The 57216-nt window shown below is 67.0% G+C and carries 50 protein-coding genes and 2 pseudogenes (1 of these 52 only partly in view); 24 read left to right on the forward strand and 28 right to left on the reverse strand.

Annotated elements, in window-relative coordinates; translation table 11 throughout:
* From HWX08_RS24990 to HWX08_RS25000, 3 genes and pseudogenes are all read left to right on the forward strand, one after another.
* Positions 1–126, forward strand: a pseudogene (locus tag HWX08_RS24990) (3-hydroxybutyrate dehydrogenase); the annotation flags it as partial.
* Between the two features lie 121 nt (positions 127–247).
* A complete protein-coding gene (locus tag HWX08_RS24995; protein WP_069258842.1) occupies positions 248–1465 on the forward strand; it encodes a patatin-like phospholipase family protein in 1218 nt (405 codons plus the stop codon).
* 60 nt (positions 1466–1525) lie between these two features.
* Positions 1526–1990: a hypothetical protein gene (locus HWX08_RS25000; protein ID WP_107309822.1), complete on the forward strand. Its 465-nt coding sequence runs from the start codon at positions 1526–1528 to the stop codon at positions 1988–1990.
* 76 nt (positions 1991–2066) lie between these two features.
* Here the strand turns inward: HWX08_RS25000 and HWX08_RS25005 are convergent, their stop codons facing one another.
* Positions 2067–2951 (reverse strand): LysR family transcriptional regulator, encoded by an 885-nt coding sequence (locus HWX08_RS25005; protein ID WP_174920317.1) that lies wholly within the window; start codon positions 2949–2951, stop codon positions 2067–2069.
* A 118-nt stretch (positions 2952–3069) separates the two neighbouring features.
* On the opposite strand from HWX08_RS25005, the gene argC reads away from it, so the two are divergent.
* Positions 3070–4008 carry an N-acetyl-gamma-glutamyl-phosphate reductase gene (gene argC / locus HWX08_RS25010; RefSeq protein WP_174920062.1) on the forward strand — a complete coding sequence of 313 codons (939 nt, stop codon included), beginning with the start codon at positions 3070–3072 and terminating at the stop codon, positions 4006–4008.
* A gap of 115 nt (positions 4009–4123) precedes the next feature.
* On the opposite strand, the gene HWX08_RS25015 is transcribed toward argC, so the two are convergent.
* Positions 4124–5047 (reverse strand): LysR substrate-binding domain-containing protein, encoded by a 924-nt coding sequence (locus HWX08_RS25015; protein WP_174920060.1) that lies wholly within the window; start codon positions 5045–5047, stop codon positions 4124–4126.
* A 127-nt stretch (positions 5048–5174) separates the two neighbouring features.
* Between HWX08_RS25015 and HWX08_RS25020 the strand changes: the two genes are divergently transcribed.
* Positions 5175–6263, forward strand: a complete 1089-nt coding sequence (locus HWX08_RS25020) for a tartrate dehydrogenase (RefSeq protein WP_174920057.1) — start codon at positions 5175–5177, stop codon at positions 6261–6263.
* 500 nt (positions 6264–6763) lie between these two features.
* Here the strand turns inward: HWX08_RS25020 and HWX08_RS25025 are convergent, their stop codons facing one another.
* Complete coding sequence (locus HWX08_RS25025; RefSeq protein ID WP_069258836.1) at positions 6764–7243, reverse strand: nuclear transport factor 2 family protein; 480 nt, start codon at positions 7241–7243, stop codon at positions 6764–6766.
* 63 nt (positions 7244–7306) lie between these two features.
* On the reverse strand, positions 7307–7912 hold the full coding sequence (locus HWX08_RS25030; RefSeq protein ID WP_107309817.1) for a TetR/AcrR family transcriptional regulator: 606 nt from the start codon (positions 7910–7912) through the stop codon (positions 7307–7309).
* 182 nt (positions 7913–8094) lie between these two features.
* On the opposite strand from HWX08_RS25030, the gene HWX08_RS25035 reads away from it, so the two are divergent.
* Positions 8095–8733 carry a GNAT family N-acetyltransferase gene (locus tag HWX08_RS25035; RefSeq protein ID WP_174920055.1) on the forward strand — a complete coding sequence of 213 codons (639 nt, stop codon included), beginning with the start codon at positions 8095–8097 and terminating at the stop codon, positions 8731–8733.
* Entirely contained in the window at positions 8730–9146 is a 417-nt protein-coding gene (locus tag HWX08_RS25040) for a hypothetical protein (protein WP_174920053.1), read from the forward strand. Before HWX08_RS25035 ends, HWX08_RS25040 begins: the two co-directional genes overlap by 4 nt.
* Positions 9147–9561: 415 nt before the next feature.
* Here the strand turns inward: HWX08_RS25040 and tdh are convergent, their stop codons facing one another.
* Both tdh and HWX08_RS25050 read right to left on the reverse strand, forming a co-directional pair.
* Positions 9562–10590 (reverse strand): L-threonine 3-dehydrogenase, encoded by a 1029-nt coding sequence (gene tdh, locus HWX08_RS25045; protein ID WP_174920051.1) that lies wholly within the window; start codon positions 10588–10590, stop codon positions 9562–9564.
* 13 nt (positions 10591–10603) lie between these two features.
* Complete coding sequence (locus HWX08_RS25050) at positions 10604–11803, reverse strand: glycine C-acetyltransferase (RefSeq protein WP_069258832.1); 1200 nt, start codon at positions 11801–11803, stop codon at positions 10604–10606.
* Between the two features lie 161 nt (positions 11804–11964).
* On the opposite strand from HWX08_RS25050, the gene HWX08_RS25055 reads away from it, so the two are divergent.
* The 3 genes from HWX08_RS25055 to HWX08_RS25065 all read left to right on the forward strand — a co-directional run bounded on the left by HWX08_RS25055 (position 11965) and on the right by HWX08_RS25065 (position 14225).
* Positions 11965–12576 carry a helix-turn-helix domain-containing protein gene (locus HWX08_RS25055; protein ID WP_174920049.1) on the forward strand — a complete coding sequence of 204 codons (612 nt, stop codon included), beginning with the start codon at positions 11965–11967 and terminating at the stop codon, positions 12574–12576.
* Positions 12577–12724: 148 nt separating this feature from the next.
* The gene (locus HWX08_RS25060; RefSeq protein WP_069258830.1) at positions 12725–13102 is read left to right on the forward strand and encodes a DUF2471 family protein; all 378 of its coding nucleotides are present in this window, start codon (positions 12725–12727) and stop codon (positions 13100–13102) included.
* 103 nt (positions 13103–13205) lie between these two features.
* The gene (locus tag HWX08_RS25065) at positions 13206–14225 is read left to right on the forward strand and encodes a tyrosine-type recombinase/integrase (protein ID WP_174920047.1); all 1020 of its coding nucleotides are present in this window, start codon (positions 13206–13208) and stop codon (positions 14223–14225) included.
* A 136-nt stretch (positions 14226–14361) separates the two neighbouring features.
* Here the strand turns inward: HWX08_RS25065 and HWX08_RS25070 are convergent, their stop codons facing one another.
* Positions 14362–15543 (reverse strand): DNA-binding protein, encoded by a 1182-nt coding sequence (locus HWX08_RS25070; protein WP_174920045.1) that lies wholly within the window; start codon positions 15541–15543, stop codon positions 14362–14364.
* A gap of 1820 nt (positions 15544–17363) precedes the next feature.
* On the opposite strand from HWX08_RS25070, the gene HWX08_RS25075 reads away from it, so the two are divergent.
* A complete protein-coding gene (locus HWX08_RS25075; protein ID WP_069258827.1) occupies positions 17364–18731 on the forward strand; it encodes a replication initiation protein in 1368 nt (455 codons plus the stop codon).
* A gap of 90 nt (positions 18732–18821) precedes the next feature.
* Here HWX08_RS25075 and HWX08_RS25080 read toward each other — a convergent pair whose 3' ends face one another.
* A complete protein-coding gene (locus HWX08_RS25080) occupies positions 18822–19883 on the reverse strand; it encodes a ParB/RepB/Spo0J family partition protein (protein ID WP_069261044.1) in 1062 nt (353 codons plus the stop codon).
* Between the two features lie 23 nt (positions 19884–19906).
* Positions 19907–20569 (reverse strand): ParA family partition ATPase, encoded by a 663-nt coding sequence (gene parA / locus HWX08_RS25085; RefSeq protein WP_011353621.1) that lies wholly within the window; start codon positions 20567–20569, stop codon positions 19907–19909.
* Positions 20570–21745: 1176 nt separating this feature from the next.
* Between parA and arsC the strand changes: the two genes are divergently transcribed.
* Complete coding sequence (gene arsC / locus HWX08_RS25090; protein ID WP_174921028.1) at positions 21746–22102, forward strand: arsenate reductase (glutaredoxin); 357 nt, start codon at positions 21746–21748, stop codon at positions 22100–22102.
* Between the two features lie 129 nt (positions 22103–22231).
* Here arsC and HWX08_RS25095 read toward each other — a convergent pair whose 3' ends face one another.
* Together HWX08_RS25095 and HWX08_RS25100 are read right to left on the reverse strand one after the other, a co-directional pair.
* Positions 22232–22453, reverse strand: a complete 222-nt coding sequence (locus HWX08_RS25095; RefSeq protein ID WP_069261043.1) for a zf-HC2 domain-containing protein — start codon at positions 22451–22453, stop codon at positions 22232–22234.
* Positions 22431–23030 carry an RNA polymerase factor sigma-70 gene (locus tag HWX08_RS25100; protein WP_069261042.1) on the reverse strand — a complete coding sequence of 200 codons (600 nt, stop codon included), beginning with the start codon at positions 23028–23030 and terminating at the stop codon, positions 22431–22433. Before HWX08_RS25100 ends, HWX08_RS25095 begins: the two co-directional genes overlap by 23 nt.
* A gap of 369 nt (positions 23031–23399) precedes the next feature.
* Here HWX08_RS25100 and HWX08_RS25105 point away from each other — a divergent pair, with 369 nt between their 5' ends.
* On the forward strand, positions 23400–23954 hold the full coding sequence (locus HWX08_RS25105; protein WP_069261041.1) for an NADPH-dependent FMN reductase: 555 nt from the start codon (positions 23400–23402) through the stop codon (positions 23952–23954).
* 58 nt (positions 23955–24012) lie between these two features.
* On the opposite strand, the gene HWX08_RS25110 is transcribed toward HWX08_RS25105, so the two are convergent.
* Positions 24013–26262: a hybrid sensor histidine kinase/response regulator gene (locus HWX08_RS25110; RefSeq protein ID WP_174921025.1), complete on the reverse strand. Its 2250-nt coding sequence runs from the start codon at positions 26260–26262 to the stop codon at positions 24013–24015.
* A gap of 471 nt (positions 26263–26733) precedes the next feature.
* On the opposite strand from HWX08_RS25110, the gene HWX08_RS25115 reads away from it, so the two are divergent.
* Genes HWX08_RS25115 through HWX08_RS25125 form a run of 3 tightly spaced genes read left to right on the forward strand, consistent with a single transcriptional unit; the run spans position 26734 to position 28656 of the window.
* The gene (locus HWX08_RS25115; protein ID WP_039344648.1) at positions 26734–27102 is read left to right on the forward strand and encodes a response regulator; all 369 of its coding nucleotides are present in this window, start codon (positions 26734–26736) and stop codon (positions 27100–27102) included.
* The gene (locus HWX08_RS25120; RefSeq protein ID WP_069261039.1) at positions 27095–27721 is read left to right on the forward strand and encodes a chemotaxis protein CheC; all 627 of its coding nucleotides are present in this window, start codon (positions 27095–27097) and stop codon (positions 27719–27721) included. The genes HWX08_RS25115 and HWX08_RS25120 overlap by 8 nt, the downstream gene beginning before the upstream one ends.
* Entirely contained in the window at positions 27718–28656 is a 939-nt protein-coding gene (locus HWX08_RS25125) for a GGDEF domain-containing protein (protein ID WP_069261038.1), read from the forward strand. The genes HWX08_RS25120 and HWX08_RS25125 overlap by 4 nt, the downstream gene beginning before the upstream one ends.
* Before the next feature lie 28 nt (positions 28657–28684).
* Here HWX08_RS25125 and HWX08_RS25130 read toward each other — a convergent pair whose 3' ends face one another.
* The gene (locus HWX08_RS25130) at positions 28685–29569 is read right to left on the reverse strand and encodes an alpha/beta fold hydrolase (protein ID WP_069261037.1); all 885 of its coding nucleotides are present in this window, start codon (positions 29567–29569) and stop codon (positions 28685–28687) included.
* Between the two features lie 172 nt (positions 29570–29741).
* On the opposite strand from HWX08_RS25130, the gene HWX08_RS25135 reads away from it, so the two are divergent.
* The 5 genes from HWX08_RS25135 (at position 29742) to HWX08_RS25155 (ending at position 35150) form a co-directional block, all read left to right on the forward strand.
* Positions 29742–30074: a hypothetical protein gene (locus tag HWX08_RS25135; protein ID WP_069261261.1), complete on the forward strand. Its 333-nt coding sequence runs from the start codon at positions 29742–29744 to the stop codon at positions 30072–30074.
* Positions 30075–30334: 260 nt separating this feature from the next.
* Positions 30335–31183 carry a presqualene diphosphate synthase HpnD gene (gene hpnD, locus HWX08_RS25140; RefSeq protein WP_069261260.1) on the forward strand — a complete coding sequence of 283 codons (849 nt, stop codon included), beginning with the start codon at positions 30335–30337 and terminating at the stop codon, positions 31181–31183.
* A gap of 13 nt (positions 31184–31196) precedes the next feature.
* Entirely contained in the window at positions 31197–32450 is a 1254-nt protein-coding gene (hpnE, locus tag HWX08_RS25145; protein WP_069261036.1) for a hydroxysqualene dehydroxylase HpnE, read from the forward strand.
* A gap of 15 nt (positions 32451–32465) precedes the next feature.
* Positions 32466–34439 (forward strand): squalene--hopene cyclase, encoded by a 1974-nt coding sequence (gene shc / locus HWX08_RS25150; protein ID WP_174921024.1) that lies wholly within the window; start codon positions 32466–32468, stop codon positions 34437–34439.
* Between the two features lie 54 nt (positions 34440–34493).
* A complete protein-coding gene (locus tag HWX08_RS25155) occupies positions 34494–35150 on the forward strand; it encodes a phosphorylase (RefSeq protein ID WP_425128440.1) in 657 nt (218 codons plus the stop codon).
* 121 nt (positions 35151–35271) lie between these two features.
* Here HWX08_RS25155 and HWX08_RS25160 read toward each other — a convergent pair whose 3' ends face one another.
* Together HWX08_RS25160 and hpnN are read right to left on the reverse strand one after the other, a co-directional pair.
* Positions 35272–36246, reverse strand: coding sequence for an MlaA family lipoprotein (locus tag HWX08_RS25160; protein WP_174921022.1), 975 nt, complete (start codon positions 36244–36246; stop codon positions 35272–35274).
* A complete protein-coding gene (hpnN, locus tag HWX08_RS25165; protein ID WP_174921021.1) occupies positions 36239–38872 on the reverse strand; it encodes a hopanoid transporter HpnN in 2634 nt (877 codons plus the stop codon). The genes HWX08_RS25160 and hpnN overlap by 8 nt, the downstream gene beginning before the upstream one ends.
* A 311-nt stretch (positions 38873–39183) precedes the next feature.
* On the opposite strand from hpnN, the gene HWX08_RS25170 reads away from it, so the two are divergent.
* Positions 39184–39780: an MlaC/ttg2D family ABC transporter substrate-binding protein gene (locus HWX08_RS25170; protein ID WP_069261031.1), complete on the forward strand. Its 597-nt coding sequence runs from the start codon at positions 39184–39186 to the stop codon at positions 39778–39780.
* A gap of 81 nt (positions 39781–39861) precedes the next feature.
* Here HWX08_RS25170 and HWX08_RS25175 read toward each other — a convergent pair whose 3' ends face one another.
* Positions 39862–40500 (reverse strand): TetR/AcrR family transcriptional regulator, encoded by a 639-nt coding sequence (locus tag HWX08_RS25175; RefSeq protein ID WP_174921020.1) that lies wholly within the window; start codon positions 40498–40500, stop codon positions 39862–39864.
* 144 nt (positions 40501–40644) lie between these two features.
* On the opposite strand from HWX08_RS25175, the gene HWX08_RS25180 reads away from it, so the two are divergent.
* Positions 40645–42165 (forward strand): MFS transporter, encoded by a 1521-nt coding sequence (locus HWX08_RS25180; RefSeq protein WP_174921019.1) that lies wholly within the window; start codon positions 40645–40647, stop codon positions 42163–42165.
* A gap of 54 nt (positions 42166–42219) precedes the next feature.
* On the opposite strand, the gene HWX08_RS25185 is transcribed toward HWX08_RS25180, so the two are convergent.
* The 12 genes and pseudogenes from HWX08_RS25185 to HWX08_RS25240 form a co-directional block, all read right to left on the reverse strand.
* The gene (locus HWX08_RS25185; protein ID WP_069261028.1) at positions 42220–42864 is read right to left on the reverse strand and encodes a response regulator; all 645 of its coding nucleotides are present in this window, start codon (positions 42862–42864) and stop codon (positions 42220–42222) included.
* Positions 42865–42895: 31 nt separating this feature from the next.
* Positions 42896–44278: a cache domain-containing protein gene (locus HWX08_RS25190; protein ID WP_069261027.1), complete on the reverse strand. Its 1383-nt coding sequence runs from the start codon at positions 44276–44278 to the stop codon at positions 42896–42898.
* A gap of 129 nt (positions 44279–44407) precedes the next feature.
* Positions 44408–45970 (reverse strand): sensor domain-containing diguanylate cyclase, encoded by a 1563-nt coding sequence (locus HWX08_RS25195; RefSeq protein ID WP_174921018.1) that lies wholly within the window; start codon positions 45968–45970, stop codon positions 44408–44410.
* A gap of 574 nt (positions 45971–46544) precedes the next feature.
* Positions 46545–48719: a malate synthase G gene (locus tag HWX08_RS25200; RefSeq protein WP_174921017.1), complete on the reverse strand. Its 2175-nt coding sequence runs from the start codon at positions 48717–48719 to the stop codon at positions 46545–46547.
* A gap of 43 nt (positions 48720–48762) precedes the next feature.
* Positions 48763–49167, reverse strand: coding sequence for a GlcG/HbpS family heme-binding protein (locus HWX08_RS25205; RefSeq protein WP_174921016.1), 405 nt, complete (start codon positions 49165–49167; stop codon positions 48763–48765).
* Positions 49168–49182: 15 nt separating this feature from the next.
* Positions 49183–49499 (reverse strand): annotated as a pseudogene (locus HWX08_RS25210) (hypothetical protein); the annotation flags it as partial.
* A gap of 55 nt (positions 49500–49554) precedes the next feature.
* Positions 49555–49872 (reverse strand): hypothetical protein, encoded by a 318-nt coding sequence (locus HWX08_RS25215; protein WP_174921015.1) that lies wholly within the window; start codon positions 49870–49872, stop codon positions 49555–49557.
* 148 nt (positions 49873–50020) lie between these two features.
* Positions 50021–50872: a carbohydrate ABC transporter permease gene (locus HWX08_RS25220; RefSeq protein ID WP_069261021.1), complete on the reverse strand. Its 852-nt coding sequence runs from the start codon at positions 50870–50872 to the stop codon at positions 50021–50023.
* 17 nt (positions 50873–50889) lie between these two features.
* Entirely contained in the window at positions 50890–51840 is a 951-nt protein-coding gene (locus tag HWX08_RS25225; protein ID WP_174921014.1) for a carbohydrate ABC transporter permease, read from the reverse strand.
* Positions 51841–51894: 54 nt separating this feature from the next.
* Entirely contained in the window at positions 51895–53154 is a 1260-nt protein-coding gene (locus HWX08_RS25230) for an ABC transporter substrate-binding protein (RefSeq protein ID WP_174921013.1), read from the reverse strand.
* Between the two features lie 64 nt (positions 53155–53218).
* Complete coding sequence (locus HWX08_RS25235; RefSeq protein WP_174921012.1) at positions 53219–55204, reverse strand: beta-galactosidase; 1986 nt, start codon at positions 55202–55204, stop codon at positions 53219–53221.
* A gap of 9 nt (positions 55205–55213) precedes the next feature.
* Complete coding sequence (locus HWX08_RS25240) at positions 55214–56362, reverse strand: ABC transporter ATP-binding protein (RefSeq protein ID WP_069261017.1); 1149 nt, start codon at positions 56360–56362, stop codon at positions 55214–55216.
* Between the two features lie 189 nt (positions 56363–56551).
* Between HWX08_RS25240 and HWX08_RS25245 the strand changes: the two genes are divergently transcribed.
* Positions 56552–57216: the 5' portion of a LacI family DNA-binding transcriptional regulator gene (locus HWX08_RS25245; RefSeq protein WP_069261016.1), read on the forward strand. 370 nt of this gene lie beyond the right edge of the window; 665 of the gene's 1035 nt are visible here — the first part of the coding sequence; its start codon is at positions 56552–56554; the stop codon falls past the right edge of the window.

Consider the following 57216-nt stretch of genomic DNA (forward strand, 5'->3'; position numbering starts at 1 on the left):
ACGGTGGACGGCGTGTTCACGACGGTGCAGGACGTCGCGCAGACGGTGCTGTTCCTGTCGGCGTTCCCGAGCGCGGCGCTCACGGGCCAGTCGTTCATCGTCAGCCACGGCTGGTTCATGCAGTAACGCCCCCGCCTCCCGTCAGGGAGGCGATTTCCGCATCACCGCCCATTCTCACGACGGAGTGCCGCCGCTCGGCGCCACTCCTTCTTCCCGCCATCCATGGCGGGTTTTCTCGGAGCAACTGATGAAACCGCACGCCCGAACAGAAAAGCAGGCCGTCGACGCGGCGGACCTGCATCACGAGGCCGGCGCACCCGCCGCCGCGCGCACGCCGCCTTACGAGACGATCGCGCTCGTGCTGCAAGGCGGCGGCGCGCTGGGCGCATACCAGGCCGGCGTGTTCGAAGGGCTGCACGAAGCAGGCATTCCGCTCGACTGGATCGCGGGCATCTCGATCGGCGCGCTCAACACCGCGCTGATCGCCGGCAATGCGCCCGAGCATCGCGTCGAGCGGTTGCGCGAGTTCTGGGAAACGATCTGCAAGCCGGCGTTCTTCCCGACGGTTCCGGCCGCGTTCGAATCCGCGCTGTTCAACAGCATCGACCAGGTCCGCACGTTCTTCACCGCATCGCAGGCCGCGAGCGCGATGATGCAGGGCCAGCAGGGCTTCTTCGTGCCGCGCTTCCCGCCGCCGCTGCCGGGCGTGTCGGATCATCCGGAGAAGATCAGCTGGTACGACACGTCGCAACTGCGCGCCACGCTGCTGAAACTGTGCGATTTCGACCGGATCAATTCGGGCGAAACGCGCGTGTCGGTCGGTGCGGTCAACGTCGGCACCGGCAACTTCGTGTACTTCGACAACTCGCGCATCCGTCTCGCGCCCGAGCATTTCATGGCGTCCGGCGCGCTGCCGCCCGCGTTCCCGCCCGTCGAAATCGACGGCGAGTATTACTGGGACGGCGGCGTCGTGTCGAACACGCCGCTGATGGAAGTGCTGCGCGCCCATCCGCGCCGCGACACGCTCGCGTTCCAGGTCGACCTGTGGAGCGCGCGCGGGCCGCTGCCACGCACGATGGCCGACGTCGCCGAACGCACGAAGGACGTGCAGTATTCGAGCCGCACGCGTTTCGTCACCGACACGCTGCAGCGCGAACAGCGCTACCGCAACGTGCTGCGCCACGTGCTCGAACAGGTGCCGGAAGCGCAGCGCAAGAACGACCCGTGGTGCGTCGAAGCCGAAGCGATGTCGAGCGGGAAGAAGTACAACATCCAGCACCTGATCTATCAGCAGAAGGCGTACGAGCATCACTACAAGGACTATCAGTTCGGTCTGTCGACGATGCGCGACCACTGGTCCGCGGGTCTCGACGACATCCGCAAGACGCTCTCGGTGAAGGACGGCCTCGCGCTGCCCGTCAACGATGCGGGCTTCGTCACGCACGACATTCACCGCCGCCGGTAATGCCGTGTGCAACGGGCCGGCGCGCGCCACGCGCCGGCCCGTCTTTATTTCAGATTCGACATGCCGATTTTCATCGCCCTGTTCGCGCTCATCGCCCTCGGATGGGGCGCGGTTCACCTGTTTCACGTCATCGCCGCGCAGTTCGGCCAGCCGGTCGCGATCGCGGCCGCCGTGCTCGCCGCCGCGAGCCTGATCGCGCTGGTCGCGTGGTGGCTCAAGCGCCGCCGCGACATCGCACCGAATACGAAGGAAGACGGCTGGACCCATGTCGTGCATCGCGCGTGGGGCGAGCTGCGCGTATCCGCGACGCAGGGGCTGCTGTGGCTGTCGCACGACGGCGCGGACGGCCGCTACACGCTGTCGCAGCTCGACGGTTGCCAGGCTGCACCGATCGGGGGCCGCTGGCATCTCGTCGTGCGCGTGCGCGATGCGGTGCGTAGCGAATGGAAGCTGCCGATGACGGACAAGCGCGATGCGCAGCGCTGGGCACGCGTGCTGACGCTCGCGAAGGACAACCGGCTCTGAAGCAGCACTCGGCGGATGCGAATGCGCATGCGCGCACCGCACGCGCCGCCGCGCCGGCCATCCCGCATGCCACGCGTCAGCGTGCCTTCAACGCCCACAACGCATCCAGCACGTGCTCGGTCGCCCGCTCGACCGGCCCCGCCCGATGGGCGATACCCAGTTCACGCCACAACGCCGGACGCAGCGGCCGCATCACGATGCGCGGATCGGGCAGCGGGGCGCCCGCCTCGTGCGGCAGCAGTGTCGCGCCGTAACCCGCGGCGACCAGGCTCTTGATCGCGTCGTTGTAGTTGAGTTCGATCCGCGGTTCGGGCAAATGGCCGCCGAGCGCGAACCATTCCGTCGTGAGCCGCGACAGCCGCGTGGTCGCATCGTTGAGAATCAGCGGGCGCGCGGCCAGATAGCCGGGCGTCACGCGCGCCGGAAGCGGCCAGTCCGCCGGCAGGAACGCCATCACCGGATCGCGCCGCCACGCACGAATCGACAGCCCCGCGACCGCCGCCTGCGGCAGCGCCACCAGTCCGACATCGAGCGTGCCCTGCGCAATGCGCGCCAGCGTGTCGTGCGACGTGAGCACCGCGATCTGCACATCGATGTCCGGATGCTGCGCGCGCAACCGGGCCACCGCCTGCGGCAACAGGTGCGCGATCGCGCCGGTCGACGCGCCGAGGCGGACGCGCCCGGTCAACCCCTGCACTTGGCGCTGCACATCGTCCAGCGTGGATTCGACCTCGGCCAGCAGGCGGCGCGCCCGCTCCACCAGCACTTCGCCGATGGGCGACGGCCGCACGTTTCCACGCGTACGGGACAGCAATGGTGCGCCGATGCGGCTTTCCAGTTCGGCAATGTGAAGACTGACGGTCGGCGGCGCGAGATGAAGCGCTTGCGCGGCCGCGACGAAGGACCCTTGGTCGGCGATGGCGACCAGCGTGCGCAGGCGGTCCAGGCTGATCTCGCGCATTTCCACCTCTCGTTCAAGAAAACTGAATCTGACGGTCAGTAAATTCAACTTTTTCTATTCTAGGCGCTCGGGTGACGATACGGCTTTCCCGACCACGAACGCAAGGAACGCGACCATCATGAGCCAGCCCACGGTCTACATCGACGGCGATCAAGGCACGACCGGATTGCAGATCCATGCGCGCCTGCACGGGCGCACCGACCTGCGGCTCGTCTCGCTGCCGGATGCCGAGCGCAAGGACCCCGTGCGGCGCGCCGAAGCGATCAACGCAGCCGACGTCGCGATTCTGTGCCTGCCCGACGCGGCCGCGCGCGAAGCGGTCGGCTTCATCCGGAATCCGGCGGTACGCGTGATCGACGCGAGTTCGGCGCACCGCACGCAGCCGGAATGGGTCTATGGCTTCCCCGAGATGGCGGACGGGCACGCGCAGACGATCGCGCACGCGCGGCGCGTCACCAATCCGGGCTGCTACCCGACCGGCGCGATCGCGCTGTTGCGGCCCCTGCAACGAGCCGGCCTGCTGCCGCGCGACTACCCGGTGAGCATCCATGCGGTGTCCGGATACTCGGGCGGCGGGCGGGCCGCCGTCGACGCCTTCGAAGCGGGCGACGCGTCGCACGCGAAACCGCTGCAGATCTACGGCCTCGCCCTCGCGCACAAGCACGCGCCCGAAATCCAGCTGCATGCGGGCCTCGCGAACCGCCCGTTGTTCGTGCCCGCCTACGGTGCCTATCGGCAAGGCATCGTACTCACCATCCCGATCGAGTTGCGCCTGCTCGGCGCCGGCGTGACCGGCGAGCAGCTGCATGCCTGTCTCGCGCATCATTACGCCGATGCGCGCCACGTCGACGTGACGCCGCTCGCGGAAACCCGTGCGATCACGCATCTCGATCCGCAAGCGCTGAACGGCACCAACGACCTGCGGCTCGGCGTGTTCGTCAACGCCGAGCATGGCCAGGTGCTGCTGTCCGCCGTGTTCGACAATCTCGGCAAAGGGGCATCCGGTGCGGCCGTGCAGAATCTCGACCTGATGCTCGGCGCGTCGCACGCGGCGTGAGCAGGGTGCGCATGCAGGCACGGTCGAAAGCCGGCGGGGCAGGCCGATCCGCGTCGCGGCAGGCGACGCTGCCGTGCCTGCCCATCCTCCCGTAAAAGCTCACCTTTAGCCGGTTTCAGCCCATGTCGTCGCACGCCGCGGCCGTCAGGCCGGCCAGCTTCTCCATCAGAAAATCGACGCACACGCGCACTTTCGCCGACGCGGCGACGCGTTCCGGATACACGGCCCAGATGTTCGCGGGCTGGATCGCGTCGGGCAGCACGCGGCACAGTACCCCGCGTTCGATCAGCGGGCCGGCCTCCCAGATCGAGCGCAACACGATGCCGCGCCCGGCCAGCGCCCATTGCACGGCCACCTCGCCGTGATTCGTCGACAGCGCGCCGCCGACCTTCACCGTCGCCGTTTCGCCGCGCACGTTCAGCCGCCATACGCCAAACGGATGATCGCGCTCCTTGATCGCAAGACAGTCGTGCGACGCGAGATCCGCGAGCGAGCGCGGCGTGCCGCGCCGCGCGAGATAGTCGGGCGATGCACAGAGCACGCGATAGTTCGCGGCGAGGCGGCGCGCGATCAGGTGATCGGCGATCTCGTCGCCGATACGCACGTCGAGGTCGTAGCCTTCGCCCGCGACGTCGACGAGCCGGTCGAACAGATCGAGCCGCACGTTCAGTTGCGGATAGCGCGCGGTGAAGTCCAGCAGCGCCGGCGCAATGATGTGCCGGCCGAAGCCGAAGCTGCTCGACATGCGCAGCGTGCCGCGCGGCACCGTGCGCGTGGTCGACACGTCCTCGACGAGATGATCGACGTCGTCGAGAATCTTCTCGGCGCGCGCGAACACGCGTTCGCCGGCTTCCGTGACCGTCACGCGGCGCGTCGAGCGATGCAGCAGGCGCGTGCCGAGCTGCGCCTCGAGCAGCGCGATGCGCTTGCTGACATAGGCGGGCGACACCGCGAGCTGCTCGGCGGCCGCGCTGAAGCTGGTCAGGCGGACGACCAGGCTGAACACGCGCAGGTCGTCGAGATTTGGCGATTTGTTCACGATTCGTGGAAAGTCGATTAACCTTTCGCACGATTTTAATCCGAATGGAAATAAATAGAATGGCGTCATGATCCGCTGCGCGCCACGCCGGCAGCGGCCCGACCCACGAAAAAGGAGGAGCACCCGCATGAACGACAGGACTTACCGGATCGCCGTCATCCCCGGCGACGGGATCGGCCGTGAAGTGATGCCCGAGGGCCTGCGCGCGCTCGACGCCGTGACCGCGCGCTTCGGCGTGCGCTTCGACTTCGTCCAGATCGACTGGGCGAGCTGCGACTACTACGCGCAGCACGGCAAGATGATGCCGGACGACTGGAAGGCCCAGTTGTCGGGGATGGACGCGATCCTGTTCGGCGCGGTCGGCTGGCCCGCGACGGTGCCCGATCACGTTTCGCTGTGGGGCTCGCTGCTGAAATTCCGCCGCGAGTTCGACCAGTACATCAACCTGCGGCCCGCGCGCCTGTTCGACGGCGTGCCGTCGCCGCTCGCCGGCCGCCGCGCGGGCGACATCGACTTCATGATCGTGCGCGAGAACACCGAAGGCGAATATTCGTCGGTCGGCGGCACGATGTTCGAAGGCACCGACCGCGAAATCGTGATGCAGCAGTCGATCTTCACGCGCCACGGCACCGAGCGCGTGCTGAAATTCGCATTCGACCTCGCGCAGCGGCGCGCGAAGCGCCTCACCGTCGCGACGAAAAGCAACGGCATCGCGATCAGCATGCCGTGGTGGGACGCACGCACGGCCGAGATGGCCGAACGCTATCCCGACATCGCCGTCGACAAGCAGCACATCGACATCCTGTGCGCGCGCTTCGTGCTGCAGCCGGACCGCTTCGACGTCGTCGTCGCGTCGAACCTGTTCGGCGACATCCTGTCGGACCTCGGGCCGGCCTGTACGGGCACGATCGGCATCGCGCCTTCGGCGAACCTGAACCCCGACCGCAGGTTTCCGTCGCTGTTCGAACCCGTGCACGGCTCCGCGCCCGATATCGCCGGGCAGTTCATCGCGAATCCGGTCGCGATGATCTGGTCGGCCGCGCTGATGCTCGACTTCCTCGGCAACGGGACGGGCCGCGAGCGCGACGCGCACGATGCGATCGTCGCCGCGATCGAAGACGTGCTGCGCGACGGGCCGCGTACGCGCGATCTCGGCGGCAACGCGGGGACGCAGGAAGTGGGTGAGGCGGTCGCCGCGCGGATCGCGGGCCGATGAGGGTTGCCCGATGCGCATGTGCGCGCCGGGCGGTGACGGAGGGAAGCGGCAAGCGGTGGGCAGCTAGAAGTGAACAACACGCAAAGGATGTGCGCACGCGTGCGGCTTCCGATTCGTGTCGGGTGAAGTCGAGCGGTGAGCGATGTCACGCCACAATGCGCACGGCTTGCGCTGTTTGCCGATTGAATTGATCCGATCGGTGAGTTGCACACCGCGTTCGTACACACCGATCGTCGCTGGTACTGCCCGCGCGGTTCGACCGGTGAGACGCATCACGCGGTAAAGCACACCGCTTCATGCCGACACATGCGTCGCGTCGCGCGATCCCGGCGTGCGTGACATGTCGCTTTGCCCGCTGCGAAATTGCGTCGAACGGCTCGAAGCACACAGTCCGACGCGACGTTTCACCGCGTCCCGAAAAATCTCACCTTGCGTGCACCGACTCCCGAATTTCCTCACCGTTAAACGCCGGTGAGGTATACGTCGAGTCGATGCGCACCTCACAGCCCGAGGTCGGACAGCCCCGGATGATCGTCCGGACGACGGCCGAGCGGCCAGCGATAAAGACGATCCTGCTCGCGAATCGGCAGATCGTTGATGCTCGCGTGACGATGTGCCATCAGGCCGTTCTCGTCGAACTCCCAGTTCTCGTTGCCGTACGAACGGAACCAGTTGCCGGCGTCGTCGTGCCATTCGTATGCGAAGCGCACCGCGATGCGATTGCCGCCGAATGCCCACAGCTCCTTGATCAGCCGATAGTCGAGCTCGCGCGCCCACTTGCGCTGCAGCAGCCCGACGATCTCATCACGACCGGTCACGAATTCCGCACGATTGCGCCACCGGCTTTGCGGCGTATAGGCGAGCGACACGCGCTGCGGATCGCGCGTGTTCCATGCATCCTCGGCGGCACGCACCTTCTGGCGGGCCGTCTCGAGCGTGAAGGGGGGAACGGGCGGGCGGACTTCGGGGGAAGCGGACATGGGTTGCTCCTGTTCAGGTAATGGCCACGGACGCCCGCAGCCGGTTCGGATTCGCTGCTTCGACTAGCGCGATACCGCGTCGAGCAGCAGTTCGGCCGTCGCGCGCGCATCGCGCGCGGCGTTCGCATCGCCGGTCACGAGCGCCACGCCGATCGCGCCGTCGATCAGCACGAGCCATTGGCGCGCCAGGCGCGCAAGCCCGCGGCGCTCGATTCCCGTTGCGTCGGCATACGCATCGAATCGCTCGCGCACGAATGCCAGCAGGCGCGCCTTGTGCACACGTGCGACGACGCGCACGGGATCGTCCGCGTCGGGAATCTCGCCCGCAGCATTCAGGAACGCGCAACCGTGAAAATCGGGCTGCCCGAACCAGTCGCGCAGCACGTCGAACATCGCGAGCAGCTGCGCGCGCGGCGCGTTGCCGCGCGCGAGCGTTGCATCGACGAACCAGCGCATCCAGCGTGCGTCGCGACGCTCGAGCGCGGCCACGACCAGCGCCTCTTTCGATTCGAAATGCGAATAAAAGCTCTTTCGTGCCGCGCCGGATCGCTTGACGATCGCGTCGACGCCGGTCGCATGGATGCCGCCCGAATAGATCAGCGCTTCAGCCGCATCGAGCAGCCGGTCGCGAACGCCCGGTTCGCCGGAGGGGTCGTGTGGTGTGTTCATGGGTTTACGGTAGAACGATCGTTCTCCATCGTCAACACCCGCGTGAAAAAGCCCTGTCGACGGGAGGGCTGAATCGCGGCCCGGCCGGATGAGGCGGGCCGCCGCGTTTACGACATTTTTTCTTGAAGCGGGCCCGCGACGCTCACTACACTGCGGTCACCCTGTCTGGGCGAAAGGACATCATGCAGCGACCGGAATCCGCGCGCCCCGCGCGTGCCTATGCGGCTTATGCCAAGCGGCTCGACGGCCGCATCGTCGTGCGGCGCTTCGACCCGCGCAACGATTCGTACGACACGTTGACCGCGCTGCTGCATCGCGCGTTCGCACCGCTCGGCGCGCTGGGCTTGAACTGCCCGTGCGTCGATCAGCCGGCTGCGGCGACGCGCGAACGCGTGCTCACCGGCGAGTGCTTCGTCGCGCTCGGCAACGCACATCTGGTCGCGACGATGACGATGTATTCGCACGATCCCGATTCCCGTTGCGATCCGTACCGCAGCCGGTACGTTGCGACGCTCGGCCAACTGGCCGTCGATCCCGTCTGGCAAGATCGCGGCATCGGCCGCGCGCTGCTCGCCTTCGCGCAACGGCGAGCGGCCGCGCGCGGCGCGACGCACCTCGCACTCGACGCGCCGTACGCGGCGGTGCGGCTCATCGATTTCTATCGCCGCGAAGGCTTTCAACCGGTCGACGTAATGCGCTTTCCGGGACACAACTACGACAGCACGATCCTGTGCAAATCCGTCAGCATTGCGAACGGTCGCTTCGTTGCCGGCGATACGACGCAGATCGACGTCACGCGGCACGCGGGTGCCGCTTCATGAAGCACGATATGCCGAAGCACGACAGCAGCGACGATCGCGCCCGGCTCGCCGTCCGGCAGGCAAGCGTGCGCGCGGCGCTGCGGCTGCGCGGCGTGATCAAGCTGACGATCGTGGCGATCGCGGTCGCGCAAGCGCTGGCGTTCGCGTTCGACAGCCTGCTGGTCGCGGTCGGTTTCGCGCCGGAGGCCGCGACGGTGCTGCTGTTCCGCTTCGTGACATGCGCGCTCGTCAGCTTCTGGCTTCAGGGGGATGCGTTGCGTGCGTATCGGTACGCGGCGCAGCACGGGTTCGTCACCGGTCCCGGCGCGCACGGCGAACCGGTCGAAGTCGCGCCGCAGTGCCCGAAGCGCTGGCTCGTCGTGTTGAGCCTTCAGCTCGACCCGCGCGGGTCGAACGGTGACCGGATCAGGTAATGGCCTGCGCACCGATCGAAGTCGATCGAGGTCGATCGATGCTGATCGCTTCGCGCACGAGTGAGTAGCAACGTCCCGTGCTGGCTCACGGTTGATGAAGCGGGTCGGCACGACATCGGGTGGCGTGTATCGTGAACGACCGCGCGGCAAGCGCGACCAGCGCGGCAGGAAAGCGTGTGAAAGAGAGGGAACAGGCGCGAAACGGCGTGATGGCAAGAAACGCGGCAGCTGGCGAAAGGTGAAGTAAGCGAGCGATGGCGGGTCACCGAAGTGCAATCGCATCGCGATTCGGCGCGCAAACGCAGCTCCCGAATAATCTCACCTTGAGCGTGACTTCGCGCGTTTCGGCTTCGAATACGCGGACGTAAACGAAAGCGGGGCAGGCGGTGAACACACCACGCTGCCCCTGCGGCACTCAGGCCGTCCAGTCGAGAATCACCTTGCCGCTTTCACCGGACAGCATCGCGGCGAAGCCTTTCTCGTAATCGTCGGCCGCAAAGCGGTGCGTGATGATCGGCGACAGGTCGAGGCCGCTCTGCAGCATCGCGACCATCTTGTACCAGGTCTCGAACATCTCGCGGCCGTAGATCCCCTTGATCTCGAGCCCCTTGAAGATCACCTGGTTCCAGTCGATCGCCGTCTGCGCGGGCGGAATGCCGAGCAGCGCGACCTTGCCGCCGTGGTTCATCGCCTCGAGCATGCTCGTGAACGCGCTCGGCACGCCTGACATTTCGAGGCCGACATCGAAGCCTTCGGTCATGTGCAGCTCGGACATCACGTCGCGCAGCGACTCGCGCGCGACGTTGACCGCGCGCGTCGCGCCCATCTTGCGCGCAAGTTCCAGCCGGTAGTCGTTGATGTCGGTGATCACGACGTTGCGCGCGCCGACGTGCTTCGCGATCGCGACGGCCATGATGCCGATCGGGCCCGCGCCGGTGATCAGCACGTCTTCGCCGACGAGGTTGAACGACAGCGCCGTGTGCGTCGCGTTGCCGAACGGATCGAAGATCGACGCCAGATCGTCGGAGATCTCCGGCGGAATCTTGAACGCGTTGAATGCCGGAATCGCCAGATACTCGGCGAACGCGCCTTCGCGGTTCACGCCGACGCCGACCGTGTTGCGGCACAGATGCCGGCGCCCCGCGCGACAGTTGCGGCAGAAGCCGCACGTGATGTGGCCTTCGCCGGACACGCGATCGCCGATCGCGAAGCCGCGCACCTCCTGTCCCATCTCGACGATCTCGCCGACATACTCGTGACCGACGTGCATCGGCACGGGAATCGTCTTCTGCGCCCAGTCGTCCCACTTCCAGATATGGATGTCGGTGCCGCAGATCGCGGTGCGGCGGATCTTGATCAGCACGTCGTTGTGGCCGACTTCGGGACGCTTCACGCGCGTGAGCGTGAGGCCGGGGCCGCGTTCGAGCTTTGCCAGTGCTTTCATGGTCGCGCCTCCGTCAGATGATGCCGAGCGACTTGCCGACGCGCACGAACGCGGCGACCGTCCGGTCGATCTGCTCGGGCGTATGCGCGGCGCTCATCTGCGTACGGATGCGCGCGCGCCCGCGCGGCACGACGGGGAACGAGAATCCGATCACGTAGACGCCTTCGTCGAGCAGCTTGTCGGCCATGTTCGTCGCGAGCTGAGCGTCGCCGAGCATCACCGGGATGATCGGATGCGCGCCCGGCACGAGCGTGAAGCCCGCTTCGGTCATCTGCTTGCGGAACCGCGCGCCGTTTTCGCGCACGCGCTCGCGCAGTTTCGCGCCTTCGTCGCTGCCGAGCAGTTCGAGCACCTTCAGCGATGCCGCGGCGATGCTCGGCGTGAGCGTGTTCGAGAACAGGTACGGGCGCGAGCGCTGGCGCAGCAGCTCGATCACCTCGCGACGCGCGGCGACGTAGCCGCCCGATGCGCCGCCCAGCGCCTTGCCGAGCGTGCCCGTGATGATATCGACGCGCCCTTCGACGCCGCAGTGCTCGGGCGTGCCGCGGCCGTGCGTGCCGATGAAGCCGACCGCGTGCGAATCGTCGACCATCACGATCGCGCCGTAGCGGTCGGCGAGGTCGCAGATGCCTTTGAGGTCGGCGATGATGCCGTCCATCGAGAACACGCCGTCGGTCGCGATCAGCTTGTGGCGCGCGCCCGCCGCATCGGCTTCCTTGAGCTTCGCCTCGAGATCGGACAGGTCGTTGTTCTTGTAGCGGAAGCGCTTCGCCTTGCAGAGACGAACGCCGTCGATGATGCTTGCGTGGTTCAGCTCGTCGCTGATCACCGCGTCGTTCTCGTCGAGCAGCGTTTCGAACAGCCCGCCGTTCGCGTCGAAGCAGCTCGAGTAGAGGATGCTGTCCTCGGTGCCGAGGAACGCGGCCAGTGCGCTTTCCAGTTGCTTGTGCACGGTTTGCGTGCCGCAGATGAAGCGGACCGATGCCATGCCGAAGCCGTCCTGGTCGAGCCCGGCCTTCGCCGCGTCGATCAGGCGCGCGTCGTTCGCCAGACCCAGATAGTTGTTCGCGCAGAAATTGAGCACGCCGGCACCGCCGGCGAGCCTCACGTCCGCCGCCTGGGGACTCGCGATCTCGCGCTCGGTCTTGTAAAAACCGTCCGCGCGGATCTGGTCCAGCGTCCCGCGCACCTGGGCGAGAAAGGCATCACGCATCGCAAAGCTCCTGACAGGGTTTCGCATTCCGCAACGCGCCACTCGTGGCGGCGGCGCAACGGCCTGCTACTGTTATAGTCGGTCGTTCGGTTGACCGCATTTATCCGATATTCCGAACTAAAATTCGAAATACCGAACAACTCTAAGCGAACGGAATCCAAATGGCAAGTTCCCCCGGTTCGCGGCGCACGCCCGCCAGCGCCGCCCCGCAACCGCCGGCCGCCACGCCGCCGCGCGTCGGCGAGCAGATCCAGCGGCTGCGCAACGAGCGCAAGCTGACGCTCGACGACCTGTCGCGCGCGGCCGGCGTATCGAAATCGATGCTCTCCGAAATCGAACGCGACAAGGCCAACCCGACGATCGCCGTGGCGTGGCGCCTGACGAACGCGCTCGGCATCACGCTCGACGAGCTGTTCTCGCAGCCGAAGGCGCCCGAAACCATCCGCGTGGACGGCCCGCACGACATTCCGACGCTCGCCGGCCACGACGGCCGCTACCAGTTGCGCGTATGGGGCCCGATCGACCTCGCCGGCAAGTTCGAGTGGTACGAGCTGACGTTGCCGGGCGGCGGCGCGTTGATATCGAACGCACACGAGCCCGGCACGCGCGAGCACCTCACCGTGCTGCAGGGCGCGATGGAGATCGAAGCCGCGGCGGCCAGCCGGCGCCTGAAGGTGGGCGACACCGCGCGCTACCCGGCCGACGAGCCGCACGCGATCCGCAATCCCGGCAAGGCCGAGGCGCGCGCACTGCTTATCGTGATACACCGCTGACGGCACGAATAGCTGGCCGAACGGCCAGGGGGATCTGTCGCAGGCCAGTTGCGGAAATCACTGTATATTTGTACAGTATACGGACATTCCGCCATGCACGGGCCGGAGCCGGCGCACCGAGGCGCCGCCCGGTCGACAGGAGCCTGCAATGACAGAAGAACAAGATTTGGCCGCGCTCAGCTTCAAGGCTGCCGCGCACGACCTCGAGCTGATCGTTCGGCATATCGCCGGGCGCTACATCCGCCAGCGCGTCCCGCTGACGTGGCGCCTGCTGCACGCAATCGAAGCCGAGGCGCTCGCCGATCTCGGCTTTGCCAGCCGGCACGAGGCCGGCATGCGTCAACTGTTCGAACGGCCGTCGGACATGACGTTTCCCGAAACGGACGATCCGATCGACTTCGGGCGCTCGAATGCGCTGCCCGCCGTATTTTCGTTCGCGGTCCTCGCGTACGAAGCGGCGTCGGCGTCGCACGACGCCGCGCATCGCGAGCGTGTTCACCGTCCGTCCAAGGCGTGGGGCGACTGATCGCCGGCCACGGGCTGCCATGCGTGGCGGCCTTGCTCATTTTCTTGCTGCCCGAGACGTTGCGGAAAGGGCTACCATATACGCAACTAACGGAATAAATCACATGTCCCTTCCCGCCTCTCCCGACACCCCGGCACGCCCGGAAGAAACGGACCTGTTCGACCGCGGCGCATCCGACTGGATCGTCTCGCCCGAAGCCGCATTCGATGCGTGGCTCGCGATGCAGGACTATCGCCGCTCGTCGGCCGACGTCTATCGCGCGCAGTGGGGCGCGTTTCTCACGTGGATGCGGGCGCACCAGAAAACCCTCGAAACGGTCGATACCGCCACCATCGCGAATTTCGTCGGCGAACTGCCGATCCGGAAAACCCAGCGAATGCGCTATTTGCGGCTGATCGAGCGCGTGCTCGACCACATCCGGCGCACCGAATACGCGTCGACCAACCCGGCCCGGTTCATTGCTCAGGATGGCGAAGCGAACTGGCGCAAGGCGCGCGACAACGAACCGACCGGTTTCCTCACGCCGGCCGAGCGCGCGACGTTGCTCGCATACCTGTTTTCACCGATCGGCGTATCGGGTTCCGCGTACTGGAAAGAGCGGCGCGACCGCGCGCTCGTCGCTGCGTTTCTCGGCGCGGGCATCAAAACCGGCGAAGCCCGTGCACTCACGATTAGTTGCATCAATACGAGCGGCACGGCGCTGCGGATCGCGTCGACGCATCCGGATTTCGCGCGCGAAACCCACCTCGCGTCATTCGCGATCGCGCTGCTCGAAGCCTGGCTCACCGAACGCAAGCGTCAGGACATTCCCGGTGAACTCGTGTTCCCGGCCTCCCACACGGGGCGGCCGATGCACAAGGCGACGATGCTGCGCGCGATCGACGCGATCGTCGAATCCGCCGGGCTCACGTCGTCGCGCACCGCCCGCGCGAGCCCGCAAACGCTGCGCAATACCTACGCGGCCGAACTGTTCGAACACGACGTGCCGCCCGAACGCGTCGGCAAATGGCTCGGCTTCGTGCGGCCGGTCTCGTCGAATCGCCTGCATCGTGCGTGGAAAAACTGGCGCGACGGGCTGGCCGACAGCAACGGTGACGCGTCCGACAGCGACGAAACTCACTGATCGCCGAACGGCTGCTCACGCGAAGCGATCCGTGAGCAGCCTCGTGTGGCGCAGCCTCACCGTTTCACAGCTCCCGAAAAACCTCACCTCAAGCGTCCCGGATCGTCTCACCTGTGCGGTGCGGCCGAACCTTGCATCACGAGTGCGCAAAACGGGCGGCCGCTTCGAATCGCGACGGCCATGCGCCCGACGCGTGCTCACACTCGGGGCACGTCACTTCAAAACCATCTTCTCCATGTGACAACTCCGGCTCGCCGTCGCAATGCGGACATTGAGCCGGCACCGGAATGTCGTGATCCAGCGACGTGCCGATCGCGGCAAACGCTTCGGCATCCAGTTGCCCGGCATCGGCCAGGCGACGGATCAGCGCGGCGATTTCCGGATTCATGCCGCGGCTCGCGCGCAATGCGTTCGCCTCGCGCGTCGCACGTTCCAGTTCGTCGCCCTGGGTGCGCAATTGATCTTCGAGCCGGTCGGCGCGCGCCTTCGCCGAACTCAATTGCTGCAGGAAATCGAACTCCTTGCGCTGAACGTCGCGCAAGCCGCTCTGATAGGTCGCTGCCATGCTGCGCAACGAATCCAGCTCGACCAGCATCGGCTTGACGCGGCGTTCGGCTTCGGCCACCGCGTCCTTGATCTGCTGCGCGTAGTGCTCGGTGCGCTGTTGCAGTTCCGCTTGCAGGGCATCGATGCGGTCGCGCAACGTGGCGTTATGAGCCTGTTCGGCTTCGACGCGCACGCCGGCCGCGGCCAGCTCGTTCTCCAGTCGAGCGATTGTGGTGAGCAACGTCGCTTCGCTTGCCGAACCGTGCGTCGTTTGCGACGCGAGCTGGACCTCGAGTTCCGTCACGCGCGCCTGCAATTGCTCGTTTTTCGCTTCGCCGCGCACGAGTGCGGCTTCGAGGGTTTCCTGGCGCACGGTTGCATCACGCAACCGCTGTTCGGCGTCGGCGATGCTGGCGCGAACCTGCTCGCGATCGCCGTCGAGGCTGTCCCGCGCGGCTTTCAACGCTTCTTCATAGAGTGCGCCGAGCAACGCGCCGGCTTTTTCCTCGACGGCTTTCGGGATGGCGGCGCCGTCGAGCCTGACTCGGGAAGCCGAACGGATGCGTTCCCAGAAATGGTCGATGTCTTTCGGGATGTCGCTCGCGCTGCCGGTCTGGGTGAGATCGCGGACGTTGGCAGCCGACGGCCGAATGCCCAGATCGAAGAACAACCGCTTGCACGCGTGCAGCGACAATTCCTGCCGTCGCGCGCCGCTTGCACGCAGCGATTCCAGTTCGTCCCGAATGGCGTGGCGGATTTCGTCCAGGGTCATCGCTGTGCTCACAGACATTGAAATGTGGCAATCATAACGAAATACGTAGCTATCGATACTGATTCCCGGTCGACGTTGTGAATTTACGTCGCTTTGCACAGAAATCAGGGCTGTGAGCGAATCCAGACGACTGTGGTGCAGGATTCCGTGAAACAAAGCGAAGAAAGTGAGCCAAGTCCTTGTCGCGCAAGCATTTTCCAGCAGACCCCGAATTTGGGCATTTGTTTCACATGACGGGGCATCCGGTCGGCTGCGGGTGTTCAGGGGTTCGGGTGTCTGTGGAAAACTCTGCAGCGGATGGCTTGAGAGTATTAGAAGTAAACACCCTTGAACCCTTAGTTAAAAACGTTAACGCCACGGCACAGCCTTATGCAGCAAGGCTTTCCGGCCGACAAGGTGAAGTTTTACGGGAGCCAAGGTGATCTTCTGCGGGAGCTGACGTGATGGGGTTCAGGGAACTGCGTGAGCCGTTGCGGGAAAGGTCGTGAGCGGATTCGGGATCACAGTGAAATGCAAGTTTTCCCAAAGGTGAGGTTTTTCGGGGCCTCACAGCCACAGAACCCGCGCGGTGCCTGACTGCACAGTTTTCTGCCTGTGCAGACATAAGTGAGAATTTGCGGGACCCTCTTCGTGCCCCGTTTCTGCCCATCTTTTAGGCAGATTCTGTGAAAGGTGAGATTTCACGGGACTCCGCAGTCATTTGGTGTGAGGTTTTCCGGGAAACGAACGCCATTGTGCACAGCAAAAGTGCGCTCGGGGGGCCGTGATGCCCTAAAGGTGAGGTTTTACGGGAGGGAAATCGGGGTTTTCCTGCCCGGATCCCGTTGAGGTGAGCTTTTTCGGGGCCCGGATCACAGGCTGTGATTCGGAGTAAAGGTGAGCCTTTTCGGGGATGGACTGTGCCCAATAATTGGTCATAGGTGAGGCTTTTCGGGAGCTGTGAGCCGCCGGATTCGCCGAAAAGCCCGCCAGGACTGGGAGAAATCTCGTTTTTGCTGTGCCACTTTTTGGCACAGGTGAGATTTTTCGGGGGCCGACACAGGGTTGTCGTATGAAGGATTTCCGTCGAAAGGTGAGGCTTTTCGGGGGATGTCCGCCGCGGACCGCCAAATGCCTTGTGCGCATAAGTATCGGAAGACATTGGGATTTTTGATACCGCGGCAGTTACGGTGAGATTTTTCGGGAGCGATTTCCGTGCCTGTGGGAGCACAGCGATTTTTGGGTAAGGTGAGCGTTTTCGGGAGACTCCGGCAGCGGACCCCGTGTGTGTCGGGCATTCCGCGACCTCCCGACGAATCGACATGCTGTGCTGAAGGTGAGCATTTTCGGGACCAGACCCGGTTCGTGCGCTGTACAATGCGCGCCCGGGCCGGCAAAGGAGGTCCGATCGGCTCCCGCCAGCAAGGTTCACAGGCTTCTTCCGGGATGTCGGACCCATTGCGAATCTCGCCGGAAGTCACGCCTGTACATGCATACAGGCCGACACAAGCCGATCGCGAGGCGCGTTCAACCGGGATCGCAACGCTGTGTCGAACACAGCGTGCGCAGTCGTAAAATTGCGACAAATTGAAAGGTGAGCCGATACGGGAGCACATTTCGCACGTGTCGCGCACAGGTGAAATTCTGTGAATCGGCGTCTCCCGCAGCACGTCTGGACGAGTCCGGAACGCTGCAAATCCGGACCGGTGAGGGTTTTCGGGAGCGCTTGGGGTGAGTGCCGTTTTGCGCGAGCGCTTCACCTGCTATGGTGAGCATGTCGTTCTGGACGCACATCACCGCAGGCGCTATCCTTCCGGGAAACTTCTCCTCCGACCCGACGTATGGCCACGACGAAGCGCGCCAAGAAAACCGATGTGGATGTGGTGAGTGCCAGTTCTGCCGAATTGCGTAAGGCCGTCGAGGCGATCGCCATTCAGCCGAAGAGCGGCAAGATCACGCTCCTCACTCGCAAGCTGTTCAATGTCCTGCTGGCCGTGGCGCAGCAGGCCGACGACTCGGGCGATACGTATCGTGCGCTGCTGTCGGACATCGTCGCCAACTCCGCTTTCGATTCGAACGACACCGCGCTGGTGAAGGAACACCTGCGCCGCATGGTGTCGGTGCAGGTCGAATGGAGTACGGGCACATCGAGCCAGAAGCCGGGCCGCAAGTGGGGGATCTCGACGCTGATCGCCGACGCCGAAATTCTCGAGGATCCGACGACCCGCCGTGTGTGGGTCGAATTCTCGTTCGCGCCGAAGATCAAGAAGAAGCTGCTCGACCCGGTGCAGTATGCACGTCTGAGCCTGCAGTTCCAGAGCCAGCTGCGCAGCAGCGCCGGTCTCGCGCTGTACGAAATCTGCGTGCGCTACCTGACGAATCCGAGCCACCTGACGATGCGCGAGCCGTGGGAATGGTGGCGGCCGATCCTGTCGGGCACGCCCGATACGGAAGCCGGCGACGAGGCGAAGCGCGAGTACAAGTATTTCAAGCGCGACTACCTGCGTCCCGCGATCGCGGAAGTCAACGCGGTCACCAACATCTTCGTCGAGCTGATCGAGCACCGCGAAGGGCGGCGGGTCGCCGAAATCCAGTTCCGCGTGACCGAGCGCAAGCAGCCGATGCTCGCGCTCGACGAACACCCGAACGTGTTCGACAGCACGCTGGTCGACCGGATGGTGAAGCTCGGGATCCCGCTGAAGGAAGCGCAGACGCTCTATGCGGACAGCGAGGAGAATCGCATTCGCGCCGCGCTGCAGATGACCGAGCAGCGGATGCGCAGCACGACGCTGCCGCCGGTGCGCAGCGCGCCCGCGTTGTTCAAGGATGCGCTGAAGAAGGGGTATGCGCCGCCGGTCGAGTCGGTCGATGCACTGCCGGCCGGCACGCCGGCCGCGAAGATGGCGGCGGCCCAGCCGGACGATCTGAAGGCGCGCCTGCTGAGCGAGTTCGCGGCGTTCCGCCGCAAGGAAGCGAAGGTGCTGTACGAAGAGCAGGGCGACGCCGAGCGCGAAGTGGCGCGCGAGTCGTTCGAATCGGAGGCGCTGCCGACGATGGGCTCGCACCTGCGCGACGACTGGCGCAAGCGCGGCCTCGATTCCAAGCTGGCCGAGACGGCCTTTTTCGACTGGCTGGCCCAGAAGACCTGGGGCGAGCCGACGGACGGCGACCTGCTGTCGTTCACGCTGAACCAGTCGCGGGCCGCCTGACGCCCGCTCAGGCCTTTTGACGGGCCGCCGCCGGCCCCGCCCTCGATTGGGCGAGCCGGCGTCTTCATCAGGGCCGGCCGGCCGTTTCCATCACTCCGACAGCAGCATCCGCTCGAGTTGCTCGAGGATCGCGTCGCGCTTGTCCTTCGGCAGACCGCGCAGGCGCAATTCGATGCGATCTTCACCATACGACTTCAGGTCGCCGACCGACTTGCCGCCGAGCTTGATCTCGAGACGCTGCGCATAGCGCTGACGGCCGGCGGCCTTCGGCGTTTCCTGCGCCGCGACGCGTCCCTTGACGATGTCCGACACCTGGCGCGTGCTGAGGTCGTCCGACACGATCTTGTTGATCAGCCGCAGCGTGGCCTCGGTGCCGCGCGCGTTGTGATAACGACCGACCTGATACGCCATGTTCGAGCCGAAGCGATCGGGGCGCGCGACCATTTCCTGCATGATCGCTTCCGGCAGCTTGCCGATCGACAGCGCGACGGCCACCGTCGACTCGTCGAGGCCGAGGTGTTCGGAGAGTTCCTTCTGGCTCTGGAAATGCTTGTCGTCGAGGAAGCGGCGCCACACGACGGCGTTGTCGAACACCGTCTGCGAATCGCGCTGGACATTGAGGTCGTAGCCGAGCTTGTAGCTCTGGATGCCGATCGGCACGTCGATCACGATCGCCTTGACCGACTCCTTGTTCGCTTCCTTCAGTGCTCGCACGCGACGCCCGCCGTCGCTGACGAAATACGTGCCCGGGTTGTCGTAGTCCGGAATCACGTGGATTGCCTGCTGCTGTCCTTGCTTCGCGAGGTTGACCGCGAGCTCGGCAATCGACGATTTCAGATAGAAGTGCCGCGGGTTGAACGGGCTATGCTTGATCGCCTTCAGCGGCAGCTCGATCACCTGCCCCGGCGCATAACGGTTCTCGAGGCGCCACGCGCGATATTGCGCCGATTCATCGATCGACGGATCGATCGTGAATTCCGGAGCGGGCGGCGGTGCGATGTCTTTTTTCGCGGATTTGGTCGGCGCCGCGGTGGGCGTCTCGGACTTGACGATACCGTCGATCGCATTGAGTCGATCGAGCGCCGTGCGCTTTTCGCTCGTCGTGATATCCGGGCGCGCTTGGAATCCTTTAGCAAATTGGGAGGGTTTCATGTGACTCCTTTGTGCGCATAAAGTCAGGGCAGCATGGCGACGATTTCGTCGGCGCATGCGCGAATTTCAGCGGCGGCCAGCTTGCCGCCACGATCGTTCATCTGCAGCACGGTCTGACCGAGCGCCATCGCCTGCTTGTACGCCTCCCGGGTCGGGATCTGCGTTTTCAGCAACGGGAAGCCGAGTTCTTCGAGCGCGCGCTTGAGCTCGCGGGTCAGCATGCGCTTTTCTTCGGTCTTGTTCAGCAGGAAGACGGCGCGGAGGTCTTCGTTCATCACCTGCGCTTGCTGGATCAGTTTGACCAGACCCACGCTCGACCAGTAATCGGCCGGCGACGACGACGTCGGAATCACGGCGATCGATGCGGCCAGCAGCACGACGCCGGAGACCTTCTCGGTGATCGACGGCGGGCAGTCCACGACGATGATGTCGTAGTCGTTGATGAACTTCTTGATCTCGCGATGGATCTGGCCATCGGCTTCGGCCAGGTTGACCACCGGAAACGGGATGCCGGTGTCGCTGTCGCCGGATGCGCTCGACCAGTGGACCAGTGTGTTTTGACGGTCTGCGTCGATGACGAGGACGCGCTTCCCTTTTTCATGGAACGCGGCACCGAGGTGCATGGCAATCGTGCTTTTGCCGACGCCACCTTTTTGTTGAGTGACTGCAATGATTTCCGCGGCCAATTTTCACTCCTGTTTTGGTCGTTGGAATTCTACAGGACGATAATTGGATTTCAATGAAATTGTCGTTGAACAACTACGCGTTGGCCATTCGGGCTATCGGTTTATGCGCATAAACGAGTCGATGATGTTGGGTGGCGCGAGGAGATGGTGTGGCGGAGGCGTGAAACGCGATGAGTGCCTCGTGGGTTGAGTCGTTGTGTACGGCTTCGGCGGTTTGATTCGCGGGTTGTCGCAGGCTCGCCGAGCACTGCCCTTGCGTTCGTTGGAGCGGTCTTGCAGCAGGAGAGCCGGGGGAGTTTGTGCGCATAAACTCCGCTGCTCCCGAGGTGGGCGATCGTCGTGCGACTGAATGCCGACGGGACACATGAGCCGAAGACGCAGCGTACGCGTGCTACCGAACCTGCGGATGTCGACACTGCCCGTTGTCGGAGCGCATCCGTTTATGCGCATAAACCGAGCGCGGTAGACGGCAGGCGATGAACGGCGATCCACATCGCGCTTGCCCCGAAGATCGATACGGCAGGCACCTGCGGATCGCCGCCGCCGGATCGTATTCAGCGCTCGCGGACGATAGGTCTAGCGGCGAAGGTTCGCATCGCGACCGCGCCGAGACTCAGCGCGCGGTGATCCATCTGCGATGCTGCATACCGACGCACCGACGCACCGACGCACCGACGCACCGACGCACCGACGCACCGACGCACCGACGCACCGACCCACCGACGCACCGACGCACCGACGCACCGACGCACCGACGCACCGACGCACCGACGCACCGACGCACCGACGCACCGACGCACCGACGCACCGACGCACCGACGCCGCCCCGAATCACGAGTTTCCTCGCCCGGGGATCGCAAGCTTTATGCGCATAAACCAACCGGCGACACAACCGCCCGCTCCCTTTCCGGTCGAAAGCACCAAGCATTGGTCAAGCCTGCGGGGGCCTTTACGTATCATCCAGCGATAGCGCACCGCTCGCCTTTATGCGCATAAACCTACCAATTCATTAACGCACCTCGCGTAAAGCACTCCCCCTTCGGCCCCATCGCATGGTCTCGCCCACCTGCGCCAACAAAGCACGAACGAACTCACCACGATCCCGCACCCAAGCGCCCATCCAGCCCCCAACACAGACTGGCTACAATACGAGGCTCCGCTCTTCAGAACTGAATGATGATCACGATCTACCACAACCCCCGATGCTCGAAGTCGCGCGAGACGCTCGCGTTGGTCGAATCGCTGAATACCACCGGCACACCGTTGAACGTCATCGAGTACCTGAAGACGCCGCCGACGGCCGCGGAACTGGAAGTGCTGCATCGTCAACTTGGCCGTCCGGTGCGCGACATGCTGCGCGACGGTGAGGAGCCGTACAAGACACTGGATCTGGCTCGCGCCGATCTGAGCGACGCAGAAGCCTATGCGGCCATCGCCGCTCACCCGATTCTGCTGCAGCGGCCCATCGTCGTTTATCGCGGCAAGGCAGCGATCGGCCGGCCGCCCGAATCGGTTCAGGCGTTGTTCGAATAATTCTTGTCCGCCTTATTTTTCTGATTGTGTCAGTGCCGGGCGCAAGTCCCGGCGATCGAACACGGCACGATCGCCCAGGCAGCATCCCACCACCGCCCGGACAATCGCCGCAGCGCGCCCGCCCAGGCCCTAGGCCTCCCCGGACGACTCACCGTCGTCAGCACGAAACGGCCCCCGCCCCGCCGCCGCATCCGCGGCCGTCCGCAGCAGCGCGATCTGCTCCCGATAGGTCCTGCAGCCGCTGCAGGTCGGCAGGTGTATGCGCACCTGCACTCGCTCATGCAGGGTCAGATGCCGGTCGAGCGCATCCGACAGCAGTCGCGTCACGTCAGTACATTTCCCCGGCAGCATCTTCTGTCGTCAGTCCTTGTTCGCTCAGGCAGGTTCGCAGGCGCGTGCGCGCCCGATACAGCAGCACGCTGCAATGATTCGTCGTCAGCGTCAATTCGCTGCAGATGTCCGTCATTTCGACGTCGAGGAATTCGCGCATCATGAACACGCGTCCGATCTGCTCAGGCAGATGATCGAGGCAGGCCTGGAACAGCGTCCAGAACTGCTGCTGCTGCAACAGCGTTTCGGGGCGCGGCCATGGCCGCGGCTTCGCATGCGCGGCCCAGTGCCCGTTTTCCTTGAACAGTTCGCGATCGAGCGCCGATTCGCCGTCGAGCTCGGCATCGAGCGCGGACAGGCTCACGGTCCGCTGCCGCGCGCGCAGCACGTCGATCAGCTTGTTGCGCAGGATGCCGAACACCCAGGTCTTGTGCGCGGAGCGCCCCGCGAAATCGCCGGCGTGCGACCAGGCGGCGGCGAGCGCTTCCTGCACGGCGTCTTCGGCCGCGTCGGCATCGCGGAGCTGGAGGCGCGCGAAGCGCAGCAGGTCGCGCCGCAGTTGCGCGAGATAAACGGGATCGTCGTAGGCGGACGGCATGTGTGGTTCGCAGTGTTTCGAAGCGACCGTGCAGGCGCCACAGGGCGCGCGCGTCGCGGTGCGAGCAGCTTACTGGGCACAGCGCTCCCTGTGCAATTCAATGTTCCGTCACGTATTCACAAAACCGGCTGCCGGGCTGCGCTATGCTTGCCGAACCCTGTGCCGCGCGTCGTCGCCGACACGCGGCGGGCAATGTGTAACGTCAGAACATAACGGCCGACTTATCCACAATTTCTGTGGAAAACCTTGTGGAAAGTCGGCCGGACGGCCCCGTGGGGCGGTTCGCGGGCTGGCTTGCCTATAAACAGACCTTTGTCTCTCGTTCGGAAGCAATCGATCCGATTCCTCACCCACCGGAAGGAGAATGCCATGTCCTATCGCATCGCTGTCGTCGTCGGCAGCCTGCGTCGCGCGTCGACGAACCGCGCGCTCGCACACGCCGTGATCTCGCTCGCGCCCGCCGATTTCTCGTTCGAGTTCGTCGAGATCGGCGAACTGCCGCTGTACAGCCAGGACTACGACGCCGATTTCCCGGAAGTCGCGAAGCGCTTCAAGCAGTCGATCGAAGCGGCCGACGCGCTGCTGTTCGTCACGCCCGAGTACAACCGTTCGATTCCGGGCGTGCTGAAGAATGCGCTCGACTGGGGCTCGCGCCCGTGGGGTTCCAACTCGTGGTCGGGCAAGCCGGGCGCCGTGCTCGGCACGTCGCCGGGCGCGACGGGCACCGCGCTCGCACAGCAGCATCTGCGCAACGTGCTCGCGTACCTCGACGTGAAGACGCTCGGGCAGCCGGAGATGTTCATCAAGCACGATCCGGCGCGCATCGACGACCAGGGCCAGATCGTCAGCGAAGACACCCGCAAGTTCCTGCAGGGCTTCGTCGATCGCTATACGGGCTGGGTGCGCCTGCTGAAGTCGGCCTGAGCGTCACACCGGCTCAGACCGCCCACGCCCACGCCCACGCCGGCCCGCACGCGGCGGGTCAGGTGCCGGTGCGGCGTGCGTCGCGCGCTTCGCGAATGCCCAACAGGATCTCGTCGAGCAGCGCGATGTCGAACGGCTTCGACAGCACGCGGACGTTGACGGTGCGCGTGCGGTCGAGCTCCTCCGCGTAACCCGTGACGAGAATCACGGGCAGTTTCTCCGGCCGCCGCTCGACCGCTTCGGCGAGGTCGATGCCGTTCAGGCGGCCCGGCATGTGGATATCCGAAATCACCAGGTCGAACGCATCGTTCGCGGCCGCGCCTTCGATCAGGCGCAACGCGTCGTCGGCGGTGGGCGCGTAGGTCACACGGTGCCCGAGCAGCGAGAGCAGCGCTTCGGTGCCGGCCGCGACTTCGCTGTTGTCCTCGACGAGCAGCACGTGCAGGCCGGCGGTCGCGCCCGCCCCCGCATCGTGCGCGACCGCCGGCGGCCGCACGACGACATCCTCGGCGCGCGCGCGCGGCAGGTAGAGGCGCACCGACGTCCCGGCGCCGACCGCGCTGTCGATCGTCGCGAGGCCGCCCGAGCGTTCGCAGAACGCGAACACCTGCGGCAGCCCGAGCCCCGTGCCCATCCCCTGCGCCTTCGTCGTGAACAGCGGTTCGAACGCGCGCGCGAGCACGTCGGGCGCCATGCCCGAACCCGTATCGTCGAGCGAGATCTGCACGAAATCGCCGGTGAGCGGGAAGCCGTCCTCGCGGCGCAGCGTCACGTTGCGCGCGCCGACCGTGAAGCGGCCGCCCGCCGCCATCGCGTCGCGCGCGTTGACCGCGAGGTTGATCACCGCGAGCTCGAGTTCCGCGACGTCCACGCGGATCGGCCAGACGCCGGGCTCGATCGCGACGACCAGCGACGATTTCGAGCCGAGCGAGGTCTTCAGCAGTTCGCGGCACGTGCCGACCCATTGCCCGATGTCGATCGTTTCGTTGTGCAGCGGCTGCTTGCGCGCGACGCCAAGGAGCTGGCGCGTGAGCGACTGCCCGTTCTTCAGCGCGCGTTCGATCGCGCCGAGTTCCTTGTCGAGATGCTGGACCCCGCGCCGCCGCGCGATCTGCACGTTGCTCGAGATGATCATCAGCAGGTTGTTGAAGTCGTGCGCGACGCTGCCGACGAGGTTGCCGAGCGCCTGCATCTTGCGCGACTGCCGGTACGCCGATTCGATCGAGCGCCGCATCGACGCTTCGGCCTGCCAGCGGTCCCACGCCTCCTCTTCCGCCTTCAGCCGCTTGAGCGACAGCCAGATCACGGACCACAGCGCGATCGACGGCGCGAACATCGAGATGAACAGCACGCTCAGGTGTTCGTACCACTCGTGCCAGATCGCCGACGTGCGATACGAACAGGTGACGTAGACGGGATAGCTGCCGACCTGGCGGTACGCGACGATCTCGCTGCTCGCGCCGTCGTGACGCACGCGCACGACGCCGGCGCGCGGATCGTTGCGTGCGTCGCCGAAGGTGGCCATCCGATCGGTGTGCGCGAGCGACGGCGGCGGCGGATACGACGCGATCACCGCGCCGTCCGAGCGCGCGAGCGCCATCGTCATCGGCGTGCTCGCGCCGCCGAGCAGGTCGCGGTAGAACGCGTTGAAATACGACGACTTCAGCGCGATCGACACCATCCCGGCGAACGAACCGTCGCTATGGCGCCGCGCGACGCCCGTGTTGAATACGGGAATGTTCTCCAGCTTGAGGGGCCCCATCATCAGCCGCGAGATGTGTTCGATCACCTTGCCGTCGCGGATGCCGGCGAAGTCGTCGCGGTTCGCGATCGACGCATAGGGCGCCGGATAGTAGAGGCTGTTCGCGAGCAACATCCCGCTCGCGCCGAAGATCGACACGGCGGCCACCTGCGGATAGCCGCCGCCGATCGTGTTCAGCGCTTCGTGGATGTCGGACTCCCGGTTGCGCACGGTCGCGTCGTCCATGTCCTGCACGAGATCGACGATGCGCGCATCGAGCGTTTCGCTCAGGTCGAACACCTTGAGCGCATGCTCTTCGGCCACCCGCACGGTGCGCATCGTCACGTCGCTCGCGGCGGCCTCGCGCGTCTTCAGGTCGTTGTACGCCATCACCACGACGTAGATGCACGGCAGCACGATCGCCGCGACGAGCAGCACGATCAGCGTCACGCGGCGCACCGCGAAATCGTGCTCGGGCGCACCGGCCGCATAGTTGCCGTCGTCCTGCCAGTCGTCGGCGGGCGGGGAAGCGGGAGCGTGGGAGTCGGCGGGCCGGTCGGACGTCATCGGGGAAGCGGGTCAAGCAAAGGTGCCTGCCATCATAAACGAGTTGCGACGGCCCGCCGTACGGCCCCGGACGCCGGCCATCCTGTCGATTCCGACAGGAGGAAATTGTCAGATTGAAAACGCGACGAATCCGGCAGCGCAAACGTACACAAGGAAAAATTTTGCGTGCTTATCTCGAAAATGGTCGCGGCTGTTTTCGCAATGGCGTGCGTTCGGACCAATTCTGTTCGAAATGGTGAAAATGGCGAGTTGCATCGCCTCAGGTTTACTCAGAGAATCGCGCCTTGCTTTCCCTATGACAGATAAATGCGCCCGCCGGCATTCGCTGCGCGGTGCGTCGCGCGCACCCGCGTCGCGTCGCCCGTGCGCGGCCGCAAGGCGGTTGCCTGCGGCCCGAGCGCATGGCGCCTAAAGAAGCGCGCCGCGCGGTCGTTAACGCGAGAGAGACCATTCCGTATACCGCATCGCCCCATGCCTTTGCCGATTGTAATTGCCGACGATTCGCTGCTCGCTCGCAAACTTCTGACAAAGGCGCTGCCGGGAGGCTGGGACGTCGAAGTCGCGTATGCCGCGAATGGTCGAGAGGCCTTGGCGCTCTATCGTGACGGCAAAGCTTCCGTGATGTTTCTGGACCTGACGATGCCCGACATGAGCGGATATCAGGTCCTGGAAACACTGCGCCACGAAGATCTGAATACGTTCGTGATCGTGGTATCCGCCGATATCCAGCCGCAGGCGCAAGCACGCGTGCGCGAATTGGGCGCGATCGCATTCGTAGCCAAGCCCGTGACGTCGGAGGCATTGCTGCCCATTCTCAAGGAGTATGGGTTGTATGCCTGACTCGGTGTTCACGGCGGAGCAACGCGACGCGTTGCAGGAAATCGCCAACCTCGCAATGGGCCGCGCCGCCGCGCGGCTCGCGTTGTTGCTCGGGCACTTCATCGAGCTGTCGGTGCCGCGCGTGCGCGTCGTGAAAGCGACCGACGCGGGCGACGCGCTGCGCGAGATGACGGGCATTCACGACAACGTGACCGCCGTGCGCCAGGGCTTTCGCTCCGACATCAAGGGCGAGGCGCTCGTGCTGTGCCGCACCGCGGGCATCGCGCGGCTCATGTCGGTCGTCGACCGCACGTTCGGCGACGGCGTGTACGGCGGGATGGCGACGCCCGACGAAGTCGTGTTCGACGTCGCGAACGTGCTGATGGGGGCATGCGTTGCGTCGATCCTCGACGAGCTCGGCCGCAAGCCCGTGTTCTTTCCGCCGGGGCTGCTCGGCGCGAACGTGTCGTTCGACGACGTATTCCAGCCGACCGAGCTGGCATGGAGCGTTGCGTTGCTGCTCGAGGTGAACTTCGGGCTCGAGGACCACGCGTTCCGGGCTCACTTCGTCATGCTGATGGCCGAGGATTCGATCCGGCTGATGGGCGACGCGCTCGACGCGTTGCTGTCCGCGCTATGACGGCCGCCGCGCCGTCGCTGAGCGACCTCGTGATCGAGCGGGTGGGCTTCGGCCTGTTCGTGCTCGACCGCGCGATGACCGTGCTGATGTGGAATCGCTTCATGCAGGACCACAGCGGCATCCCCGCCGCCGACGTGATCGGCCGCAACCTGTTCGACTGCTTTCCCGACCTGCCGCGCGCATGGCTGTCGCGCAAGCTCGAGAGCGTGTTCCAGCTCGGCAGCTTCGCGTTCAGCTCGTGGGAGCAGCGCCCCTACCTGTTTCGCTTCGAGCACGACCGGCCGATCACCGGCGGCGTCGACTACATGCAGCAGGACTGCACGTTCATGCCGCTCACGCGCGGCCGCGACGTCGAAGCCGTGTGCGTGACGATCTCGGACGTCACGCATGTGAGCGTGATGCAGCGCGAGCGCGAGGAAGCGGTCGCGAAGCTGCGCGAGCATGCGAATCGCGATGGCCTGACCGGTATCGCGAACCGGCGCTTCTTCGAGGCGCGGCTTGGCGACGAGTTCGCGCGCTGGCAGCGTTACGGCGGCGACATGTCGATGCTGCTGTTCGACCTCGACCACTTCAAGACGATCAACGACCGCTTCGGGCATGCGGCCGGCGATGCGGTGTTGCGCGAGACGGCGCGCCGCGTCGCGTCGATCGTGCGTGCGCAGGATACGTTCGGCCGTTTCGGCGGCGAGGAATTCGCGCTGCTGCTGCCGTGTACGAATCTCGACGAGGCGATGCGCGTGGCCGACAAGGTGCGCGATGCGATCGGCAGCCAGCCGGTCGATGCCGAGGGCGTCAGCGTGCCGGTGACGGCGAGCGTCGGCGGCGCGTGTGCGAAGGCGGGCGCGCTGACCTGCGACGTGCTCGTCAACGAGGCCGACGCCGCGCTCTATCGCGCGAAGCGGCTCGGGCGCGACCGGTCGGTCGCGTACGCGTAGCCGCTGCACGCGCAGCGCCGGCAAGCGCTCAGCTTTTCGCGATGCCTGCCAGCACGCCGGCGAGCACGGCCGGCTGCGACATGAACGGCGAATGGCTGCTGTCGAGCTGGTGCACGCGGGTCGGGTTGCCCGGCGCGAACGCGTCGGCTTCGTCGATGAAGCGCTGCTGCAGCGCGGGCAGGATCACGCGATCCTGCAGGCACTTGATGTAGTGGCGCTCGATCGCGCCCCAGCGCGCGGCCGTCGTCGGGATCGCGGTCGCGAACGGCGCGGCCGGCACGTCGCAGGTCATCAGGTTCGCCACCGCTTCGAAGTCGGCCTGCGGCACGTCGTCGTACAGCGCGCGCTTCGCGAGGTCGCGATACGCGGCGTCGCCGCTGCGCGGATCGATGCGCAGCGCGCCGGCCACGCGCGGGCTCGCCAGCATCAGCGGCCCGAGCATTTCGCCCTTGTTCTCGGGCGCGCGCACGTAGTCGAGGCCCGGCACGCCCGACGCGGGCATGAAGGCCGCGAGATAGACGATCTTCGCGATCTTGTCCGGCGCGCGTTCGGCGGCCGCCGTGATCGCGAGGCCGCCCATGCTGTGCCCGACCAGCACGACCTTGCCGCGGCCGAGCGCGTACGCGTCGTCGACCGCCTGCATCACCTGCGTCGCGTAATCGTCGAGCGTCGTGTTCGCGACCGGCGACGGCTCGGCGCCGAACGCATCCTTGTCGAGCGGGCGTGCGAGGTACGCGGCGGGAAAGCGGGCATGGATGCCGTGCGCCGGCAGGTCGCGCGCGATCGACAGGTGGCCGCGCGCGGCCAGCGCGGCCGCGACGTGCGCGTAGCACCACGCGCCGTGCCAGGCGCCGTGCACGAGCACGAAAACGGGATGATCGGACTGCGGGGTGGCGCTTGCGTTCGTCTCCATGGTGTCCGGCTCTTAAGATTTCGAGAAAGCTGTCATCTTAGACGAACCCGCGTGCGCCCAGACAGGCCGGCTTCGGCTCCCTTCTTGTCTCGTACAGGCCACATTTCGGCCGTATCCGATTTGAATTTCCCCCGAAGCACGCTAATTTGTTGCTTTGCTCGCGATTGCGCCCATGAACGTCGACTATCTCTTCTACCGGAAGCCGGACAAACCCGGCCCCTATTCGCTCGACGACCTGGGCGACATCGCGCCGCCGATCGGCCCGGGCGACCTCGTGCGCGCGGGCATCGCGCGCGTGTTCGAGCAGATCGACTGGCAGGAATCGCCGGATGTTCCGGGCGCCTGGTTCGGCACGGGCGGCGCGGTGTTCCAGTTCACCGCGGAGCCCGACGGCCGCGTGACGAGCTTCATGGGATCGCGCCTCGAGCGCCGCTCGATGCTGCAGCTCACCCGCGAAATGGGGCTGATTGCGCTCGATCTGCAGCGCGACATCGTCTACGGCTGACGCGCCGCGGGCGCCGGATTGCGCCCCGGCCGGCCGCGCTTGCCGGCCAGCGCGTTGCGGCACGCCGCCCGGCGCGGCGCGTGTCCGCCATCGAACTTCAAAGATTGCTATACTTTCGGCCATTTCCGGCTTCCGGCCGGTAATTTGTGCCTGTCTGCGTCGATCGTTCGCATATCTCGCACGCATTTGACACCCTGACCATCCCCCGCCGGGCATGGCTTCTTCAATCGCCCCGCGTGGGTGTCTCCGTGGAGCTCGTCTTGGCCGTTTCCCATTCCGTCGTGGACGAACCAGAAACCGACGCCGCTGCCGTCACATCGGGCAGTTCCTTCTACCTTGCGATGCGCATCCTGCCTGCCGTGCAGCGCGATGCGATGTTCCAGGTCTACGCGTTTTGCCGCGCGGTCGACGACATCGCCGACAGCGACCTGCCGCGCGCCGAGCGCAACGCGGGCCTCGACCGCTGGCGCGCGGACATCGACGCGTGCTACGCCGGCCGCCCGCCGCGCCATCTGGCCGCGCTCGACCGCGAGATCCGCGCATTCAACCTGCAGCGCGACGACTTCCACGCGATGATCGACGGCATGGCGATGGACGCGGTCGAAGACATCTGCGCGCCCGACGAACCGACGCTCGACCTCTTCTGCGATCGCGTCGCGAGCGCGGCCGGCCGGCTGTCGGTGAGGATATTCGGGATGCCGGAAGCCGAAGGGATCGAGCTGTCGCATCACCTCGGCCGCGCGCTGCAACTGACCAACATCCTGCGCGACATCGACGACGATGCGGCGATCAACCGGTGCTACCTGCCGCGCGAACTGCTCGCGCGCGAAGGCATCGCGATCACCGACCCGGCGACGATCGTGCGCAATCCGGCGCTGCCGCGGGTGTGCGCGACGCTCGTCGAGCGCGCGCTCGAGCACTTCCGCCAGGCCGACGCGGTGATGGATACCTGCCCGCGTGCGCAGGTGAAGGCGCCGCGCATCATGTCGGGCGCGTACCGCTGCATTCTCGAAGCCGCGATCGCACGCGGCTTCGCGTTCCCGCGCGCGCCGCTGCGCAAGCCGAAGGCGCGCATGTTGATGATCGCCGCGCGCTACGCGCTGTTCTGAGCCGACCGAGTCGATGCCCAGGACCGTCCACGTGATCGGCGCCGGCGTTGCCGGCCTGTCGGCCGCGGTCGAGCTGCAACGCCGCGGGCGACGCATCGTGCTGCACGATGCGCACGCGCATGCGGGCGGCCGCTGCCGCACGTGGTTCGACGGGACGCTGAACACGACGCTCGACAGCGGACTGCACACGGTGTTCGCGGGGCAGTCCGCGACGCAGCGCTACCTGCGCGCGATCGGCGCGGCCGATCAGCTCGCAGGGCCCGCGTGGGCTGAATTCCCGGTCGTCGACATCGCGTCGCAGCAGCGCTGGACGCTGCGCTTCGGCAACGGGCGCTGGCCGTCGTGGCTGTTCGATGCCGCGTCGCGCGCGCCGGGCACGACGCCGCTCGACTACCTCGCGCTCGCCCCGCTCGCGTTCGCGCGCACGGGCCGCTCACTCGCCCAGACGATGCGATGCGACGGCCTGCTGTGGGAACGTTGGCTGCGGCCGTATTGCCTCGGTGTGCTGAACGTCGAGCCGCGGCATGCAAGCGCCGAACTCGCACGCGCCGCGCTGTGCGGCACGTTTGCCGCGGGGGGCCCCGGCTGCCGCGCGCTCGTCGCGCGCCACGGCCTCGGCAGCGCGTTCGTCGAACCGGCGCTGCGGATGCTGCAGCACGGCGGCGCGCAGATCCGCCTGAACTCGCGGCTCGACGCGTTCGAATTCGGCGCGCACGGCAACGCGGTCGATGCGGTGTCGCTCGGCGGCGAGCGGCTCGATCTCGCGCCGGGCGATGCCGTCGTGCTGGCCGTGCCGCCGGAGGTTGCGCTGCCGCTCGTGCCCGAACTCACCGCGCCCGATACGTTCAGCGCGGTCGTGACCGCGTATTTCGCGGTCGACGCGCCGGCCGGCGTGCCGCTGCAGACGGCCGTGATCAACGGCGTCGTCGATGCGGTGCGCACCGGCGGCGGCCTGCTCGCGGCGACGATCCGCGATGCGGGCCGCTGGCTCGACACGCCGCGCGACACGCTCGCGCGGCGCATCTGGGAAGACGTCGCGCGCGTGACCGGCGCGAACCCGGAAACCATCCCCGCGTGGCAGCTCGTGCTCGAGCCGCGCGCGGGCTTTGCGGCGGTGCCGTCGCAGGAAATGAAGCGTCCGGCCGTGCGTACGCGCTGGACCAATCTCGTGCTGGCGGGCGACTGGATTGCCACCGGCCTGCCCGCCACGATCGAGGGTGCGATCCGCTCCGGCCAGCTGGCCGCGGACGTGCTCCAGACACAGTAAGTAACAGAGGGACCGATGAACGATCTCACCGAAATGGCTACCCTGTCCGCCGGCACCGTGCCGGCCGGCGTCGATGCGGCCGTCGCGCGTGCGACCGACGCGCTGCTGGCCGCGCAGAACGCGGATGGCCACTGGGTCTACGAACTCGAAGCCGATTCGACGATTCCCGCCGAATACGTGCTGCTCGTCCACTATCTCGGCGAGACGCCGAACGTCGAGCTCGAACGCAAGATCGGCACGTATCTGCGCCGCATCCAGCAGGCCGACGGCGGCTGGCCGCTGTTCACCGACGGCGCGCCGAACATCAGCGCGAGCGTGAAGGCGTATTTCGCGCTGAAGGTGATCGGCGACGACGAGAACGCCGAGCACATGCAGCGTGCGCGCCGTGCGATCCACGCGATGGGCGGCGCCGAGATGTCGAACGTGTTCACCCGCATCCAGCTCGCGCTGTACGGCGCGATTCCGTGGCGCGCGGTGCCGATGATGCCGGTCGAGATCATGCTGCTGCCGCAGTGGTTCCCGTTCCATCTGTCGAAGGTGTCGTACTGGGCGCGCACCGTGATCGTGCCGCTGCTCGTGCTGAACGCGAAGCGTCCGCTCGCGAAGAACCCGCGCGGCGTGCGCATCGACGAGCTGTTCATCGATCCGCCCGTCAACGCGGGGCTGCTGCCGCGCCAGGGCCATCAGAGCCCCGGCTGGTTTGCGTTCTTCCGCGTGGTCGACCATGCGCTGCGCGCGGTCGACGGCCTGTTTCCGAACTACACGCGCGAACGCGCGATCCGTCAGGCCGTGTCGTTCGTCGACGAGCGCCTGAACGGCGAGGACGGGCTCGGCGCGATCTATCCGGCGATGGCCAACGCGGTGATGATGTACGACGTGCTCGGCTACGCGGAAGATCATCCGAACCGCGCGATCGCGCGCAAGTCGATCGAGAAGCTGCTCGTCGTGCACGACGACGAAGCGTATTGCCAGCCGTGCCTGTCGCCGGTGTGGGACACGTCGCTCGCCGCGCATGCGCTGCTCGAGACGGGCGATGCGCGCGCAGAGGACGCGGCGATCCGCGGCCTCGAATGGCTGCGCCCGCTGCAGATCCTCGACGTGCGCGGCGACTGGATCTCGCGCCGTCCGCACGTGCGGCCCGGCGGCTGGGCGTTCCAGTACGCGAACGCGCACTACCCGGACGTCGACGACACGGCGGTGGTCGCGGTCGCGATGGATCGCGCGCAGAAACTCAGGCAGAACGATGCGTATCGCGATTCGATCGCGCGTGCGCGCGAGTGGGTCGTCGGGATGCAGAGCAGCGACGGCGGCTGGGGCGCGTTCGAACCGGAAAACACGCAGTACTACCTGAACAACATTCCGTTCTCGGATCACGGCGCGCTGCTCGATCCGCCGACGGCCGACGTGTCGGGCCGCTGCCTGTCGATGCTGTCGCAGCTCGGCGAGACGCCGCTGAACAGCGAGCCGGCGCGCCGTGCGCTCGACTACATGCTCAAGGAGCAGGAGCCGGACGGCAGCTGGTACGGCCGCTGGGGGATGAACTACGTGTACGGCACGTGGACGGCCCTGTGCTCGCTGAACGCGGCCGGCCTGCCGCCGGACGATCCGCGCATGAAGCGCGGCGCGCAGTGGCTGCTGTCGATCCAGAACAAGGACGGCGGCTGGGGCGAGGACGGCGACAGCTACAAGCTGAACTATCGCGGCTTCGAACAGGCGCCGAGCACCGCGTCGCAAACCGCGTGGGCGCTGCTCGGCCTGATGGCGGCCGGCGAGGTGAACAACCCGGCCGTCGCGCGCGGCATCGACTACCTGATCGCCCACCAGAACGAAGCGGGCCTGTGGGACGAGGCGCGCTTCACGGCGACGGGCTTCCCGCGCGTGTTCTACCTGCGCTACCACGGCTATCGCAAGTTCTTCCCGCTGTGGGCGCTCGCACGCTACCGCAATCTGAAGCGCGACAACACGACGCGCGTGACGGTCGGGCTGTAACGCGTGGGCGCATCTCGGCACAACGGCGCATTGCCCGTCATCGCGGTGACGGGGATGGCGTTCGAGGCGCGCATCGCACGCGGCTACGGCGTCGAGGCCGTATTCGCCGCGCGGGCCGACCGGCTCGAGCGCGCGCTGGCCGACGCGACCGCGCGCGGTTGCGCGGGCATCGTGAGCTTCGGCACGGCGGGCGGGCTCGCGCCCGATCTGGAACCCGGGGCGCTCGTGATCGCGAACGCGATCGACGGGCCGTTCGGCCGCGTCGAGACCGATACGGGCTGGAGCGCGCGGCTCGTCGCGGCGCTGCACGACACGCCGGTGTGGGCGCGCGTCACGCGCGGCACGATCGCGGCGGTCGGTGCGCCGGTCGTCGGCGAACAGGAAAAGGCGTCGTTGCACCACGCGAAGGGCGCGCTCGCCGTCGACATGGAGTCGCACATCGCGGCGGCCTTCGCGGCTGCGCGCGGCGTGCCGTTCGCGGTGTGCCGCGCGATCGTCGATCCGGCGTGGCGCACGTTGCCGCGCGCGGCGACGGCCGGCCTGCGCGACGACGGCAGCACGGCGATCCTGCCGATCCTGCGGGAATTGCTGAAGCAGCCGTCGCAGCTCGGCCCGCTGCTGCAGGTCGCGAGCGATGCGCGTGCGGCGCGCACGACGCTGATCCAGGCACGGCACGCATTCGAGCGTACGGGCGCGATGCGGATCGTCTGAGCGGCACGGGCCGCTTTTCTCGCCTTCCCTCCCGGCTTTCCGTTTCTCGCGGACAAAAAAAAAAGCGCTGCAGATGTGATTTGCAGCGCTCTTTTTCTTTGCGGCGGTAGCCGCTGCCGCGTTACTTCTGCGCGGCCGGATTGCTCGCGGGAAGGGTCGGCGCGGGTGCCGATGCCGCAGCCGGCGCAGCAGCCGACGCCGCAGCAGGCGCACTCGCCGGCGTCGCATTATCCGCGCCCGGATCGTCGTACTGCGGCAACCCCGGCGCGGCCGGCGCATTGTTCGGCGCCGCTCCCGATGCGCCGCCCGACTCGCCCGGATCCTCGTAGTTCGGCAGCCCCGGCACAGCCGGCGTCGCGGCCGGCACCGCGCCCGCTTCACCCGGTTCGCTGTAGTTCGGCACCGTGGCCGACGACGACTGGCTGCGGTACGTCAGCGACTTGCGCTGCTGCAGGTACGCGTCGCGCACGAACGAATACGGATCGAGCGCGGCCTGCTTCAGCAGGTCGGTCGCACCGAGCAGGTCCGAACGCGCGCTGATGAACTGCGCGATGTACATCGGGTTGCGCGCGGCCGGCTCGATGTAGTTGAGCAGGTTGAAGCGCACGTCCACCGCGCGGCCGACGCCGTCGCGGATCGTGCTCGGCCCGAACACGGGCAGCACGAGGTACGGGCCCGACGGCACGCCCCAGCGCGCCATCGTCAGCCCGAAATCCTGGTGATGCTTCGGCAGCCCGGCCGGCGTCGCGATGTCGATCAGGCCGGCGACGCCGAACACCGAGTTCATCGCCACGCGCATCAGATCCTCGGTGGCGTCGGTGATGCGCAGCTGCAGCAGGTTGTTCGCCATGTTGCCAAGATCGCCGAGGTTCGAGAAGAAGTTGCTGATCGCGGTGCGCACGGGCGTCGGCGTGACCTTCTGGTACCCCTTCGCGATCGGCTGGGCGATGTTCGTGTCGACGGTGTCGTTGAACTTGTACATCGCCCGGTTCATCGGCTCGAGCGGGTCGTTGGGGTTGCGGTTCGGTCCCGTCGCGCAGCCGCTCAGCATTGCGCTGGCGGCAACGGTCGCCGCAATGATTCGCACCTTATTCATTGATTCCTTGCGATTGGTTCTGGGCGCGTTTGACGCGCGGTTTGCCCATCAGGACGGGCTGGAACACCACGGCGCCGATCAGCGTGCAGGTCAGGGCCAGCGCGAGCAGCTTGCCCATGCTCGACGTGCCCGGATGGTGCGACAGCCACAGGCTGCCGAATGCGGTCGCGGTCGTCGCGGCGCTGAACAGCACGGCATGCGTGAGGCTCGAATGCAGCAATCCGGTTTGCCCCGCGCGCCACGCCATCACGAAATACACCTTGAACGCGACGCCGACACCGAGCATCAGCGGCAGCGCGATGATGTTCGCGAAGTTGAGCTGGATGCCGAGCACCACGCACATCTCGAGCGTGACGATGCCCGATACGAGCAGCGGCACCAGCGTGCGCAGCACGTCGCCGAAACGGCGAAGCGTGATCCACAGCAGGATCGTGATCGAGAGGATCGACCACAGCGCCGCATGGAGGAACGCGTTGATGATCGTGTCGGCCGAATGCAGGATCGAAATCGGTCCGCCGGTCGCGCCCGGTTCCGCGGCCTTCACGGTCGTCGCGAAACGGCGCAGCATCGTGTCGTCGTTCGGGTCGACACCCTTCGGCACCTTCGGCGAAATCTGCACGAGCGCGCTACCGTTCGGCGCGACCCAGTCGCGCACCAGCTGCGGCGGCAGCGATTCGCGCGTGATGTCCTGCGGCTGCAGCAGCGAAGCGAGCTGGTTGAGCGCGATGCGCAGCGTGTCGGAGAACGCGCGCTCGGCGCGGTCGCGCGTCGCGGCGTCCGCGGCGGCGAGCTTCGCGAGAGACGCGGACAAATGCTGCGCGGCGGCCGCACCCGGGCCCGGGTGATCTTCGGCCGCGTAGCTCAGCAGGTTCGACACGCGCTTGAGCGCGGCGACGCGCTGCGCGTCGGTCGCGGGCGGCGCGGCCGGCTGAGTCAGCGCGGGCAGCAGGTCGCTCGCGGCCGCGGCGATCGCCGCGCGCTTGGCCGGCTGGTCGGCGGGAATGAAGGTCGACAGCGTGGTCGTGCGGCCGACCTCGGGCAGCGCGTCGAGGCGCTTCGCGGCCGCGTCGGCCTCCGCGAGCGACGGCGCGAGCAGCGTGACGTCGTTGACGGCCGCTTCCGGCGAATCCTTCAGCGCGAGCAGCGTCGCCATCGATTCGCTGTGCGGATCCTTCAGGTGCAGCGGATTGAAGTCGAAGCGCAGGAACGCGAGCAGCGGCAGCGCGCCGATCACGACCACGAGCGTGCCGATCAGGATCGGCTTGCGATGACGATCGAGGTAATCGTCGACCGGCGCGAGCCACGGGAAGCCCGGCGTCTTCGATTCGCCCGGCGGCGCGAACAGGCGCAGCAGCGCGGGCAGCAGCGTGACCGTGGTGAGCAGCGCGACGAACATCCCGACGCCCGCGATCAGGCCGAGCTCGGACACGCCGCGATAGGCGGTGGGGATGAACGAGAAGAAGCTCGCCGCGACGGCCGCGGTGGCCAGCGCGAGCGGCATGCCCATCGAGTGCGCGGCGCCGATCAGCGCGTGGTCGATGCGCGGATCGCGGAAGCGTTCCTCGCGGTATTTCACGCCGTACTGGATCGAGAAATCGACGCCGAGGCCGACGAACAGCACCATGAACGCGACCGAAATCATGTTCAGCGAGCCGACCATCGCAAGGCCGAGCGCGGCGGTCACGACGAGGCCGACGAACAGCGTGACGAGCACCGAGCCGATCATCCGCTTCGAGCGCAGCGCGAGCCACAGGATGACGAGCACGGCGAGCAGCGTGAGGACGCCGTTGAGCGCCGCGCCATCCTCGACCGACGCGAATTCGTCGTCGGCGAGCGGCTGTTCGCCGGTCAGGCGCACGACCGCGCCGTAGCGCTTTTCGAGATCGAGCGAGCGGGCCGCGTCGCGGATCACCTGGCTGGTTTCCGCGCCGGCTTTCAGCGCGCCGTAGTTGACCACCGGCTGCACGGTGACGAACGCGCGCGCGGGTTGCCGCGCGGCGTCGTTGTCGACCAGCGCGCGCCACGAGAATGCGGCCGGCTTGCCGGCCAGCACGTCGTCGACCGTCGCGGCGCTGCGCGCGAGCAGCTTCGCCATCGCGGGCAGCTTCACCTGGCCGGTCAGCAGCGGCTGGCCGAGCGTGGTGGACAGCGTGGTCGCGAGCCCGGTCAGGCTCGGGTTCTTCGCGAGCTCGTTGACGAGCGGACGCGCGCTCGCGAGCTGCGACGTGGTGTCCGCGACTTCCTGCGGCGACAGGAACAGCAGCCCGTTGTGCTCGAAGAACGGCCCGCCGCCGGGTTCGGCGACCTGGCCGATGCGGCCGCCATCGGCATCCTTCTGCAGCGCTTCGGTCAGCGCATGCGCGGCGGCCGTCGCGAATTCGGGCGCGGGCGCCTCGACGACCGCGAGGATCGTGCCGTTGCGCTGCGGGAACGCCTTGTCGACGGCCTGGCCGAGCGCGGCCCATTGCGGTTCGGCATCGACGAGCTTGCTGATGTCGGTGTTGATCTTGAAATGCTGCGCGACGTAGACGCCGCTGAAGGCGGCGATGACGAGCGACAGGACGACGACCCAGACGGGGCGGCGCACCGACCACGCAACGAGTCGGACGATGAGAGATGTCACCATGTGGCGGTGGGGAGCGGCTGGCAAGGGCAAAGTAGCCAAGTATACCGGCGCGGCGTGACGACGGTCGTGACGTTGGGGGTTTCAGGGGCGGGAAGGAAATTTGCTCGCGGCGGCGGAATCGGTATCGATGACCGGTTCGTTTGTATTGGGATATTTACATAATCGACGCCGCCCGGCCGCGCCTGTGACAAATGAAGCTGAAAGGTAACAGTCGGTCACCGTGCGGCAGCGGAGCGTCGGGCCCGGTATACTTCGCATCACCGGTCGATGCAAAGAGCCGGTCGTTTTTTCTCATCGAGTGCGATATCCGTATGAAACGTCATCTGTTTGCTTTCGTCGCGGCGGCCGCCGTGTCGGTTTCCGCTTTCGCGCAGAGCGCACCGGTCGATATCGTCCGCAATGCGGTCGAGGGCACCGTCAACGCGATGAAGGCCGATCCGGCCGCACGCGGCGGCGACATGGCGAAAATCACGCAAGTCGTCGAGCAGCGCTTCCTGCCGGTGACGAACTTCGAGCGCACGACCCGCATCGCGGTCGGCGACGCGTGGAAGCAGGCCACGCCGCAACAGCAGCAGGAGCTGTACAAACAGTTCCGGCTGCTGATGACGCGCACCTACGCCGCGTCGCTCGCGCAGCTGGGCAGTCAGGACGCGAAGTTCTCGTTCAAGGCCGGCGGCGCGTCGGGTGCCGACGCGCTCGTGCAGTCGACGGTCACGACGCCGGGCGACAGCCAGTCGGTCGGCTATCGGCTCGGCAAGGTCGGCAGCGACTGGAAGATCTACGACATCGACATGTCGGGCGCGTGGCTGATCCAGGTCTATCAGGGGCAGTTCAAGAGCCAGCTCGCGGCAGGCGGGATCGACGGCTTGATCGCGTATCTGCAGAAGCACAATTCGCGGACGAACTGACGGTCGCGGCGTGAGCCGATCCCCGGATGCACGAAGGGCGCCCTCGGCGCCCTTTTTTCATGGCGCCGCGTCGGTGGCGCGTTACGCGCCCGCGCCGAGCATCCGCAGGCAATCGTCGATCACCGCATCGACGAACGCGGTGCGATCCGTTTCCGGCGCCGCGATGATGTGATCGGTCGCGCCGTGCACGCCCGCATAGATCAGCAGCGCGGTGACCTGCGGGTGCGCGAGCCGCCAGGTGCCGGCCCGTGCGCCGCCGTCGAGAATCGCGCCGAGCTGTTCGAGGATCGCGTTCTTGTCGGCATTCGTGCGATCGTGGTGATGGTGGTTCGTGTAGACGATATCGTGCGTGCGGTAGGTCGCCGCGTAGGTTTCGATATTCGCGCGGATCCATGCGCGCAGGCGCGCGAGCCAGTCGTCAGCGTCGCATGCGTCCACCGCGCGCTGCAGGCGGTCGACGAACGACGACGTGTAGCGCTGCGCGAGCGCGGCGAGCATGTCGGACTTCGATTCGAAGTAGTGATAGAACGTGCCCTTCGCGACCTGCGCGTGCTCGACGATCTCGCTGATCGTCGTCGCTTCCACGCCTTGCGCGAGAAACAGCGTCTCGGCCGCGGCCATCAGTTCCTCGAGGCGCACTTCCGCCGGCTTCGTGCGCGGCTTGCCTGCCGGAATATCGTCCTTCCCTGTCGTGAGTCCTGCCTGTGTCCTGTCCGTCATCGCGCGGCTCGACGCCCGTTCGTGCAAAGCCCGCAGTTTAGGCCAGCGCCCCGGTCACGGCCAACGCAATCCATTGACCGACGGTCGGTCGATATATATGATGAGAATCATTCTCATCTTCGCGCCCGTGAAGGGCGGACCGCCATGTCTCGCTACCGTCGCGCCGCGCTCGTCCTCGCCGCCTGTCTCGGCACCTTTCTCGCCACGCTCGACATCAGCATCGTCAACGTCGCGTTGCCGACGCTGCAGACGGCGCTCAATACCGATATCGGCGGCCTCCAGTGGGTCGTCAACGCGTATGCGCTCGCGCTGTCGGCGTTCATGCTGTCGGCCGGGCCGCTCGGCGATCGCTACGGACACAAGCGCGTGTGGCTCGCCAGCGTGATCCTGTTTACGGCCGGCTCGGTGCTCTGCGCATGCGCGGGCAGCATCGAGCCGCTGCTGATCGGCCGCGCGATCCAGGGGCTCGCCGGTGCGCTGCTGATTCCCGGTGCGATGCCGATCCTCACGCATGCGTTCCCCGATGCGCGCGAGCGCGCCCGTGCGATCGGCGGATGGTCAGCGTTCAGCGCGCTTGCGCTGATCCTCGGGCCGCTGGTGGGCGGCCTGCTCGTCGAGCATGGCGGATGGCAGAACATCTTCCTCGTCAACGTGCCGATCGGCATCGCGACCGTGCTGCTCGGCGCGTGGGGCATTCCGGAGCGCCGGCATCCGCAGCATGCGGCGTTCGATCCGCTCGGCCAGGCGCTGAGCGTCGTCTGGCTCGGGTTGCTCACGTACGGGCTGATCGGTATCGGCGAAGCCGGCATGTCGCACGCGAAGGTGCTCGCGCCGCTGGCGGGCGCCGCGGTGGCGTTCGTCGTGTTCGTGCGGGTCGAAATGCGCGTCGAGCGGCCGCTGCTGCCGGTATGGCTGTTCCGCGACCGGCGGCTGATGCGCGCCAATCTCGCGTCGTTCGTGCTCGGGTTCTCGGGGTACAGCAGCCTGTTCTTCCTGTCGCTGTTTCTGCAGCAGGCGCAGGGGCGCACGCCCGCCGAAACCGGCTGGCAGCTGATGCCGCAGTTCGTGATGACGGCGATCACGTCGATGCTGTTCGGGCGCATCGCGGCGCGCATTGCGATGCACGCACTGATGGTCGCGGGGTACGGGCTGGTCGGCGCGATGCTTGCAGTGATGTCCGGCTTCGGTGCGGGAACGCCGTATCTGCCGGTCGGCCTCGCGCTCGCGGTGCTCGGCATCGGCATGGGGCTCGCGGTGCCCGCGACCGGCATGACCGTGATGGAACTGGCGCCGGCCGAACGCGCCGGCATGGCGTCGGCGACGATGAACGCGTTGCGCCAGACCGGGATGAGCATGGGCATCGCGGTGCTCGGCAGCGTGATGAGCGTCGGTGCGTTGCATCGGATGACGGCAGCGATGCAGGCGGGGGGAAGCGCGCAAGCGGATACGCTCGCGCGGCAGGCGGTGATGGAGCATGTGTTCGCCGCCGCCCGGCCGGAACTGCTCGGTGCGTATCGGGATGCGATGGCGCACGGGTTTTCGGTGGCGGTTCTGTGTTCCGGAATCCTGAGTATTGCGGTCGCCATGATGCTGACGATGCGGCGTGAAACGATGCAGCAGGACGAACGCGCGGCAGCGTGCGTGACGTCCTCGCGGCCGGAATGATGTGGCGTGCCGGACTCGCCTTTCGTGGCGGATCGCGTCGTCCGCCGGATGGGCCTACTTCCGCCGATGCTCGACCGCGAACTTGATCAGCTCGGCCTGCCCTTCGATCTCCAGCTTGCGCTTCAGATTGAGCCGGTGCGTCTCGACCGTGCGCACCGACAGCCCCGTCTGCTGCGCGATCTGCTTGCTCGATAGTCCCTCGGCCAGCGCGTCGAGGATGTCGCGTTCGCGCGGCGTGAGCCGGTCGAGCGGCGACGCGGTCGCGCTCGCGTGGATCATCCGCGCGGCCAGCCCTTCGCTGAAGAACGTCTGGCCGGCCAGCACCGCGCCGATCGCGCGCACGATCTCGCTCGCGGGCGAATCCTTCAGCAGATAGCCGCTCGCGCCGGCGCGCACGGCCTGCGTCACGTATTCGATGTTGTCGTGCATCGACAGCATCAGCACGCGAATGCCCGGAAAGCGCTCGTGGAATACGCCCGCGAGCGTGATGCCGTTCATCCCGTTCATGCCGACGTCCATCAGTGCGAGATCCGGTTCGAGCGACGCCGCGAGCGCGAGCGCCTCGTCGGCGTTGCCGGCTTCGCCGACGACGGACAGATCGGCCGCTTCGAGCCGCATCCGCAAGCCGTCGCGCACGAGCGGATGATCGTCGACGAGCAGCAGTCGGGCGACGGGCCGGGCGGTGTCGGGGGCGCTCATGCGTGAAAGGTCTCCTGTTAGGGGTGCGCCGTCACGCGGCGGCGGGCAGCGGCACGCGCGCGGCGACGATCGTGTGGCCGACCTGCGACGCGATCGTCAGCGTGCCGCCGAGCGCGTCGAGACGCTCGCGCATGTTGCGCAGGCCGATGCCGCGGCGCGCGTCGGCCTGCGAGCGTTCGGCATCGAAGCCGCAGCCGTTGTCGGCGATGGTCAGTGTGACGGATTGCGCGCCGACGTCGAGCGTGACGGCCGCGCGCGACGCCCGCGCATGATGCACGATGTTGCTCAGCGCTTCCTGCGCGATCCGGAACAGCGCGGTGTTGACCGGCGCGGGCAAAGGCCGGGTGCCGCTGTGCGCGACCTGCGTATAGCCGATGTCGATGCCGCTTTCGGCACCCAGCTCGCGCACCAGTTGTTCGAGTGCGGCCGCGAGGCCGAGATCGTCGAGCATCGCGGGGCGCAGCGCGTGCGAGATGCGCCGCACCTCGCGCAGCGTGTCGCCGAGGCGCACGACGCCCGATGCCAGCGCCTGCTCGGCTTCGGGCACGCGCGCCGAGCCGCGTTCGAAGCGCGCGAGCGCGGATTCGAGCATCAGCTTCGCCGACACCATCATCTGGCTGATCCCGTCATGCAGCTCGCGCGACAGCCGCGCCCGTTCCTGTTCCTGGGATTCGACGACGCGCTGCGCGAGCAGCTTGAGCTTCGCGTCGGCGCTGCGCGACTCGCTGACGTTCAGCACCAGCGCGCACACGGCGATCGCAGCCGCGCCCGTGAGCGCGATCGCGGTGAGCCAGCTCATCGTGCGCTCGATGTTCGCGGACGCGCGCGCGTCGATGCGCTGCAGCGCGGTGTCGACGTCGTCGAGATAGATGCCGGTGCCGACCATCCAGCCCCAGCGTTCGAGCGCGACGACATAGCCGAGCTTCGGCGCGACGCGGCCCGTCGACGGCCGCTGCCACGCGTAGCGCACGTAGCCGCCGCCGCTCGACGCCGCGCCGATCAGCTTCTGGATCGTCAGCGCGCCCTGCGGGTCGCGCATCGACCAGTAGTTGTGGCCGACGCGCTCGGGCTCGCGCGGATGCATCAGCGAATTGCCGTGCAGGTCGTACACGAAGAAATAGCCGTCGGGGCCGAAATCCATCTTCTGCAGCATCGCGAGCGCCTGCGTGCGCAGCAGCGCATCGTCGCGCGCATTGCGGCCGCTGGCGTCGTAGAGCGGCATGATCGCGCTCGTCGCGAGCTCGACGTAGTGCTTCAGCTCGACTTCCTTGCTCGACAGGTACGCGGCCTGGATCGTCGCGTGCTGCGTGCGCGCGAGGGACGTCGCCTGCTGGCGCACGCCGAAGCCGATGCCGGCGATCGCGAGCAGGAACGGCACGATGGCCAGAAGGAAGATCTTTGCCTTGAGTCTCATGGTGGTGCGAAGCGGCCGCGCTCCCGCGCGGGCCAGCCGGGCGCGTCAGCCGCACGGCGGCGTGTCGAGGCGACATTGTCGGCGATTTTGCGCACGGGCGGCGACGGCGGTCGCCCGGCGCCCGGCCGCTCAGGCCTGCCGTGCAGCGAGGCCGCCGGACGCGGCCGTGTGCACGACGATGCGGTTGCGCCCGCCTTCCTTCGCGCGATACAGCGCGTCGTCGGCCATCTTCAGCGCGGCCTGCATGTCGTCGTCGCATTCGGGATAGCTGGTCGTCACGCCGATGCTCACCGTCAGGCGCCCCGTCGCGGCGGCGTCGTGCCGGATGCCGAGATCGAGGACACCCGTGCGGATCGTCTCGGCGATCGCCGCCGCACCGTTCGTGTCGACGTCCGGCAGCACGACGACGAACTCCTCGCCGCCGTAGCGCGCCGCGTAATCGGCCGGGCGGCGCAGGCACCCGGCGATGCAGTGGCCGACCGCGGCGAGCGCGTCGTCGCCGGCCTGGTGCCCCTGCGTGTCGTTGTAGCGCTTGAAGTAGTCGACGTCGATGAACAGCAGCGACAGCGCGTGCTGCGAGCGCGCGGCACGGCGCCATTCGCGCTCGAGCGTGACGTCGAGCATCCGGCGGTTGTCGAGGCCCGTGAGGCCGTCGGTGCGCGCGAGCGCCTGCAGCTCGGTTTCCGCGCGGTGGCGCTTGCGCAACTGCACGTCGAGCAGCAGCGACAGGCCGACGAAGCCGATCGCGAGCGCGACCATCGCGGAGCCGATCGGAATCGCACGGTCGTGCCACGCGGCGTAGGTATCGGCTTCCGAGCGCGCGACCATGATGATGAGCGGCAGGTGCTCGAGGTGCCGGAACACGTACAGGCGTCGCACGCCGTCGATCGACGCGGTGTCGGCGAAGCTGCCTTCGCTGGCGGTCATGAAGCGCCGGAACGTGCTGGCGCGGCTGATGTCGCGGCCGACGATCTTCGGGTCGTACGGCTCGCGCGCGAGCATCTTGCCATCGGTATTGATCAGCGCGATCGAGCCGCGGTCGCCCAGCGACAGCCGTGAAAACAGGTTCTGGAAATATTCGAGCCGGATCGACATCACGGCGACGCCGCCGAACGAGCCGTCGGGCCTCGTGATCCGCCGGCTGAGCGCGATGCTCGGCGAGCCGCCGCGCAGCCGCGAAAAATACGGCGGGCTGACGTACAGGCCGACGTCGGCGCGGTCGCGGTGCACGGTGAAGTACGGCTCGTTGGCGAAGTTGGCCTTGCGCGGCACGTCGCTCTTGCCGTCGACCGCGATGTCGCCCTTCGCGTCGAGCACGTAGATGCCGCCGAGGTACTTGGCGGTCGTCGCGCGATCGAACAGCACCTGGCGGCGCAGCGGCATCGGCAGCTTGATGACATCGGGGTCGTTCTCGCCCTCGACGACGGCCTGCAGCGACAGCGAATAGATTTCGATGTTGCGCTCGATGTCCCACGACGCCATCAGCGCGAGGTTCTGCTGCATCGCGGCTGCGCGGTCGCGCGCGTCGATGCGGCCTTCGTACAGCACGATCCCGCACAGGATCAGCAGGAGCAGCGCGATCAGCAGCCCCGCATAGAAGATCCGGTGCGGCAGCAGGAACCGTCGCAGGTGAGCGGCGATCCGGCTCGTCAGGCCGGTTGCGCCGGGCATTGCGTAGTCGGTTTCTGCCATGGTCAGTGGATCGTTGGGGATTGCCGCCGGGAGGCGGGCCGATGCGATTGTTCGTATGACGTGTCGGCGTCGAGCCGTGATGCAGCCATTTCGAGCCTGCCTGCCGGGCGGCGGAGAAAATGGATACCGATTATCGGGAATCGCGGCCAGATATACCGGTAAATCAAACGTTCATCGGTGACATCCGCGCCGATTCGACGATCCGACGAATCGGGGAGCGCGAATCCAACGGAGTATAGCGCGCACGTCCGCGCGCGCGGAAAATGTTGCGAACCGTTGATCCGGGTCAAATTACGGTGAATACCCGGGCTTGCGAATATCGGGCAGCGCGTTGCGGCGCAAGGCTTCGCGGCATGAGGAGCCGTGGCGCGCGGGATGCCGCCGCCGATTTCCCCTGGTTAACGGCACGCCAACGCGAAAAATGAACGCATCCGGTATGTGCCGATTATTCGATTCAACGGTCGGGCGAACGCGAATATGAAAACGGGCGGCCGTTGCGACCGCCCGTTTCGTGAAGCCGGAGTACGGGGCTTGCGGGCTCCCGACATGCCGGGAGCCCGCAGCCCGCCCGTGCTCAGGCGCCGTGTTGCCGTGCCTTGAACGCGAGCCGGAACCGGTGCAGCAGCGGCTCGGTATAGCCGCTCGGTTGCGACGTGCCCTGCAGCGCGAGCGCGCACGCGGCCTGGAACGCGGTCGACCGGTCGTAGTCGGGCGCCATCGGGCGATAGTTCGGGTCGCCGGCGTTCTGCTGGTCGACGACACGCGCCATCCGCTTGAACACGTCGAGCACGAATGCTTCGGTGATCACGCCGTGGCGCAGCCAGTTCGCGATGTGCTGGCTCGAGATGCGCAGCGTCGCGCGGTCTTCCATCAGGCCGATGTCGTGGATGTCCGGCACCTTCGAGCAGCCGACGCCCTGTTCCACCCAGCGCACGACGTAGCCGAGGATGCCTTGCGCGTTGTTCTCGACTTCGCTCAGGATCTCGGCGTCGCTCCACTGCGCGCGCTCGACGACCGGCACCGTCAGCAGCCCTTCGAGCAGCGCGTCGCGCTCGCTCGCGTACGGCGTCTTTTCGAGTTCCTGCTGGACGGCCTGCACGTCGACGAGATGGTAGTGCAGCGCGTGCAGCGTCGCGGCGGTCGGCGACGGCACCCATGCGGTGTTCGCGCCGGCGCGCGGATGCGCGATCTTCTGTTCGAGCATCGCGTTCATCAGGTCCGGCATCGCCCACATCCCCTTGCCGATCTGTGCGCGGCCGCGCAGCCCGGCCGACAGGCCCGCGAGCACGTTGTTGCGCTCGTACGACTGGATCCACGCCGACGACTTCATGTCGCCCTTGCGGATCATCGGGCCCGCTTCCATCGCGGTGTGCATCTCGTCGCCGGTGCGGTCGAGGAAGCCGGTGTTGATGAACGCCACGCGCGCGGCGGCCGCGGCGATACACGCGGCGAGGTTCACGCTCGTGCGGCGCTCCTCGTCCATGATGCCCATCTTCAGCGTGTTGCGCGGCAGGCCGTACAGATCCTCGATGCGCGCGAACAGCATGTCGGCGAACGCGACTTCGTCCGGGCCGTGCATCTTCGGCTTCACGATGTAGATCGAGCCGGTGCGCGAGTTGCGCTTCGCCTTCAGGTCGTGCAGCGCGCACAGCACCGTGACGACGCCGTCGAGGATCCCTTCCGGAATCTCGTTGCCGTCGCGGTCGAGCACCGCGCCGTTGGTCATCAGGTGGCCGACGTTGCGCACGAACAGCAGCGAGCGGCCGTGCAGCGACAGCGTGCCGCCGGCGGGCGTCGTGTACTCGCGGTCGGCGTTCAGGCGACGCGTGAAGGTCTTGCCGCCCTTCGCGACCTCTTCGACCAGCGTGCCCTGCATCAGCCCGAGCCAGTTGCGGTAGAGCTGGACCTTGTCGTCGGCGTCCACCGCCGCGACCGAATCCTCGCAGTCGATGATCGTGCTGACCGCGGCTTCGAGCACGACGTCCTTCACGTGCGCGAGATCGGCGCGGCCGATCGGCGTCGACGCATCGATCTGGATCTCGAGGTGCAGGCCGTTGTGCTTCAGCAGGATCGCGGACGGCGCGCCGGCCGCGCCCTGGTAGCCGACGAACTGCGCCGGTTGCGCGAGGTGCACGACGCCTTTCGCGGTTTCGACGGCAAGCTGGCCGTCCTGCACGCGATAGCGCAGCGCGTCGCGGTGCGAGCCGCTCGCGAGCGGCGCGGCGTTGTCGAGCACGTTGCGCGCGTAGTCGATCACGCGCTGGCCGCGCGTCGGGTTGTATGCCGACGTGCGTTCGGCGCCGCCGTCTTCGGGCAGCGCATCGGTGCCGTACAGCGCGTCGTACAGGCTGCCCCAGCGGGCGTTCGCGGCGTTCAGCGCGTAGCGCGCGTTCGACAGCGGCACGACGAGCTGCGGGCCGGCCTGCGTGGCGATCTCGCTGTCGACGTTCGCGGTGGCTGCCGCGACGTTCGACGGGACCGGCACGAGATAGCCGATGCGTTCGAGGAACGCGCGATACGCGGCGTGGTCGCGCACGGGGCCGGGGTGCGCGCGGTGCCAGGTGTCGAGTTCCTGCTGCAGACGGTCGCGTTCCGCAAGGAGTTCGCGGTTGCGCGGCGCCAGGTCGTGCACCAGGGCCGAGAAGCCGCTCCAGAACGCGGCCTTGTCGATGCCGGTGCCCGGCAGCGCTTCGTTTTCAATGAACTGGCTCAGCGCGGGTGCGACTTGCAGTCCTGCTTGGTCGATCATCGTGATTCCTCCCGGGGAAAAATGCGCGCGCGGCTTTGGCTGGTCACGCCGCGACGCTTTGTGTGCCGGCGCGGGCGATCTGCGCGTCCTGTTCGGACTTTACGCCAGACACACCGATCGCGCCCGCGATCCGGCCGCCGACCGCGACCGGCACGCCGCCTTCGAGCAACCCCGTCAGCGGCGCGCTCAGAAACGCGGTGCGGCCACCGTTGATCATATCCTCATACGCCTTCGTCTCGCGCCGGCCCAGCGCCGCCGCGCGCGCCTTGTCCTGCGCGATGGTGGCGCTGGCCGCCGATGCGCCGTCCAGGCGCGCGAACGCGAGCAGGTGGCCGCCGTCGTCGACGACGGCGATCGACACGGCCCAGCCGTGACGTTCCGCCTCCGCGCGGGCGGCGGCGAGCATGCGCTCGGCATCGGCGAGTTCGAGTTCGGGTTTCATCTGCATGGCATTCCTCCGGAATCAGTCGGTTGACGAGGGGGTGTCGACGAGCTCGATCCAGTGGCGCACCGGCGTGCGGCCCGCGCCGTTCAGGTGAGTCTGGCACCCCATATTCGCCGTGACAATCAAATCCGGTCGCGCGGCTTCGCGCGCCTCGAGCCGGCCAGCGCGTCGAGCGGCTCGGCCGCGACGACCTCGGCGAGATCGCGCGCGAGCGCGCTCATACGTTGCGCTTTTTCCGCATAGACGGGGTCGGAGCGCAACAGGTCGCCGTATTCCTGCACGAACGCGCCGCAGCCGCTCGCCGTCAGCACGATCGCTTCCGCGCCGGCTTCGATCAGGCCGCCGGATGCGGCCCGGCAGCGAAATGCGTCGACGAGATCGACCCGACGATCACTCGGCCTGCGCCTGCGCCGGATAGGGATCGCATCGGTCACGGTCGTCCTCTGATGGGCCGTTGCGCGGGCCCGAATCCAGCCAGCCCAGGTTGAACTGAGTATGGCTGTAATAGCACCGCCGCGTAGGCCGGCCGGACACGGTCTTGTCGTCCAGGATCAACGTGTCCAGTTCGAGCGGCGTGGAAGGAAACACGACATCGGCGAGCGGAACCGGATTGACCAGACTTTCCTTGCGCCACCATTGCGCCGCGTCGCCGGCTACCACGCGACGACTGATCGACGCCTCGCCGTGCGCGGCGTAATAGAGCGCCATGGGCCGGTTCAACCGCGCGTCGTCGCTGGCTTCGAAGTGCAACAGCTTGCTAGGGACAAACAGGTCCTTCGGAATAACAAAAAAAGCCCGCCGAAGCGGGCAACCTCACGATGCGGAGGGGGAGATACGAATACGCGGGGCTGCGCGCTCAGCCTTTGGTCGCACCAAACGTCAGCCCTGCCACGAAATGCTTCTGCATCGCGAAGAACATCGCGACCGACGGCAGCGCGGCCAGGATCGATCCGGCCGAAACAAGATTCCACGAAGTCGTCCACTGCCCCTTCAGCGCGGCCACACCCGCCGTGATCGGCGCGGCCTCGTCGCCTTGCGTCAGACACAGCGCCCAGAAGTAGTCGTTCCACACGAACGTAAAGACGAGAATCGCCAACGCAGCGAGCGCCGGCCGGATCAACGGCAACACGATCTTCCAGAACACCGTCCATTCGCCCGCCCCTTCGATCCGCGCCGCCTCGATCAACTCGAACGGCAACTGCTTGATGAAGTTGCGCAGAAACAGCGTGCAGAACCCCGTCTGGAACGCGACGTGAAACAGGATCAGCGCCTCGACCGTGTTGAACACGCCGAGCCTGAGCGACAGATCCCGCACCGGAATCATCAGCACCTGCACCGGCACGAAGTTGCCGGCAACGAACGTCCCGAACAGCGCGGTACTCCCGCGAAACCGGTAGGTCGCCAGCGCAAAGCCGGCCATCGCCGCGAGCGCGATCGACCCGACGACGGAAGGCACCGTGATCTGCACGCTGTTCCAGAAGTAATGCAGCATCGGCGACGTCGTCAGCGCGTCGCGATAGTTCTCGATCATCGAGAAGTGCCGCGGCCAGCCCCAGTAGTGGCCTTCGACCAGTTCCTCGGTCGAGCGCACCGACGTGACGAACACCGCGATCATCGGCAGCAGCCAGATCAGCAGCGCGACGGGCAGCGACAGCTTGTACAGCCTGCGCGAGACGGGCTTCCATTGGGCAACGGGAGTCGGAAACATGATGGCCACCGGTCAGGTTATTGCTCGTTGCGCAGCAGGCGGCGCAACTGGAACACGATGTAGACGAGCATGATCGCGAACAGCACGACCGCAATCGACGCGGAATAGCCGAGCCGGTAATACTTGATCGCCTGGTCGTACATGTAATACGCAAGCACGGTCGAGCTTTCGAACGGGCCGCCGCTCGTCATCACCGAGATCAGGTCGAAGCTGCGCAGTGCGCCGATCACCGTGACGACGATCGCCATGAAGGTGGTCGGCCGCAGTTGCGGCAGCACGACGTGCCACAGCAGCGCGAAGCCGCGCGCGCCTTCCATCCGCGCGGCTTCGATCTGTTCCGGGTTGAGCGACGTGAGGCCGGTGAGGTACAGGATCATGCAGTACGCGGTCTGCGGCCACAGCGCGGCGAATACGATGCCGAACGTCGCGTAGCGCGCATCGCCGAGCACGGGGATGCCGTGGCCGGCGATCAGCGCGAGCAGCCCGAACGTCGGATCGTAGAACCACGAGAAGATCAGGCCGACCACCACACCGGACAGCACGAACGGCGCGAAGAACAGCGACTTCACGAGCCGGATGCCGGCCACGGCCTGGTTCAGATACAACGCGAGCGCGAGGCCGAGCGGCGGCGCGAGCATGAAGAGCGCGAGCCAGATCACGTTGTTGCGCAACGCGGTGTAGAACGTCGGCGCCTGCAGCAGCTCGGCGTAGTTCGCGAGACCGACGAAGGTGCGCTCGGTCATCCCGTCCCAGTTGTACAGGCTCAGCCAAAGCGTCGACAGGATCGGCCAGATCACATAGACGGCAACCATCGCGCAGGCCGGCGCGAGAAAGAGCCACGCGGCACGCCGCTGCCGCCGCACGGCGGGCGACGGGCGGCGTGCGTGCGGTGCGGCGGCGGATGTGCCGCGCGGCGGCGGCGCGGCACCGGCACCGGCGGGCGGGGTGGACGTGATCGGACTGGACACGGCAAGCCTCCTGAACGGGCGCGGCGGCACGGGGCCGCCGGTTGGGTCACGCGCTCACTTCTTGTAGATGCGCTTGCGGGTCTGTTCGAGTTGCGCGAGCACCGTATCGAGCTGCGCGGGATTGGCCAGGAACTGCTGCATGCCCTTCATCCCCTCGTCGGCCATTTCCTTCGTCATGTCGCGGTCGTAGAACTGCGCGACGCCGCCTTTCGTGTCGGCGAGGATCCGGAAGCCGATGCGCGAGATCGGATCGGCAGGTTCGGGAGACTTGCTGTTGGCCGACAGCGAACCGAGCCCTTCCGCGAGCTTCGCGCCCATCTCGGGCGTTTCGACGAACGCGAGGAACGTGTGCGCGTCGGCCTTGTTCTTCGCCTTCGTCGGGATATGCAGCGATTCGACCGGGCCGTCCTCGGCGGTCGGCACCTTCGGGTCGATGATCGGAAAGCGGTAGTAGCCCATTTCCTGCTTCACGCTCGGCGGAAAACCCGCCGCGATGAAGGTGCCCATCAGCATCATCGCGGCTTTGCCCTGGAACAGGAACGGCTGCGCGCCGTCGAGATCGTAGGACAGCGCGTTGTCGATGAAGTAGCCGGCATCGATCAGCGATTTCCACGTCGTGTAGACCTTCTTCACGCGTGGGTCGGTGTACGGCACGTCGCCGGCCATCAGTTGCTGGTGGAACGCGTTGCCGTTCAGCCGCAGGTCGAGATAGTCGAACCAGCCGGCGAGCGTCCACGCATCGCGGCCGCCGATCGCGATCGGCGTGATGCCGGCCGCCTTCAGCTTCCTGCACGCGTCGAGAAACTGGTCCCACGTCTTCGGCTCGTCGGCGATGCCGACCTTGCGGAACAGGTCCTTGCGGTAGAACAGCCCCCACGAGTAGTAGACGGTCGGCGCCGCGTACTGCTTGCCGTTGTACGACGATGCATCGCGCGTCGACGCATACATCGTGCCCCAGCCGTTCTTCGTCCAGTCGCCGCTCAGGTCCTCGAACAGCCCGCGCTTCGCGTAGTACGCCATCCGTTCGCCGGCGTGCCAGTTCACGACGTCCGGCGCGACGGTCGTGAGCCATGCGGGGAGCTGCACCTTGTACGCTTCCTCGTCGACGAAGGTCGCTTTCACGTCGATGTCCGGATGTGCCTTGCGGAACGCGTCGAGCGTCGACTGCCAGACCGTGCGCTGGCTGGCGCCCTTGAACGCGATGTTGATCGTCAGCGTGCCGGCATCGGCGGGCGCCGTCATGCCGAGCGATGCGAAAGCGATGGCGGCTGCCGTGGCGAGCCGGGCGGCGGCGCGAAGGGGGCGATGTGTCATGCGTGTCTCCAGTCCAGTGTGTCGTTGTGCGTGACCGGCGCGTCGTGGCGCCGGTGGCGGGGGGCTACGGTCGGCTTCGATACACGGCCACGTCTTGCGGCCCGACTTGCGCGGCGCCGAGCACGAACGCGGACGGCGGTACCGCGTCGATCGTGTGCGGCGTCGCGCCATAGTTGAACACGTAGGTCAGGCCGCCGCGCCGGCTCACGCGCACGCCGTCGCCGAGCGGCGTCGGCGCGAGGCCGGCTTCGGCCGCGACGTCGGCGAACAGCCGGGCGGTGGTCGCGTCGTCGAACAGCGCGGCCCAGTAGTGCAGCGTGCCGTGCGACACGCAGGCCGGGTGACCGTCGGCGAAGCGCGCACGGACGACGCTGCGCGTGTCGTCGTGCAGCTCGACGAAGTCGCGCCAGTGGCGTGCGGCGCCCGTGAGCGGTGTGCCGTCGCGCAGCGTGCCGTCGATGCGCTCGGTCACGTTCGGCCGCAGCGATTCGACGCGCCACACGCGCACCGGCAGGATCGACGCGAGCGGGCCGGGCGGCAGCGTCGGCGGGATCTGCAGGTCGACGGTCTTCGAACCGGTGCGCGGCCCGAGCACCGCCTGCGCGCCCGACGCGGCGAGCCGTTCGGCGAAATCGTCCGGCACTACCGGCAGCGGCGGCACGACGACGAGGCGGTAACCGTCGAGCGGCGCGTGCGCCGACACGATATCGACGTCGAGGCCGAGCGAACGCAACGCCGAGTAATACTCGAACGCGACGCGCGGGTAATGGAAATCGGCGCCCTGCGGCTGCACTTCGAGCAGCCACTTCGCGTCGTAGTCGAAGACCAGCGCGACGCTCGCGCGCACCGCGCCGTCCGCATCCACGCCGGCGTCGTGCACGGCCGCGATCTCGCGTGCGACGCGCTGCGCGTCGCGGCCGCCTTCGTCGAGCTTGTCGTCGGGTGTGTGCAGGCCCGCGTGCATCTGCTCCTGCGCGAACGGCGCCTGCCGCCAGCGGAAGTACGATACGCAGCCGGCGCCGTGCGCGAACGCCTCCCAGCTCCACAGGCGCACCATGCCCGGCAGCGGCGCGGGGTTCCATTGCGCCCAGTTCACGGGGCCGGGCTGCTGCTCCATCACCCAGAACGGCAGCTTCGACATGCCGCGGTACAGGTCGTGATTGAACGATGCGAAATCGGGATGGCCGGTGCGCAGCCAGCGCGCCTTCACGTCGGGCGCGAACCACAGCTCCTCGAGCGCGCCGAGCGGGTAGCTGTCCCACGTCGCGACGTCGAGGTCGCGCGCCACTTCGTAATGGTCGAACTCGGTGAACAGCTGCATGAAGTTGTGCGCGACCGGCCGGCCCGGCGAATGCGCGCGGATCACGTCGACCTGCATCCGGTGATAGCGCGCGAGCTCGTCGGATGCGAAGCGCCGGTAGTCGAGGCGATGCGACGGGTGGGCCTCGGTGACGGTGCCGACGGGCGCGTCGACTTCGTCGAAATGGCGATACTCCATGCTCCAGAACACGGTGCCCCACGCGCGGTTCAGCGCGTCGATCGTGCCGTAGCGCGCCTTCAGCCATGCGCGAAAGCGCACGAGCGCGGCTGGCGAATAACTGACGACGGTCTGGTGGCAGCCGAGCTCGTTGTCGGTCTGCCAGTAGCGCACGGCCGGGTGGCGGCCGTAGCGTTCGGCGACCGCCGTGCAGATCGTGCGCGACGCTTCGAGATAGGTCGGCGACGAGAAGTCGTAGTGACGGCGCGAGCCGAAGGCGCGCGGCCGGCCGTCCGCGCCGATCGCGAGGATGTCCGGATGACGGTCGACCAGCCATTTCGGCGGCGTCGCGGTGGGCGTGCACATCACGATTTCGAGGCCGGCCGCGCCGAGTACGTCGACCGCGCGATCGAGCCAGCCCCAGTCGTATTCGCCGGGCGACGGCTCGATACGGCTCCACGCGAATTCGGCGATCCGCACCTGCTCGATGCCGAGCGCTTTCATCCGGCGGGCATCGTCGGCCCACATCGTTTCCGGCCAGTGTTCCGGGTAGTAACAGACTCCGAGGCGCATGCCCGATCCTTATGCGTAGTGGTGAACGTGGACGTCGGCGCACGCGGGCAGCGCGCGGCCGTCTTCGGTGAAGAGATGGCAGGCCGCGGCCGGCGTCTGCACGAGCACACGCTCGCCTCTGCGTACCTGGGCGTCGCCGGGCACTTTCGCGATCAGCGAGTTGCCGCCGGGCTGGTCGAGGTGCACGTAGGTCTGTTCGCCGAGGCGTTCGACGAGCGCGACGTCGCGTGCGAGCGTCGTCGCGTCGGGCGCGGCGCCGAGCGTCAGGTGTTCGGGGCGGATGCCGAGCGTCACGGCGGCGCCGGCGCCAAGCGCCGAGCCGTCGCGCGGCAGCGTGAAGGTTTCGCCGGACGGCACGAGCGTGACGACCGTGCGATGCGCGTCGCACGCGGTCACGACGGCCGGCAGGAAGTTCATGCGCGGCGAGCCGATGAAGCCCGCGACGAAGCGGCTGGCCGGGTGGTGGTAGAGGTCGAGCGGCGCGCCGACCTGCGCGATGCTGCCGTGCTGCGCGGTATCCGCGCCGGCGTGCAGCAGCACGATCTTGTCGGCGAGCGTCATCGCTTCGGTCTGGTCGTGCGTCACGTAGACGACGCTCGCGCGTTCGAACTGCCGGTGCAGCCGCGCGATCTCGATGCGGGTCTGGCCGCGCAGCGCGGCGTCGAGATTCGACAGCGGCTCGTCGAACAGGAACACGCCGGGTTCGCGCACGATCGCGCGGCCGATCGCGACGCGCTGCCGCTGCCCGCCCGACAGCGCCTTCGGCTTGCGCTCGAGCAGCGTGTCGAGCTGCAGGATGCGCGCGGCATCGCGCACCTTCCGGTCGATGTCGGCTTTCGGCACGCGCGCGAGCTTCAGCCCGAACGCCATGTTCTCGTAGACCGTCATGTGCGGAAACAGCGCGTAGCTCTGGAACACCATCGCGACGCCGCGCTCGGCGGCCGGCACGTCGTCGACGCGGCGGCCGTCGATCGACAGCTCGCCCGCGCTCAGATCCTCGAGCCCGGCGATCATCCGCAGCAGCGTCGACTTGCCGCATCCGGACGGCCCGAGGAACACGCAGAACTCGTGCGCGCCGATCTCCAGATCGACGTCGCGAATGACCGGCGCGTGATCGCCATAGGCTTTCTGCACGCGTCGCATCGAGATGCTCGCCATTGTCTCCGCTCCATGTTCTAATGCGCTGTCATCAATGATTAAGCGCTTAATCATCGCGATCAAAAAAAGGGGCGATGCGATCGCGGCCGAGTCGCGCCCGTCGGTCGGGCGGCAGGGTGTGTGGCGATAGTGCGCCGCTTCGGTGAGCGAAGCAAATACTGGATAGACGTCCCATATAGTGAGCTAACGATGGCAACCCTGGATGAAGTGGCGCGCCGCGCCGGCGTGACGGCCGCGACCGTGTCGAACGTGCTGCGCGGTCGCGGCCGGGTGGGCGACGCGACGCGTGCGCGGGTGCTGGAAGCCGTGGCGGCGCTCGGGTACCGGCCGCATCTCGCCGCGCGGGCGCTGGCGGAGGGGCGCGCGCCGACGGTCGCGCTGATGGTGTCGAGCATCGCGAATCCGTTCTATCCGGAGTTCGCACTGGCGGTCGAGCGGGCGGTGCGGCGCAACGGGCAGTTCCTGATCGTCTGCAATACGAACGAAGATCCGCTGCAGGGGCGCGCGTATCTCGACCAGATCGCCGGCACGATCTCCGAAGGCATCCTCGTGACCAACGCGAACCTGCACCTGCCGGACCTGCGCGACGTGGCGGCGCGCGGCGTACCGGTCGTGCTGTGCTTGTGGGAGCGGCCCGACGCGCCGCCCGACGGTTTGCCGTGCGTCGCGATCGATTTCCGCGAGGCGGGGCGGATCGCCACGCGGCATCTGCTCGAACTGGGCCACGAGCGGATCGGCGTGATCGTCGGCGGGTCGGCGAGCGGCGTGCAGGCGGCGCGCTACGACGGCTTCGTCGACGTGATGCGCGAAGCGGGGCTCGATGCGTCGATCGTCGCGGCCGAACCCGATTCGAT

The sequence above is a fragment of the Burkholderia metallica genome (assembly GCF_902832845.1).
Classification (GTDB): Bacteria; Pseudomonadota; Gammaproteobacteria; order Burkholderiales; family Burkholderiaceae; genus Burkholderia; species Burkholderia metallica.

Coding starts and splice junctions, on each gene's coding strand:
- HWX08_RS25055 (WP_174920049.1), top strand. CDS start 11,965: ATGGCAAGTTCCCCCGGTTCGCGGCGCACGCCCGCCAGCGCCGCCCCG.
- HWX08_RS25110 (WP_174921025.1), bottom strand. CDS start 26,262: ATGACGTCCGACCGGCCCGCCGACTCCCACGCTCCCGCTTCCCCGCCC.
- shc (WP_174921024.1), top strand. CDS start 32,466: ATGAACGATCTCACCGAAATGGCTACCCTGTCCGCCGGCACCGTGCCG.
- HWX08_RS24995 (WP_069258842.1), top strand. CDS start 248: ATGAAACCGCACGCCCGAACAGAAAAGCAGGCCGTCGACGCGGCGGAC.
- HWX08_RS25080 (WP_069261044.1), bottom strand. CDS start 19,883: ATGAAACCCTCCCAATTTGCTAAAGGATTCCAAGCGCGCCCGGATATC.
- HWX08_RS25005 (WP_174920317.1), bottom strand. CDS start 2,951: ATGCGCGAGATCAGCCTGGACCGCCTGCGCACGCTGGTCGCCATCGCC.
- HWX08_RS25105 (WP_069261041.1), top strand. CDS start 23,400: ATGTCCTATCGCATCGCTGTCGTCGTCGGCAGCCTGCGTCGCGCGTCG.
- HWX08_RS25035 (WP_174920055.1), top strand. CDS start 8,095: ATGCAGCGACCGGAATCCGCGCGCCCCGCGCGTGCCTATGCGGCTTAT.
- HWX08_RS25175 (WP_174921020.1), bottom strand. CDS start 40,500: ATGACGGACAGGACACAGGCAGGACTCACGACAGGGAAGGACGATATT.
- HWX08_RS25240 (WP_069261017.1), bottom strand. CDS start 56,362: ATGGCGAGCATCTCGATGCGACGCGTGCAGAAAGCCTATGGCGATCAC.
- HWX08_RS25025 (WP_069258836.1), bottom strand. CDS start 7,243: ATGTCCGCTTCCCCCGAAGTCCGCCCGCCCGTTCCCCCCTTCACGCTC.
- HWX08_RS25220 (WP_069261021.1), bottom strand. CDS start 50,872: ATGTTTCCGACTCCCGTTGCCCAATGGAAGCCCGTCTCGCGCAGGCTG.
- HWX08_RS25000 (WP_107309822.1), top strand. CDS start 1,526: ATGCCGATTTTCATCGCCCTGTTCGCGCTCATCGCCCTCGGATGGGGC.
- HWX08_RS25130 (WP_069261037.1), bottom strand. CDS start 29,569: ATGGAGACGAACGCAAGCGCCACCCCGCAGTCCGATCATCCCGTTTTC.
- HWX08_RS25050 (WP_069258832.1), bottom strand. CDS start 11,803: ATGCGTGATGCCTTTCTCGCCCAGGTGCGCGGGACGCTGGACCAGATC.
- HWX08_RS25120 (WP_069261039.1), top strand. CDS start 27,095: ATGCCTGACTCGGTGTTCACGGCGGAGCAACGCGACGCGTTGCAGGAA.
- HWX08_RS25205 (WP_174921016.1), bottom strand. CDS start 49,167: ATGCAGATGAAACCCGAACTCGAACTCGCCGATGCCGAGCGCATGCTC.
- HWX08_RS25100 (WP_069261042.1), bottom strand. CDS start 23,030: ATGCCGTCCGCCTACGACGATCCCGTTTATCTCGCGCAACTGCGGCGC.
- arsC (WP_174921028.1), top strand. CDS start 21,746: ATGATCACGATCTACCACAACCCCCGATGCTCGAAGTCGCGCGAGACG.
- HWX08_RS25030 (WP_107309817.1), bottom strand. CDS start 7,912: ATGAACACACCACACGACCCCTCCGGCGAACCGGGCGTTCGCGACCGG.
- HWX08_RS25195 (WP_174921018.1), bottom strand. CDS start 45,970: ATGGCAGAAACCGACTACGCAATGCCCGGCGCAACCGGCCTGACGAGC.
- HWX08_RS25230 (WP_174921013.1), bottom strand. CDS start 53,154: ATGACACATCGCCCCCTTCGCGCCGCCGCCCGGCTCGCCACGGCAGCC.
- HWX08_RS25070 (WP_174920045.1), bottom strand. CDS start 15,543: ATGACCCTGGACGAAATCCGCCACGCCATTCGGGACGAACTGGAATCG.
- hpnE (WP_069261036.1), top strand. CDS start 31,197: ATGCCCAGGACCGTCCACGTGATCGGCGCCGGCGTTGCCGGCCTGTCG.
- HWX08_RS25020 (WP_174920057.1), top strand. CDS start 5,175: ATGAACGACAGGACTTACCGGATCGCCGTCATCCCCGGCGACGGGATC.
- HWX08_RS25075 (WP_069258827.1), top strand. CDS start 17,364: ATGGCCACGACGAAGCGCGCCAAGAAAACCGATGTGGATGTGGTGAGT.
- HWX08_RS25185 (WP_069261028.1), bottom strand. CDS start 42,864: ATGAGCGCCCCCGACACCGCCCGGCCCGTCGCCCGACTGCTGCTCGTC.
- HWX08_RS25215 (WP_174921015.1), bottom strand. CDS start 49,872: ATGGCGCTCTATTACGCCGCGCACGGCGAGGCGTCGATCAGTCGTCGC.
- hpnN (WP_174921021.1), bottom strand. CDS start 38,872: ATGGTGACATCTCTCATCGTCCGACTCGTTGCGTGGTCGGTGCGCCGC.
- HWX08_RS25115 (WP_039344648.1), top strand. CDS start 26,734: ATGCCTTTGCCGATTGTAATTGCCGACGATTCGCTGCTCGCTCGCAAA.
- HWX08_RS25125 (WP_069261038.1), top strand. CDS start 27,718: ATGACGGCCGCCGCGCCGTCGCTGAGCGACCTCGTGATCGAGCGGGTG.
- HWX08_RS25160 (WP_174921022.1), bottom strand. CDS start 36,246: ATGAATAAGGTGCGAATCATTGCGGCGACCGTTGCCGCCAGCGCAATG.
- HWX08_RS25180 (WP_174921019.1), top strand. CDS start 40,645: ATGTCTCGCTACCGTCGCGCCGCGCTCGTCCTCGCCGCCTGTCTCGGC.
- HWX08_RS25135 (WP_069261261.1), top strand. CDS start 29,742: ATGAACGTCGACTATCTCTTCTACCGGAAGCCGGACAAACCCGGCCCC.
- HWX08_RS25190 (WP_069261027.1), bottom strand. CDS start 44,278: ATGAGACTCAAGGCAAAGATCTTCCTTCTGGCCATCGTGCCGTTCCTG.
- HWX08_RS25065 (WP_174920047.1), top strand. CDS start 13,206: ATGTCCCTTCCCGCCTCTCCCGACACCCCGGCACGCCCGGAAGAAACG.
- HWX08_RS25200 (WP_174921017.1), bottom strand. CDS start 48,719: ATGATCGACCAAGCAGGACTGCAAGTCGCACCCGCGCTGAGCCAGTTC.
- HWX08_RS25155 (WP_425128440.1), top strand. CDS start 34,494: ATGGCGTTCGAGGCGCGCATCGCACGCGGCTACGGCGTCGAGGCCGTA.
- HWX08_RS25040 (WP_174920053.1), top strand. CDS start 8,730: ATGAAGCACGATATGCCGAAGCACGACAGCAGCGACGATCGCGCCCGG.
- argC (WP_174920062.1), top strand. CDS start 3,070: ATGAGCCAGCCCACGGTCTACATCGACGGCGATCAAGGCACGACCGGA.
- tdh (WP_174920051.1), bottom strand. CDS start 10,590: ATGAAAGCACTGGCAAAGCTCGAACGCGGCCCCGGCCTCACGCTCACG.
- HWX08_RS25060 (WP_069258830.1), top strand. CDS start 12,725: ATGACAGAAGAACAAGATTTGGCCGCGCTCAGCTTCAAGGCTGCCGCG.
- HWX08_RS25095 (WP_069261043.1), bottom strand. CDS start 22,453: ATGCTGCCGGGGAAATGTACTGACGTGACGCGACTGCTGTCGGATGCG.
- HWX08_RS25235 (WP_174921012.1), bottom strand. CDS start 55,204: ATGCGCCTCGGAGTCTGTTACTACCCGGAACACTGGCCGGAAACGATG.
- HWX08_RS25170 (WP_069261031.1), top strand. CDS start 39,184: ATGAAACGTCATCTGTTTGCTTTCGTCGCGGCGGCCGCCGTGTCGGTT.